A 57,671-nucleotide genomic window follows, 5' to 3' on the forward strand; every position below is an offset into this window, starting at 1 on the left:
ATACGAGACAATCATGACCCCACCGGCCAGTCAGGCCGCGTGACCGAAACTGTCACCTCATCCTGCAGCAGTCCCTTACTCGATGGGGTGAGCTTCGTGTGTTGGGGGTGCGCCGCGACCCGCCCGATGTCGGGAAGATCGCGGCAGTACTGATCGGACTCGCCGAACAGCAGGCGGTCGATCACCCGGATGCGTGTGACGGTCCAGTGGCGGCCGGTGATCATGCCCCACAGCTGCCGCCACCCGCGCCCGTCGGCCGGGTCCCGCGGCGGCGGGCGCGTCGACTCGACCAGGATGAGGTTCAGACCCTGGTCCAGGGCTACCTATCGGGTGCGACGATGTCGGAGCTGGGCGGCAGGTTCGGTGTCGATCGCCGGACTGTGAGTGCGATCCTGCATCGGTGCGGTGTTCCGCTGCGGCGGCGTGGATTGTCTGTCGCACAGATTGGCGAAGCCGTCGCTCTGTACGGTATTGGCTGGTCTTTGTCCCGGGTCGCCGGGCATTTCGCTGTTGATCCGGTCACCGTGCTGAACCAGTTGCGTGAGCGCGGTGTCCGCACACGCGACTCTCACGGACGGTGCCGGTCTTGATGCTGTACAAGGTCACTCGCCGAGTCGGCTGAGTTCGTCTGTTCCGGACATGATCAACGCCAGGCCATGAGAAACCACCTTGCGAGGACTACTAGAACACGAAAATGGCTGTGACCAGTGAGAATAGTATTGCAAGCAAGTCCTGCCGCCTTGCTTGCTTTGCGGCATTTCCTCTGGTCAATACCGCTTTTTGAACCAAATGGTGGACCTTGGGGGAGCTTACTATAACCCGAAACCGCAGGTAGAAGTCCTGGAAGCGCTGCGTCGGAAGCTTCCCGACACCACAACACCCGGTCCACCGCCCGCCGATCGCCCCAAACCCGGGCGGGCCCGCCAACTCGGCACCGATCAGATCCAGGAACTCATCGCCGGATACAAGGTTGGAGAGACGGTGTATCAGTTGGGTGCCCGGTTCGGTATCGATCGGCGTACGGTCGGCGATATTCTGCGCCGTCACGACGTGCCGATGCGCCGCCGCGGGCTTTCCCCGGATCAGGTTGATCACGCAATCCATCTTTACAACCTTGGTTGGTCCCTGGCTCGGGTCGGCCGATATCTGGGTGTCGCTCACACCACTGTGCTTGCCAAATTCCGTGAACGCGGTGTCCGAACCAGAGATACCCATGGACGGTCTCGATGGTAGGTGGACAGCATCGCCCCTGGGCAGGCAACGGCTGATGCGGTTTGCTTGTTGGCAGGGGTACCGGCAACACCCCCGGGTGTCGAGCGAATTATCAAGCAGCGGAGAGTGTATCGCCTCGCGGTAGGAGCGGGGGAGAAGCTTTCGATCACGTGTTGCAAGAGCAGAGAGGTGCTACCTGGTGAGGTTCACCCAAACCGCGCGGGCCTTCGACCGGCTACGGTTGACGAGACGATGCGGGATCTGTGAGTCGTAGGCGATAGCGTCGCCTGGTTTGAGGGTGTACGCCTGGTCGTTCACTTCGATGACCAGCGTCCCCTGGATGAGGACACCGAACTCGCGTCCGCGGTGGTGTGTCGGGTTTTCGGCGCTGGCGGTTCCCGGCTCGTACTCGTTGACGGTGACCTCGAGTCCGTCTTTGGGCGAGTTGTGTGCCAGGCGCCAGATCACTCCCTCGGCAGATACGATCTCCGGTTGGTCCTGCTTGAGGGTCACCGGCGAGTCGTCTTCGCCGTCTTCTTCGAAGAGCTCCTGCATCGGGATCTTCAGCGCTGATGCCACCGCAATCAATGTGCCGACCGATGCGCTCGCCAGGCCGCGTTCCAGCATGCTCAGCATGGACACGCTCACGCCGGTCTGGCTGGCGAGATCGTTGAGCGTCAATCTGGCTTCTCGGCGACGGGTTCGGATACGAGACCCGATTCTGCTGATCGCTTCGCTGGCGTGCTGTTCGTCGGGCTGCTCGGCATCTTGGGTAGTTGGTGCCACCATTGATCCTCGGAACCTCTCACTGCTGCGTCGTCAGTCGACCCCTGTGCGCTCGCCACGCGTGTCAGCGTGAAAGCAATTTCAATCAGATGATAGTCCACAGGGGCGTTCCGCTCTGGGCGGCAGGCGTTGCGCCCCGGCTTGTCCAGGCATTCGAGCGTCGGGTTGCGACAACGGGTCGTAGCCGAATCCGCCAGCCGTCCGCTGCCGTTGCGGACGTTGGCGTCAAGGCGGGAAATATGCATATGACCTGGTCGAATGTGGTCGAATGTGGTCGAATTATGGTCTCTCGTCTCTGTGGGGTTGCGTCGCGGCCCCGCTCTGTGTCAGTCGGCGGCGACCCGTTCGCGGAACGTGGCAACGTGCCGCGGTGGCGTCGATGGGGACCCGGTTGCGAGGCGGTTTCCGGGGCGCCTGTTGACACCAACGCGGCCCTAAAGTTCAATGACATAGAAATTATTTTCAACGCCTGACGCTCGGTCGGTGGTTCTACCCGGCCGATCCTGCACAAAGTAGGGAGAAACGCGATGGCTGTCGCCAACCGCCGTCCTCTGACCACGGCCAATGATGGCTGCCAGGACCCGGTCATGTTGAACGAATGGCATGTCGTCGGGTTCATCACGGATTTCGTTCCAGGAGAGCTTAATTCGGCGCGGCTGCTCGAGCGCGACCTGGTGGTGTGGCGTGACGGCGGCGGCCGGGTGCATGTATGGGAGGACCTGTGCGTGCACCGCGGTGCGCGCCTATCGGCCGGCGAGATCAAGAACGACCACGTCATTTGCCCGTATCACGGATGGCGGTACAACAGCGACGCCGTGTGCACGAAGATCCCGGCGGCGCCGACGGAGAAGCCGATGAAGAAGGCCGTCGCGTTCCCGTGGCAGGTCGAGGAACGTTATGGGTTTGTGTGGGTGTGCCTGGGGCAGCCCCAGGCAGATATTCCGGTGTTCCCCGAGTGGTCCGACGACGGATACAAGAAGGTCCACGCAGGCCCATATGCTTTCGGGTCCAACGGCTTTCGCGCCATAGAAAACTTCCTCGACGTGACCCACTTTCCCTTTGTGCACGGCGGGATCAACGGTGTGGAGGACGACCCGGACAGCGTGACGGCGTACACGGTGGAGCGAGACGACCGCGGTCTGGTCACGTCGGAGATTCCGGTGTTCCAGCCCTACGGCGATGCGCGCGGGAACCCGATCCTCGCGAACTACACCTACCGCAGTATGCGGCCTCTAGTGGCGAGCTTGAGCAAGAGGATGCAGGACGTCGACGAGAACCGTCAGCCCATTTCGGACAAGGACGTGGACTTCAACATCTACTGCACCTCGCAACCCGTCGACGAGACGCACTGCATCATGCGCATCTGCGCCTCGGTGACGGTTGAGGGTGCGGCGAGCGCCGAGCAGATCGCCAGCAGGCTCGACACGGTCTTCACCCAGGACGAGCGGATCGTGGCTACCCAACGCCCCGAACGGATCCCGGCGGAGCTGCGGTACGAGCTGCACCACCGCACCGACCTCATGGGCCAGAAGTACCGAGGCTGGCTACGCGAGCTCGGCATCACCTACGGCGTGATCTGAAGGATCGACATGGCCAAGACACCTTTGCTGACAGCGCGTCTGAACCGGATCGAATACGGTGCACGCGAAATCAACCTGTATCACTTCGGATCTGCACACGGGGATGCCCTGCCCGGAGCCGAGCCCGGCGCGCACATCGACGTCATCATCAATGACACGTACACCCGCCAGTACTCGCTGATCAATTCCGGTGATGTCCTGGACGAGTACATCATCGGCGTGCGCTGCGATCTCAATGGCCGCGGCGGGTCTCGCGCTTTGCACGAGACCTCTGTGGTGGGGAACCTGTACACATTGTCGGAGCCGCGCAACAACTTTCCGCTCGTGGCCGATGACGGACCGGTGGCGCTGCTCGCCGGGGGGATCGGGATCACCCCTTTGATCAACATGTATCGGACCCTGAGCCGTCTGGGGCGGCCGGTGGATCTGTACTACTGGGCTCGTACGTCGGACGACTTCGTGTTCTTCACGGAGCTGGAATCGCAATCGAACGTTCGGCTGGTCGAAACCGGCGATACTCCCGGAGGGAGCCTGGGCATCGGGGAAGTCGTGGCGGCGACATCGCCGGATGCCCACCTGTACTGTTGCGGTCCGTCGCCGATGCTCGACGCGTTCACTGCGGCGAGCGCCGATCGAGCCCCCGAACGTGTTCACCTCGAAAGATTTTCCGCTGTCGTCTCTATCGGGCCGCGCCAGCCGAATGAGGGGTTCAAGGTGACGCTCGCGCGATCGGGGACCGTCCTGGACGTGCCCGTCGATCAGACGATTCTCGAGACGTGCCTGGCCGAAGGCATCGACGTCGATTACTCCTGCGAAGAAGGAACCTGCGGAGCGTGCGAGGTCAAGGTGCTCTCCGGCGCCGTAAGTCACTGCGACGCGGTGAAAACACCGGCCGAACACGATGCCGGCGCGACGATGGCGATTTGCTGTTCTCGCGCTCGGGACGGTGACCTCGTCCTCGACATCTGAAGCCCTCCTGTGCGGTACGCCCTGGGACACCAGCCACGGCAACTCCAACGCAGTCGTACCGCGAGACCCGAATTACCAAGGGAGAGAATGAAAATGACCTCGGACAAAGGAAAGCGCACTCCCGTCGGGATGCGCGTCGTATCCCGGCAGGACTGGGGCGAGGATTTGGGACTCGTTCAGGGCGGGGTCTGGCAGGAGATGGTCGGCCCGAGCCTCGGCGCGAAGTGCCGCAGCCTCTACAACCTCGAGTTCGGCCCGGACAGCACCACGAATGCTCTGGCCCACACGGGTGAGGCTGTCTACTACATGAACTCCGGGACCGTCACTGTCACCGAACACCTGGTGTACGACGACATCAGTCATGATCTCGGCGAAGGAGCCATGCTCCACGTCAAGCCTGGCACAAGCTACACGCTGTCGTCCACGACGGGCGCTCGCGTAGTCGGCGGGCCCAGCCCGGTGGACCCCAGCCTCGGTGTCCGCACACCCGATCGACACTCCACGCGGGGGATCACCCTGCGCCACCGCGATATTGCGGGCATGAAAGTACCGTTCATCTCCCGTGACGCGCGGCTGGTGGTGTGGTTGGGCGACGGCGCGATCACAGCCAACATGAACTACGTCGTCCTCGAACCCGGGGAACGTAACAGAGAGCACGTACATGCATACTCCGAGGACACGATCCACATCCTCGAAGGGCATGCGACAGCCGAGAATGTGACGACGGGCGAGAAGTTCCTGGTCGGCCCTGGCGACACTATCCACATCGAGATCGGCTTTTGGCATGCGGTAGCCGCGGACCAGGGCGAACGGGTCGTCAGCGTCGGTGGCCCGTGCCCCGCCGACTTGGACATGCTGCGTGCCGCCGGAGCCGATGTCGAAGCTCTCGCACCAGGTTTGACGCTCCCGTGACGGTCGTCAATGTTGCACTCGAACAACTCGACGTCGTTGCCGGACGATCCGAGCGGAATCGTGCAGTGGCCTGCGGACGAACGCAAGTGGCGTTCGAGGCGGGTGCGAATATCGTCGTCCTGCCGGAGCTGACGATCAGCGGATACGTCACCGATGCAGCCGACGCCAACGCTGTGGCGGAAGCTGTCGACGGCCCGAGTGCTAGTGCCCTCGGAGAGCTTGCCAGCCGTCATCACGGCCTGGTGGCCTACGGGTTCTGCGAGCGCGCGGCAGGCAAGCTGTTCAACTCGGTCGCCGTTGTCGGGCCCGAAGGTCTGCTGTTGCACTATCGCAAACTGCACCTCTTCGACAGGGAGAAGATCGCCTACACCCCAGGCGATCTCGGACTTCCGATAGTCGAGACCGAGTTCGGAACGATCGGCGTCTGCATCTGCTACGACCTGCGCTTCGTCGAAGTGATGCGTTCGTTGTCTCTGCGCGGTGCCGATATCGTTCTCGCACCCGCTGCCTGGGTAGGCGGCTTCGACAAATCGGTACCGGCGACCGGAGCGACGGGTCATGTCGATGCCATCCGCGCGCAGGCGAATCTGGATCAGGTCGCCGTGGTCGCTGTCTCCCAGGTAGCCGGGGCATCGCACGACGGGCCCGCCACCTTGGGCGGGTCGGCAGGCTTCGACGCATACGGAACGCTGCTCGCGGGGCCGCTGTCTCGCACATCTGCGGATTCCGCGTTGGCGCGGATCGACCTCGCAGAAGGTCGCGCCGCGCGCGTGCGGGGGGAACTGATCCGTCCTCGAGAAGATCGCCGTACCGACGTGTACGGCCTCTCCTACAACCATCAGCCGCAATGAGATCCGAATTTCGAAAGCGTTTGTGTCCCTACATCATCCGGATCGCCCGCACTTCTGAGAGAGGAAAGAAATAAATGAGAATCGTTGACCTGACCCATCCGTGGGGCCTCCACACACCCGGCTGGGTGGGGTATCCCGGCGGCAAGATGTACTACACGCAGAACCTGCAGACGAACCAGATCGTCTCCCAGCGGATCGAGACGTCTCTGCATTCGGGTACGCACCTGGACGGACCGATGCACGGCACCGACGGTGGGCTCGACATGGCATCGCTGCCCCTCGACAAACTCATCCACCCCGGCGCCATCGTCGACGTTTCCGACGAATGCAAGGATTGGGATTTCATCGAGCCCGAGCACATTACCTCGAAGGTCGAGGTGAAAAAGGGCGACATCCTGATCATCCACACCGGATTCATCGACTACTACCAGGGCATGCCCAAACAAGACCTGGTGCGATACTTCACCATGCATCCGGGCGGAAGTCCCCGGCTGGCCAGGTGGATGGCCGACATGGAGATCCGCTGGTGGGGCATCGATGCCGGTTCCGGTGATCACCCGATGAACACCACTATCCGCAATATGCGTCCGGACCTGCTCGAACAGTTCGAGAAGCACGTCGGAAAGTCATACAAGGAATTCCTCGGCGAGTACACATACACCCATCACAAGTCGGGTCGTGAGATCACCTCGGACATCTTCCCGATGCATCACCTCGCCTTCCAGGACGGGTGCATTCATGCCGAGAACATCGGTGGCGACCTGAAGACGGTCCTCAATCAGCGGGCGATCATTGGTGCCTTCCCTTGGAAAATCGAGGGCGGCGAAGCCTGCCCCTGCCGCATCATGGCCTTCTTCGACTGCGGCACCGACGAAGTCATCGAAGGACTCGCGAACTGACCCGGCTCCGGTCGTTCGCCGCACGGACTGTAGCGATGCACGACCGGACCTTCCCCGAACACCTATGCACGTCACGTGACGGCCCAGCAATCGGCCGTGCGCAGGGCTCCCGCTACGGCACCCGAGACGGCATTCCCCGCTGGAGAAGCAATCCGATGACTACCGAACGTCTCCGACGCCTGACACCCGAGGACCTCGACGACGCGCAACGCGCTGTGTACGACCTGATAGCCGGGGGTGATCGTGCAAAAGGTCCGCAGCATTTTCCCCTGCTCGCCGAAGACGGTTCGCTCAATGGCCCGTTCGGCGTCATGTTGCACGCCCCGGGGATCGGCGCGGTTCTTCAGGACCTCGGCGCGGCGATCAGATTCCGCACCGACCTGACCGCTCGAATCCGCGAAATCGCGATCCTGCAGGTCGCCCAGGCCATGGGTAGCGAGTTCGAATGGTGGGCGCACGAGCGGGTCGGCCGCGCTGTCGGCCTCACGGACGACGAGCTACTGAGCCTGGCGGTCGGTGGATTCCACAGCGATGACCCGACCGAGAATGCTTCCGCAGTGTTCTGTGCGAACCTGCTTTCGTCGAATGTGGTCACCGACAGCGAGTTCGCCTCGGCCGAAGAACATTTGAGCGCCGAGCAGATGATCAACCTCACGGTACTGGTCGGGTATTACCGCACGCTGGCCCAACTGATGCAGGTATTCGTCATCGGGGTCCCGGGGAGAAACCCGGCAGATCCCGCCGATCATCACCACGCCCACTGACCGTGGTCGCCCCTCGACCCCACTCGCGCTACAAGAACGGGAGCCATTATGCCGCACGTCGTTGAACTGACCGAGTTCCTCGAGCACGGACGCCGCACACGCATCGTCGAAACCCCTTCTGCTCCAATACAAGCCGATGAGGTTCGGGTACGGGTGCGGGCGGCCGGACTCAACTTCTGGCAAGTCATGCAACTGCGAGGCCAGGTGCACACAGAGCCTGGACAGGCCCTCGGAACCGAGGGCGCGGGAATCGTCGCCGAGGTCGGTGCGACAGTCACTTCTGTTGCTGTCGGAGACTCGGTCGCCTGGACGCGAGTACCCGGAAGTTTCGCCGACGAGGTCGTCGCTCCCGCGGAGGCCTTCTATCTGGTGCCGGACGGGGTCGACGACCGTACTGCAGCAGCGCTGCTCTTCCAGGGCATGACCGCGCACTACCTCGCCGTCGACGGTTGGCCCCTGCGTGAAGGATCGACGGCGGTCGTCACTTCTGCTGCGGGAGGAGTCGGGCTTCTGCTGATCCAGCTCCTCGTTGCACGCGGCGTGGAAGTCATCGGTGTTGTATCCAGTCCCGAAAAGAAAGACCTTGTACAGTCCGTCGGCGCGAGACATGTCCTGTTCTATTCCGATGACCTTGCCGAGCAAATTCGCCTGATCATCCCCGGCGGCGTGAGCGCCGTCTACGACGCAGTCGGCGGCGACGTTGCGCGAAAACTTGTGGAGTCCCTCGCTGTTCAAGGCGCACTTGTTCTCTACGGAGCAGCAAGCGGGGAGGAAGCCGACATCCCGTTGGATGCGTTGGGATCGGGCTCCCGTTATCTCACTCGTACGCAGGGACGGCACTTCACCGGGGACCCCGCCGTTGCCGCCCGACGCACGCAGGAGCTGTTTGCACTTGTCGCCGATGGCACGCTGCACGTCCACATAGGGCAGACACGGCCGCTCGAGGAGGCTGAGCGGGCATTGGAAATGCTCGCCGACCGTCGGTCCACAGGCAAGGTGCTGCTCATTCCCTAGTCGGTCGACCGGTGGCGCTGGACGCGAGATGAATATCTCCGCCCGTGTAGAGCCCCGCATGGGGGTTCTCTCATCCCGAGATATGAAAGCCACGTTACCGAGTAGTGAGAGCTTCTGACGGACACAGTTTTGGGGCGAGATTAGCTGAATCGTTCTCCATTTCCAGAAAGAGAGCGACGTGAGGCGCGGTAAAAGCACGCAAACCATTTCGTTCTCGAATATTTCCATCGGCGTGAAGCTTGTCAGGAGTGCTCACATGTACGACTACCCGGATCAACCCTTCGAAGAGGAACATGAGCAAGGCCCGGACATACCAGGGGCCCCACTGTTGTCACGACTGGGCCGCATTTGGCACGAGATCGTGCGGAGATACTATCCTCAGTGGTCAGATCTGTGGTGATCATCTGGGTGCCAGATTGCTGCCGTAAACCGTATTTTGGGTCGCCGTGATCTGTGCCGAGTCGTAGGCGCCGGGGCCTTTCGCGCCGTTGTCATCACCAGCCGAGACCACCTGGCCAAGCCCGCCGAGGCAGACCAGCGACAACAACATCGGCGCGGTCCGTGCCGATGATGACCAGGCGGTCGCAGCCGATAGTCAATACATACGTGGACTCCACGCGATACTGGCTCCCAGCGCAGTTTCGGGTTAGCACCTTAGAGGGCAGCTGAGAAGTCGAAGGCGGGAGATCCCATAAACCCATCGCGGTGAAGCGAGCCAGTGCTTTTATGAAAATTCGGAGGAGGTTGCATGGGAGAGTCGGAAGCGATCGCAGCCCTTGCCACGGCGGACCCGCGCTGGTTCGACGTCACACTGGCTGGCTCGGTGATCCAGGACGAACATCGATGGCTACTACATGCAGGGCCGCCATTCCGCCGGCCCGCCGCAATCCCTGCTCCGGTAGTGAACTCCTTGGTGTTCGCGTGTGTTTACGAGGGCTGGGCCGCTACGTTCGAGGAAGCTGCCGCCCTGGTCATGCGCGGTGGCGTATGCCTGTCGCCCGCACAAGACGTCGGAGTGGTAGTACCTCTCGCCGGAGTCGTGTCGCCGTCGATGTGTCTGGCGGCTGTATCGGCTGGCGCCGATGCCGATCCTCGGTATGTGCCGCTCCACGAAGGAGTCGCGCAGTCGGCGATGTTCGGCCGCCGGGATTCGACTCTCCTCGCCCACCGGCGATGGATCGATACTGAACTGGCAGGCTGGTTGAAAGGCGTTCTCCATGAGCCGCTTCCCCTTCTCGGCATACTCCGCGAATCACTCTCCGAAGGCGATGACGGCCACAGCCGAACGGTGGCAGGCTCGCGAGGCCTCGTCGAAGCCCTAGTCGGTCGGGCGGGCAGCACGCTGTCGGATCGAGTACTGAGCTTTCTCGACAGTGCACCCGCTTTCGCACTGAACATCTGGATGGCCGCGGCCTCCTCGATACTGTCGCTCGTCGACGGGATCCCGGGCTCGGCGATGGTTACCCGGGCGGGTAGCAACGGAGTCGACTTCGGCATCCAACTGTCCGGTACCCCCGGCGTCTGGACAACAGTCGAGGCCCCAGACATCGTCGGATTCCGAGACCCTCGATATCGCGACGCGCCGCAGCTGCCTGCCATCGGCGACAGTGCAGTGATCGACTTCCTGGGTTTGGGTGGGCAGGCGCTGTCGACGGCACCGGATGTGCGATCTGTGCTCGCCGGATCACTGCCACCGGATGCCCTTGCGCGGCCGATGGAAATCCTGCGCACCCCTCCTATCGATCGGCTGGGATCGCGCGCCGCTGTCACCGACGTCCGCAAGGTCCTCACGGCAGGACGAGGCCCCCTGGTGCTGCTAGGGATTCTCGATGCGAGTGGCGAGCATGGGCGTGTAGGTGCTGGCGTCGTCGACGTTTCCGTTCAGGTTTTCGAATCGGCTCTTGCTCGGTTGACGGGCGAGTTTCGGGAGGTTTCGGCGTGATGAGGACAACAGCACTCGGCGGACTGCGTGTACCCGCGATGGGCCTGGGATGTATGGACACGTCGGGGATGTACGGAGCGGTCGATCAACAGGAAGCGGTCACCACCGTCCATCGCGCCCTGGACCTGGGCGCGAGTCTGCTGGACACCGCGGAAATGTACGGCCCCTACGTCAACGAGGAGTTCGTGGGACGCGTCATTGCGGGTCGTCGGGACGAGGTCATTCTGGCTTCCCTAGGACTCGTCAGCCATCGCCGTCGAGAATACGATCGTTAGCGCAGATCACAATGTGTCTGTATTCCAGCCATGTCCTCCGCGTCGCTGCTCGGGAGGATACGCTGGGCTTGGCGAATGCTATGCGGTGTCTTGGCACCCACAGGATGTACCCGCGACTGATGACCGACGACGAATCCCTGCGGACGCGCCGTGATGTAGTGACTCCGCTCACGGCGGAGCTGGAAGCTGCTGGTTTCACGGATGCCGTAGAGATCGGTCGCGGTGGTTTCGGCGTGGTGTATCGGTCGCGGCAGGTAGCGCTGAATCGAATGGTCGCGGTGAAGGTGCTGACCACAGATCTGGACGCGGACAACAGGGCGCGTTTCATTCGCGAGCAGCGGGCTATGGGTCTGTTGACCGGGCATCCGAACATTGTGACCGTCCTGGAGGTCGGCGCCACTGCCAGCGGGCAGCCCTACCTGGTGATGCCATACCACAGGGCAGATCCATTAGATGCGTGGATCCGCAAGCATGGTCCGATTTCTCTGGGAAACGTTTTGTCGATCGGGGTGAAGATTGCTGGTGCACTCGAGAGCGCTCATCGCCTCGATATCGTGCACCGGGACGTGAAGCCGGGAAACATCCTGCTCACCGAATACGGCGAGCCGGTATTGACCGATTTCGGAATCGCACGCATCGCCGGCGAATTCCAGACAACGGCTGGCACCATGACTGGATCACCGGCGTTCATCGCGCCCGAGGTCCTCGAAGGTGACACACCCAGCCCTGCCTCCGACGTCTATGGGCTCGGTGCGACGCTGTTCAGCGCGCTCACCGGCCATGCGGCCTTCGAGCGGCGCAGCGGAGAGAACGTGGTGGCCCAGTTCCTGCGGATCACGACACAGCCGGTGCCGGACCTACGCGACGGCGGCCTGCCTGATGACGTTGCCGCGCTGGTGGCAACGGCCATGAACCGTCGCCCCGGCAACCGTCCTTCGGCCGCGGCGTTCGGCGAATCCATTCGCCGGGTCCAACAGCGGTACGGATTCCCAGTCGAGGAAATGGCGTTACGGGCCGATTCCAACGCGGAATTCGGTGACGGGAAGGCCTCGGTTCCTGTCGGCCATTTGCCCGCGTTGGACGCCGCCCCGGGCAACGGTAGAGGCCGTGGGAATCTTCCCTTGGAGTTGACCAGTTTCATCAATCGTCGGACCGAGTTGGCGCAGGTCAAGAAGCTTCTGGAGTCATCCAGGCTAGTGACGCTGACCGGGATCGGGGGCGTTGGAAAAACGCGGTTGGCGCTGCGTGCCGCGTCGAACGAACGACGCAAGTTCCGCGACGGGACATGGCTGGTCGAACTCTCCGACCTGTCTGACTCGTCGTTGCTGGTCGACCAGATAGCGGCCATCCTTGGCGTCCGGGATCAGCCGAACGCGTCTCTGCTCGAGGTTTTGATTCGGTTCCTGAGCTCGCGGAAATCGTTGCTGCTATTGGATAACTGCGAGCAACTGGTACAAGCCGTGGCGAATCTGACCGGCACCTTGCTGCGAAGCTGCCCCGATCTTCGGATCCTCGCCACGAGTCGCGAACCCTTGAATATCGTTGGCGAGTCGGTTGTGCGAGTGCCGCCGTTGACGATCCCCGATCAGGACCGGGAGCACACGTTGGAGGGGTTGCCGAGCTTCGACGCGGTGACGTTGTTCTCCGAGCGCGCAGCCACTGCCGTGCCAGGCTTCCAGCTCGACGAGAACAACAAATCCGCAGTAGCCCAGATCTGCGCCCGCCTCGACGGTCTACCTCTCGCACTAGAGTTGGCTGCCGCACGATTACGTTCAATGTCGCCCGACCAGATCTTGCAGCATCTCGATGACCGCTACGCATTGCTCACTCGTGGAAGTCGCGCCGCGCCGACGCGGCAACAGACACTGCGGTGGTGTGTCGACTGGAGCTACCAGCTGTGTACCTCGGCCGAGCAACGATTCTGGGCCCGACTCACGGTGTTTGCCGGCGCCTTCGAGCTTGATGCCGCCGAACAGGTGGCTGGTGCGGACCTGTCACCGCAGGACGCCCTCGACGTGCTGTCGTCCCTGGTGGACAAGTCGATACTGGTTCGCGAAGAGATCAACACGGTAGTGCGCTTTCGGATGCTGGAGACACTGCGAGAGTACGGCCGACACAAGCTGCAGGAGTCCGGCGAACACCAGGAACTGAGACGAAGATACTGCGACTGGTACCAACGATTGGCACTTGATGCTGAGACCGGATGGCTCAGCGATAGGCAGCCAGCCTGGATAGCCCGTCTCGACCGAGAACAACCCAACCTCCGCGAAGCACTCGATGCATTGCATTCCGACGACACCGCAGAAGGTGCCGAGGCAGCACTGCGCATCACTGCGGGATTGTACGAATACTGGTTTTATCGGGGGCTCTACGGCGAAGGTCGGTTCTTGCTCGAACGTGCCCTGGCCGATACCGACGTCCGATCGATACCCGCTCGCGTCAAGGCGCTGCGGGCCAACACCCAACTCGCTGCGGCACACGGCGACTTCCATGCTGCAGAGATTTCCTTGGAAGAGGCGCGCGCGCTCGGCGAACTGGACCCGCTGCCTATTAGCCAGGCGCAGATCGACCACGCCGACGGCACACTCGCCCTCCTTCGTGGCGACCTCACCCGCGCATGTTCATCACTCGAAAGCGCGGTGGAGAAGCTGCGTTCGCAGGAGGCGTCCGGGCAGTACGCCCACGCCTTGACCTACCTCGGTTGGGCCTACGAAGTGCGTGGTGACCTGCTGCGAGCGGACTCGTGCTGCCGAAAGCTGCTGACGATTACCGAACCATCCGGCGAGCTGATCTATCGCTGCGCTGCCTTCAGAGGAATGGGTGTGGCTGCCTGGCAACGTGGCGACCGAAATGTTGCACTGCGATTACTCGGGACGGCGCTGCGACTCAATCGCAGGTTGAACAGCCCGGTTTCGGCCTCATTCATGCTTCAATCACTCGCATGGATCGTAGCGGACGTCGATGCTGAGCGTACTGCAGTGCTGTTGGGGGCCGCCAATAACCTATGGCCAGCCGCGAGCAGCACCACGATGGTCCAAATGTCACCATTTAACAGGGAATGTGAGCATACAGCGCGTTGCAGTCTGGGTGCCCAGAAGTTCAACAAGGCATTCCAGCGTGGCTGCACAATGAGCGAGGATGCTGCTCTCGCTTTCGCGCTCGAAGAGGAGTATGCCGGTTCGACTTCGCGTTCCACCGGTAAATTGACCAATCGCGAGCTGCAGGTCGCCGACCTCATCGCTCAGGGACTAACCAACAAGCAGATCGCCACCAAACTTGTGATCTCTCAACGCACAGCCGGAGGTCACGTCGAGCACATCCTGACCAAACTCGGCTTCACTTCACGCGCACAGATCGCAGCCTGGGTGGTTGAGGAGGCACGCAGACAAACCTGACCACGAGGAAACTCGCCGGGCCTTCTTTCGACATAGACGTCGGGAGGCGGTGTGGTGTCGGCCAGGCCAGCGATGTTGCTTTCGCAATATCGGTCGTCGATGCGCCGGAAGGCACCGGCAGTGGACAAAGCGCGGAGTAGGGCCTGCGATACCGCTGATCATATTCTGCGCTGCCGGGCGGGGCATCAGCTCATCCTGGCGCCCATTCAGTGGACGCCGGCGCCTTTGCTGTTCGTCGGCTGACAAGTTCGACATAAATGAATATCAATGTATTGAAGAATAAATGGTCGAGTCGGTTTCCTGGGATGTGGGTCATTCAATGAACAGTACGTATGCCGGGCATGCCTTGATCCGGAGTGGCTGCACGGCACCTAGCGGTCGTCGCGATACGCAGGTTGTAGATGAGCGTTCGGTTCCAGGAGGTACAGCATGACAATGGACCCACAATGGGTACCGGACACCGAGGCGAGAGAACGCGCTCGGATCACCGAGTTCGCACGTTTCGTCGGCAAGGCTGATGTCGATTATCGGCAGCTGTGGCAATGGTCGGTGGAGCGTCCGGACACTTTCTGGCGGAGGCTGTGGGAGTTCTTCGAACTCGGGCCTACGCCAGAGACCGTATTGGCGACGGCGGAAATGCCTGGTGCGCAGTGGTTTCCGGAGGTACGTTTGAACTACGTCGACCAGGTTGTCCGTAACGCTCGTGAGGATCGCCCTGCAATCGTTGATTTGAACGAGGATGGCGACGAGCGCGAGATCTCGTGGCAGGAGTTGCTGGACCGCACGGCCGCGTTGGCGCAGACGCTGCGCGAGTTCGGCGTGGGCGAGGGTGATCGTGTCGTCGGATACCTGCCCAACATTGCCGAGGCAGTGATCGCATTTCTGGCGAGCGCCAGTATCGGTGCGATCTGGAGTGCGTGCGGGCAGGACTATACGGCGAAAGCGGCATTGGATCGGTTGGCTCAGTTGGAACCAGTGGTATTGGTGGCAGCGGACGGCTACCGGTACGGCGGTAGGGTCCACGACCGCGTCGATGAAGTTCGTGATATCCGCGCTGGCTTGCCGACGCTGCGTGCGACGATCCTGGTCTCCAGGATGAATCCCGCACCAGATGGATTTTTGGACTGGGATTCCGCGACATCGGGTGCAGCCGAACTGCATCCGGCACCGGTAGCATTCGACCATCCGTTGTGGGTGGTCTTTTCATCCGGAACAACTGGCCTGCCGAAAGGTATCGTGCACGGACATGGTGGCGTACTGCTGGAACACCTGAAAGCAGTTGGCTTACACAGCGATATCGGTGCCGACGACGTGTTCTTCTGGTTCACCAGCCCGAGTTGGATGATGTGGAACTTTCAGGTCGCCGGCTTGTTGGTGGGTGCGACTATCGTCTGCTACGACGGCAGCCCGTCTTTCCCGCGGCCGGATGCGCTGTGGGAGTTGGCCTCTCGACGCGAGGTCACCGTACTCGGCACAAGCCCGGGCTATGTACTCGCCTGCGAGAAGACCGGTGTGGTTCCGCGAAACGATCACGATCTAGCTGCTTTGCGATCCATCGGCGTCACTGGTTCTGCGTTACCCCCGTCCTTGTCGCTGTGGTTACGCGACAATGTTGGGGCGCGTGTTTCCTCGATCAGCGGCGGCACCGATGTGGTGTCGGCATTCCTCGGCGGTACTCCCACAGTGCCGGTGTGGCCGGGAGAACTGTCGGGTCCCTATCTGGGCGTTGCGTTGGACTCCTTCGACGCCAATGGAAAATCGGTGCGCGGTCAGGTCGGTGAACTGGTTCTCACGCAGCCGCTGCCGTCGATGCCCATCTATTTCTGGAACGATCCGGACGGAACTCGTTACCGCCAAGCCTACTTCGACGCCTATCCCGGCGTCTGGAGGCACGGTGACTGGATCATGATCACTGAACATGGCGGCGTCACGATGCATGGGCGGTCGGACTCGACCTTGAACCGCAATGGGATTCGGATGGGCAGCTCCGACATCTATCAGGCAGTTGAGCGAATGCCGGAAGTGGCCGAAGCGTTGGTAATCGGTGCCGAGCAACCGGATGGGGGGTACTGGATGCCGTTGTTCATCGTTCCGACCGACGGCGTGCAACTCGATGCGGCGCTGATCGACCGGATCAAGGCAGAGATCCGCGCCAGCGCCTCGCCTCGCCACGTACCCGACGAGATCATCCTCGCGCCCGGATTCCCGCACACCCGTACCGGCAAGAAACTCGAAATCCCGATCAAGCGGATTCTTCAGGGAGCCGATCCGGCTGCCGTCGTCGATCGCGGCGCGGTGGACGCTCCTGATCTGCTCAACTGGTTCGCGGAACAGGCATTGGCACGAGATCGCGGGGTGTGACGTCAGGCCGTATCCCCTCAATGAAACGGATAGAACGGATGCCGCGGCGGACCGGCGACTGACAACGACCGCGAACAGCGATGCCGGCCACCCGTGCTCACGGGTGGCCGGCATCGGCGTATGTGGTCAGGGCTCCCGCGCTAGGACCAGCAACTATTTGCCAGTGCCGGGGCTGGCGCTACCGTCGGCTGTGTAGGACTTGGCGCCGGTGCCTGCCAATTCGCCGCCGTTCACGATCAGGTATGTATCGCGGATCGGTCGGCCGGTGAGGAAGTCCTCGAGGATCTCGCGGGTGCCTGCGGCGTAGCGGGCCTGGGCCGAGAGGGTCGTGCCTGAGACGTGCGGGGTCATCGCCTCGTGCGGCATCGTCCGCCACGGGTGGTCGGCGGCGGGCGGCTGCGGGTACCAGACGTCGCCCGCGTAACCGGCGAGCCTGCCCGATTCCAGCGCCTTCACGATGTCGTCGCGCACAACGATTTCGGCGCGAGCGGTATTGACGATGTACGAGCCGCGGCGCATCGAACCGATCAGCCCCGCGTCGAACAGATGATACGTCTGCGGGTGCAGCGGAGCGTGGATCGAGACGACGTCGACCGACCGCGCCAGCGACTGCGCGTCCGGGTGGAAGGTCAAACCGAGATCGTGTTCCACCTCGGCGGGCAGGCGGTGCGTGTCGAAATAGTGGAGCCGCACGTCAAACGGGGCCAGCCGCCGCAACACCGCCTGACCGATCCGCCCCGCGGCGAGCACCCCGACGTCCATTCCCTCGAGGTCGTAGGCACGCTCGACGGAGTCCGCGATATTCCAGCCGCCCTTCACCACCCACTCGTGCGACGGCACGAAACTGCGCACGAGCGCGAGTATCTGCATGACGGCGTGTTCGGCGACGCTGATGCTGTTGCTGAAGGTCACCTCGGCCACCGTGATGCCCGCCTTGATCGCGGCGTCCAGGTCGACGTGGTCGGACCCGATTCCCGCGGTCAGCGCCAGCTTCAGCTTCGGTGCGGCGGCGATCCGCTCCGCGGTCAGATAGGCGGGCCAGAACGGCTGGGAGATAACGACATCCGTATCGGCCAGCTCCCTGTCGAACACCGAGTCCGGCCCCTCCTTGTCGGAGGTGACGACCAGTTCATGTCCCTGCTCCTCGAGGAACTTGCGCAAGCCCAGCTCGCCGGAGGCGGATCCCAGCAGCTCGCCGGGCGTGAAATCGACAGCCGACGGGCTCGGCAAAGTCTGGCCATCCGGGTACTCGCCAAGGCTGGGAATCGAGTCGCGAGCGTAGGCAGGTGGGTACCCCGTCACGGGATCGGGATAAAGCACGCACAGAATCTTGGCCATAGTCACTCCTTATCGAAAGCGGTTGTACCGCCGCTTGATTCGTCGCTCCGTGAGCGATTTCAGTCTTGTCGGGCGACGTCGGGGGCGTCCAAGACGCAGTGCCGACCGGCCGATAGGCGGCGCCGATCGAGCCACGTCTGTTATCGGTCACCATCCGATCGAGCCGTCCGCACCGCTGGACGAAACGCCGAGCTTCGCATCGAGGCCGGCCGTGCGGGCGGTCTGCACCAGTGCTCGCGTCAGCACGGAACCGGGAACGACTGCGCTGGTGACCAATGCGACCCGCGCCGTGACCGAAGGGTTGTCCAGGCGCAGCACACGCGTGTTCGCAGGCGGGCGCACGGTCCACAACCAGGTTTGCGGAACGATGCTGGCCCACCGGCTGGTACCCACATGGGCGAGCAGCGTGACGAGGGAGTCGGTCTCGAGTTGCGGCGTCACGGTGAGATCCTGAGTGACCAGCGCATCATCGATGAGTTGTCGGCCCCGCATTCCCGTATTCAGCAGGCACATAGGTAACTCCAGCGCCTCGGCCCAGCTGAGGGTGTCCGGTTTCCCAGTCAGCAGCCCGGCGTCGGCGATGAGCACCTGCTGCTCGTCATAGAGCGGGGTGAGGAGAACATCGTCGGTGTTCTGTCCGTCGGGGTAGACGATGCCAGCGTCCAGCTCGAATCGGCGGATGCGGTCGAGGGCATCAGCCGACCGCAAGCTTGTCTCGATGTCCACCCGGACCAGCGGATGCTCCGCGCAGAACGGATCGGTAAGCAGTGCAACGGTACTCGACGCAGCAGGGATCACTCCCAGCCGAAGCGCGCCGGTGAGCCCGGTCCGCAGTGTTACTACCTCTTGTTTGAGCGCATCGTGATCGGCCACGATGCGCCGCGCCCAGTGCACGAGCCGTTCGCCCTCCGGAGTGAGTCCCTCGAAGGCGTGGCCCCGTCGTACGAGTGGGACGTTCAGCTCGTGTTCGAGCTTCCGGATAGCCTCGGACAGAGCGGGCTGAGATACGTAACAGGCACTGGCGGCTCGCGCGAAATGGCGCTCACGAGCGAGCGCGACGAAGTATTCGAGCTGGCGAAACAGCATGATCTACTCGACCACGCCCCGACCACTGCATATTCGGCCGGTGATCGGCCACGCCGTCGTCCAGTTGGCCCCACACGCACGTGGTGTCGTACCGCCGCACCATTCGTCCAGGGGTGGTGCACAGACCGCAGTTCGGGTCGGTGAAACTGCGCCCGGTACCCCAGTCTCCGGCGCTCTGCCAGCGGATCGCATCCCCGAGCAGCTTCGCGAATACGCCGCCGCACGGCTCGAAGTAGGTGACGAAATGGCCGAGATCGGAGGAGCCGAGGAAGGCACACAGGCCCGCTGAAAGATGTTGGAAACCACGCCCGCCGTTCGCGAGGGCGATATCCATGGGACCGCCGAGCTAGTACCGCATCGGGACACGTATTTCAGCTGGGCTTGGTGACGGTTCAAGGGCGAGGGCGTCTCGTATGCCGTGCCCACCGGAATCATCAAGGGCTGAACAGGCCCGCGGGAACTTTCGACACCTGATTCAGTTTCCCCTGGCAATCCATTCGGCCAGATGGGGCGCCTCGGTACCGATGGTGGTTCCAGCGCCGTGGCCGGTATAGACCAGGGTTTCCTCGGGTAAGCAAAATAGTTGCTCGCGGATCGAGTCGATGATTGTGGGGAAGTCCGAGAATGAGCGTCCTGTCGCTCCGGGGCCACCCGAGAAGAGCGTATCCCCGGTAAACAGCACTTTCGTTTCGAGCTCGTGGATGCACACCGAACCGGGCGAATGTCCGGGCGTGTGGATGATCTCGATCTCGGTTCCCGCGACAGCGATTCGTTGCTCGTCGGTCGCTGGCCAAAACGACTGGTCCGGGTGGACCCTCTCCCAGAGCTGCTTTTCGGCCGGATGTAGAAGTACTGGCGCATAAAGTGCTTTGCCGAGTTGTGGAGCGACGGTCACGTGATCGTTGTGTGCGTGGGTGCAGATCACCGCCACCACGTTGCGTCCGCCGACGGCGGCGATGATGGGTTCGGCATCGTGTGCAGCGTCGATGACAACGACCTCGTTATCATTACCGACGACCCAGACGTTGTTCTCGACATCCCAGGTCCCGCCGTCGAGTTCGAACGCTCCGGTGGTGACTACGCGCTCGATACGAAGGCTCCCGCTCACCAAACCACCACCGAGCGCAGCACATCACCGGAATGCATGGTGGCGAAGGCCTTTTCGATCTCGTCGAGACCGATGCGTTCGGTGACGAATTTATCCAGGGGTAGGCGGCCCTGTAGGTGCAGGTCGACGAGGGTGGGGAAGTCACGTGCCGGCAGACAGTCTCCGTACCATGAGGATTTCAGCGCGCCTCCTCGGGAGAAGAAGTCGATCAGCGGCATAGTCAGGGTCATATCGGGTGTCGGGACACCGACCAGCACGACGGTGCCCGCGAGATCGCGGGCGTAGAAGGCCTGTCTCCAGGTTTCGGGGCGGCCGACAGCGTCGATGACGACATCCGCGCCGAAGCCACCCGTCAGTTTCTGCACGGCGGCAACAGGATCAGTGACTGTGGCATCGACGGTATGGGTGGCTCCGAGTTCACTGGCCCACTGCAGCTTGCGTTCGTCCCGGTCGATGCCGATGATCGTGCCGGCACCGGCTAGGCGGGCACCGGCGATGGCGGCGTTCCCGACTCCGCCGCACCCGATCACGGCGACGGAGTCGCCGCGGCCGACGTTGCCGGTGTTGATCGACGCGCCGAGGCCCGCCATGACTCCGCAACCGAGCAGGCCCGCGACCGCGGGATCGACGGCGGGGTCGACGAGAGTGCACTGGCCCGCGTGTACCAGGGTCTTGTCGGCGAATGCTCCGACTCCCAGCGCGGCGGTGAGTTCGGTGCCGTCCTCGAGGGTCATTTTCTGCGACGCGTTGAAGGTGTCGAAGCAGTACTGCGGGCGTCCGCGACGGCAGGCTCGGCATGTACCACAGATCGCTCGCCAGTTGAGAATGACGAAGTCGCCGGGGGAGACGGAATCGACTGCCTCACCGACACTTTCGACAACACCGGCGGCCTCGTGTCCGAGCAGGAACGGGAATTCGTCGTTGATGCCGCCCTCACGGTAGGTGAGGTCGGTGTGGCAGACCCCGCACGCGGCGACGTCGACCACTACTTCGTCTGGGCCGGGATCAGGGATGACGATGGTCGTGACCTCGACCGGTGCGCCCGGTGCGCGGGCGACGACGCCTCGTACCTGCTGTGGCATGTATTGGTCCTTTTCGATTCGTTCGTGATGCCGACCCATGACATCCGTGTTCTGGGGGCGGGCTGATCATCCGGAGGGCAGTTCGGACAGGTGCGGCTCGGTCAAAAGATGATGGTGGTATTGCCGTGCCGACCGACGCGGTCCTGTAGATGCCAGCCCACGGCGCGGGACAGCACGGCACGCTCCACGTCAGCACCGAGGCGCACCAGATCGCCGGTTGTATGCCGGTGGTCCACGCGGACGACATCCTGCTCGATGATCGGCCCCTCGTCGAGATCGGCGGTGACGTAGTGGGCGGTGGCACCGATCAGCTTGACGCCTCGGTCCTTGGCCTTCTGATACGGCCCAGCGCCGATGAAAGCAGGCAGAAACGAGTGATGGATATTGATCAGTGGAGCACCGACGCGATCGAGGAATTCCGGGGTGATGATCTGCATGTAGCGGGCCAGTACGACCAAGTCGACGTTGCCGCACAGCAGTTCGAGTATCCGCTCCTCAGCTTCGGCCCGGTTGTCCCTGGTAGCTGGTACATGGAAGAAGGGCACACCGAAGGGCCGGATCTGATCGGCCAGGTCGGCGTGATTGGAAAGCACCATCGGTACCTGCATGTCCAACTCGCCGCGGCGATTGCGCCAGAGTAGGTCCAGCACACAGTGGTCGGTCTTGGACACCAAGATCGCCACTCGCTTGGGTCTGGCGGCCTCGTTGAACTGGAACTGCATACCGAAGGGCCCGGCCACCTCCGTGGCGAACGAGCGCTCGAGTTCCTCCAGTGCCGCGGGCAGACCCGGCAGGTGAAACTCGGTCCGCTGGAAAAACGTGCCCACCTCCTCGTCCGTGGTGTGTTGGGCAAGCGTCACGATATTGGCGCCTGCGCTGGTCAAGAAGGTGCTCACGGCCGACACGATGCCCGGTTGGTCCGGACACCGGACTACCAGCCGACCGTGATCGGTGGTGGCATGTACACCGTGGACCGAAGCGGACCGGGGCAGCGTGAGCGATGAGGCTGCAGTTGTGGTCATTGGCGCACTCTCTTCCGTGCGGTTTCTTGGGTGGTTCTGTCTTCTACGGGTCACACGAGGGTGTGGAGAGTCCGCGTCCGCCACGCCTCGGTAGGCGCCAGATCGTTGAATGTGAATACATGGAAGCCCTCGATGTGGTTGTCGGGCTTCCCGATCTGCGGCGCAATCCCCTTGATGATCTTGTTCGGGCTGTAACCACCAGGGACGAAAAACCGCCAGAACATGTTTTGCTGCTTCTTCAAGAACTTTGCCGACTCACCGATGCCCAGTCCGCTCGACACCCGAAGCAGTTTCTGTCGGTGGACCGCCCCGGGTACACCGACGTGCACGGGCAGGTCGATTCCGCGGTTCATCAGTTCCCGGGACCAGGCCAGGATCTTGCGCGGGTCGAAGACAATTTGGGTTTTGATGTGCGTGGCCAAGGCCGCTTTATCCTTCAATGCCTGAAACAAGACCTCGTCGGAAACGGCGGGGTGTCCCTCGGGATGACCGGCTATGCCGATGTTTGTGAATCCATGTTCGTGCTCGTGTATGGCTTGCAGCAGTGCCAAGGCATCGCCGAACTCGGTAGGTTCGCCGGTCGGGTCGCCTCCGACGACGAAGACATCGGTCAGGCCCGCCGCGCGGCACCGGCTGATGATGTCAGCCAGGTGGGCGCGGTTACGGACCTGCTGCGCCGACAGGTGCGGAGCCACGGTGTAGCCATGGCCGGCAAGTGCGACGCTGAGGTCGATCGTCGCATCCTGCCCCTTGGCCGGCGACGCGGTCACGGTGAGGCGCACGTCGTTCGGTACATACTCGAGCACTTGCTCTTCGGTTTTCTTGAAGGGGACCACTTCGTACCCGAGTTCGAGGACTGCTTGCCTCGACAAGGTTTGGGTAGCGGCACCCCTGATTGCGCGCGCTCGATACACGTGCTGACCTGCTTCCTCTGCATCGCGAGCCGCCTCGCGTTTGTGGTCGTCTCGGTGAAGATTTCTCGGCGTGGTTCAGCGCCGGCTGACATCGGCGCGCAACAAGTTGCGGACCTGGGCCGAGTACGGGGCGGGGGCGACCGTCGCGCGGATCTGGGTCTGCTCATGCCGCTCGACCTGTGGCTTGCGCGATCCGCCGTTCGGTTCCCCCCAGGTGATCGTGACTTCGGTACCGGGCTCCGCGTGCTGCGCGTCGAGCAGCGCGAGCGAGAGCGCCTGTCCCTCGTAGCTGAGGTAGCCCGAATGGCACGAAAGGCCGACAGCAGCCCCACTGGTATCGCTGACGATGTCGAAGTGATTCCACGCGTAGTTGGCGACGGGGAATTCCAGCGCCTTGTACCGTGGGCCGTCGCCGAGCTGCGAGTCGAGCACGCGCGCGACATCGTCGCGGTTCCACAACAACGTGCGGCGGTGACGACGCTGCTCGGGCTCGACAGCCTGCAGCGCTTCTCGTCCGATGAAGTCGTGGTTGAAGTTCACGATGCGCTCGTAGCCGAGGTCGTAAGGCGTCACGTAATAGCTCTCGATCTCCGGAGCATAAAAGCTGCCTCCGAGCTGAATCTTCGCTTCCCACGTGTCGGCCGGCAGCCATTCGCGATAGTCGCGGGCCCGCTCGTCGTTGTAGATTCCGGGCACCGGGTATGCCATCCACGCATTGGACAGCGGCGTGCTGAAATAGGCAGTCGTCCCGACAGGGACGATTCCGTGCGGCTTGCCCGCTTCGAGCAGCGCCGCACGCACGGTAGCTTCGTCGTCGAATTCACCGGACAGCTCGACTCCATGGTTACCGCCCATGCCGTGACGCAGCACCAGAACGTCCACGCCCGCGATCTTCACCTGAGCAGTACGGAAGAACTTCAGATCCGGCGGAGTGCCATCCAGTGCATCGAGAAACACATCCCCAGCCGTCGGTCCGTCGAGTTGGAACCGGAAACGAGTGCGGCGACCGGTCGGATTCTCCGTGCTGTGGTAATCGCGAGTCACCTTGACGTCGTAGCCACCGGTTTCGGCATGGAAGTGAACCCAATTCAACGCTGGCATTCCGCTGACCAGCTCGAACGACTCAGGCCCGTGACGATAGAGGATGCAGTCGCCGATCATGTGGCCGGTCGGGCTGCACACCACGAATTGCTTGGCGCGATCAGCGGTGAAGCTGTCCATGGTGTTCACCCCCACTCGCCCGAGGACCTTCAGGGCGTCCGGCCCCTCCAAGAACAACTCCGGCATGTGATGCGACATGTGAAACAGGGCCGTTGTCTCATTCCAGGCCCGCTGCTCATCACGCCAGTTCGAGTAGGCGGGCGGTATGAGCGCAGCCGCCTTCGCGCCCCCAGATCGGCCGAAGTGCGGAGAGATCGTTTCGTTGTAGAAGTACTCGACTTGGTCAGGAATCCAGTCCAGCAACTGCTGAAACGAACTGAAATTCGGGTGTGACATGGCTACCCGTTCCTTCTCGTTGTTGGGGCGCTTATTTTTTTTGGTGGCGCTCGCCAGAAGCCGGTCGGTTCCAGCGAATCCAGGCAAGTCCATCCGGGTGCTCGAGATCGGCAACCCTGCAGGCTCGTGCTCGTTGCCGCCCTCTTGTCACCGGCTTTCGAGGGCATCGAAGGACAAGAGGACGAAGGCCCTGTGCGGAGCCAGCACTTGCATCTGAAGGGGCGCTACCGCCCTCTGCGACGTGGATGCGATCGACTTAATGAACGATCTCGTTTAGAAAGTAGAACGGCGCGAGTCTTCTGTCAAGGCCTAGGTCAAGACATCCCAGCTCGCGTAACCGGAGAGCAGGCTCCGGTGTCAACGGGTAGCTGCATCAAGTGGCCAGTGGCCAGTGGCTATCGAGAATCTCCGCTTGCAGACGGACGGGTGCAGTCGCAAGTCCGGGCTGCCGCCCGTGTCCCGCAGTGACCGCCTGGCCGCGTTTGGGTGACCGCGCAATACTTCGATGTCTCCAACGATCACGTGTTGGCGTCCGACCTCGTCTCCGGCCGCCTGAACAGTGCCCAGCGTGGTCGCGCCCCTCTGGCGCCTTCCGTTGTCACTGATCTCTGGCGGCGGGCGGCAACTGACATCTGGGCCAGTTCGAAGACCACTACAGCGGTAGACCGTTCGGCAGCACCAGATCGGGGTTGTCGTGCATCACTGATTCGCGGGTGGAGGTGGTGATCTTGCGGTCCTCGCGAGACCGCGGCCGGCCTGTGGAGCGATGACAAGGCTGCCGACGACGTGGTCGCGACAAAGGTGCCGGTTCGGGCCGGCGCAGTTCAGCGGGCCGGAGCCCGCAATGATTGGGACTCACGACCTCACGATCGACCGGCCGGCGCTGTCGGAGGTGCCGAAATGGCAAGGGCGGACGAGGGTCTGTTCCGATCTGGGCCCGATCGTGCTCAACGTTGTTAATCTGTTGTTGCACAACATCTTTGATCTGTCGAATGTGAGGTCGGATATCGGCGCGCTGCCGGTCGCCGACTCAGTCACGACGTGCGGCGCCAGCCAGTACGTCATCCACCACTGATTCCTCCCAACCTCGATCAAGCGACAGGCCTGCCACATGGTCGGCGTACAAGACCCCGATGATCATGCTCGTCACGCGTTCAGGGTCGATGTCGCTACGGAGCTCTCCCCGTTCGATTCCCGCGCGGACCACTTCGGCGAACCCGGCACGGCGGGGCAGGATTGTGCTGCGCCGGATGCTATCGAGCAACTCGCCTGACGCCGGCTCGCTCGCCAAGCAGTTCCCTAGGATCGCCATGCCGCGGGACTCGTCGTACGCTTGGTGCATCGCTTTGAGGTGCGCGATGAGGTCTGTTCGCGCAGATCCGGTTGGTTCGGGCAGGCCGGTCACCTGGACGTGACTGAGCGCGGCTGCGATGAGATGTTCCTTGTTCGCCCAGCGGGAGTACACAGTCACCTTGGATACTCCGGCGTCTGCAGCGACCCGGTCTATCGAGATCCCGGCGAGGCCGACTTGGGCAAGCAGATTGATCGTTGCCTCGAGGACGGCGGCATCCTTCGAAGGGTCGCGCGGTCTTCCCATGCGCGTTCGTGTCTGGTTGTCACCAAGCATTAGTTCACCGTAAACGAAGGTTCAGCCAAGGAGTGGGCTCTACCCCCGCACAGTCCCTCAAAGGTGGACCGGCAGTTGAATCGGGACCTCCCGCAGAATCGAGCTCGGTGGAGCGTCGTACCTGTTCAAGCAGATAAAACCGCAGTAGCGAGTGCGCCGTCGCGAACCCGTGCGCACTCGCTGGCATAACTTCATGCCGACCACCGCGGTCGCCCCCCAGTCCAAGCTCGCGACAGTACCGGCAGCATCTGACTGCTCGTTACTGTTGTGGCTGGCCCGGCCAGCGGCCTACTGGCCCGCTCACCGACTGGAGGTGCCTGTACCGGAAATCCTCATCGCTCGACGGTGCGCACCGTACTTGTGCGGCTGTCGAAATTCACGCGATTGTCCGGGCTATTTTTTCGGCCTCTTTCGGCGTAGCAGCGTGGTCGCGTCCAGCCAGGCCTGCCAGTGCGAACACTGCCGAGACGGCCGCCAGGAAAATCCAGCCGCCCGCGAAGCCTGTAGCTGGGACGATTCGGCCGAATCCGAGTGGAACCAAGAATCCGCCGAGAGCTGAGAGAGTCAACATCAGGCCAATGCTGGTGCCGATGTTTGCATGGGAGATGCCGGCAACACGATCTGGGACCGACGACCAAGCAGTGAAAGCGAAAAGGAGGACGAAGCCGATGCCGATACCAAGTGGCCACAGCATTCCTGCCGGTGTAAACGGGATCAGGAGAAGTAGCGCGGCCATGACGAACATCGGCAAGACGACGGCGGCCTTGGTCTTCTGATAGTGGTCGGCGAACCATCCACCAGCGACGCTCCCCGGGATCCCGGCAAGTCCGATCAGTGCCGCAAGCAGATTTCCGGCCGAGGCGGTGTAGTGTCGTTCACTCACCGCGTACTCGGCGAGGAATTGTGAGGCTGTGAAGTATGCACCATAGGCGCCGATCATTGCGATACCGTAGATCCAGATGTCGCGATCGGCCAAGGCTTCACGTATGACAGCACGGCTGATCGGGGTGCCCTGCAGTGTTTTTGTGTGGTGCGGTGTCTGGAACGCGACAGCGGTCAGAGCGGCAATCAGGATTCCGATCAGTCCGCCGATGACGAGCGCGAGATGCCAGCCGACGGCAGCCTGCAAAAAGCCCCACAGGTAGAGGCCCATGGCAACGCCCACGCAAAATCCCACGCCAGTGCCGATACCGAGCGCGAGGGCCAGCCCGCGCTCAGTGAACCAAACAGTGATGGCGGCAACCCCGACCGCGAGGAAGATCGAGCCGCCGATGCCGGTGACGACTCGAAAAATAGCCAAGGTGGCATAATTCGGTGAAATACCCGACAGTACTCCTCCGATGCCTTCGATCAGGATGCCGATTACCACGGTTCGCTTCAAGCCGATCCGAGTGGCGAGCAAGCCGCCCGGGATGTGCGCTATGCCGAAGCCTGCGAGGAATAGAGACACCAGCAACGACAGCTGAGGAAGCGTGGCTCCGAAGCTGGTGCCGATGAGTGGAAATGCTGCGGCAACATTGAACCAGTTGAGAGTGAGTGACACGTACCCGAGACTGATGAGCAGCAGCATGAACCAGCGTTGGTTCGAGGGACTGGTGATGTCGGGAGACGACATATTGGACCATCCAGGTTATTTGGGGGCGCAGGGTTACCCCGAGAAATCTGTAGCTTGACAATCTGTTGTACTCCGCACTGCGTGAAATGCAGTGCAGACTGCGCAGACTTCGATGTGTGCGAAACATTGCAACGAATGTGAACACGTGGTTTCGGGTCCTCGAAACATATCTAGGCGGCCCTGGACCGACATCGCTCTCAACATGCATTCATTGGCATTCGGATGACTCCGCAACCGCGATTCATCCTCGCTCGGCGATTGTGGATCTATCGGGATTCTCGACTCGGAAGATGAGAAGTTTATCCGCTGTTTGTGTGGCTGAAGAACTGCCGTGCCTGACGCTGACCTTTCAGGATGCACGACACGCTGATTATTGATGGACGCTGCTCCCTATCCGGTGTGGACGCCAATAACGGCGGTAATCGTCCGTCCCAGCATCATTGGCCGTGGGCTGCCAATGGGTATGCGGATATGATCGACTACTTATTGAACGGGAGTGTTTGAATACTAGGAGGATGCAAATCTTCCTGTCAATTATTGACTTTTCTGAACTTTGGGAGTATAAGCGTACGTCGCCGCAGGGGTGGTTGCTGGCATGACGGTGCGGCACACGATGGCCGGTTGTCGACTCGCGCCGATCGGCCGTACTGGACTCCCGTCGTGTTACTTCCTTGTTGCACTGGGGGATTGAGTGTTGACAGGCGGCTGACCTCGTCATACTTTCCAAACGTAATCGTTCATTAAGGAGGTGTGTGTTGTTCAGTGCGAACAGCAGGCCCGATGGGCACGAATTGGACTCCGGCTCTCTGGCGCGGTTCATCCAGGCGCGTGAGGCGGCAGATCCTGAGCGGCGCGCGGTGAGCGTAGACGGACTCAGCCGATGAAGATCATGGGAATCTTGAACGTCACGCCGGACTCGTTCAGCGACGGTGGGCGCTTTTCTACGGTTGCGTCGGCTGTCGCTGCTGGCCGAGCCATGTTCGATGCCGGCGCGATGATCGTCGATGTGGGCGGCGAGTCCAGTCGCCCTGGCGCTCGCCCGATCGATCTGGCAGAGGAGCGCCAGCGGACTCTTCCGGTAGTGCGGCAACTATCGCGCCACGGCATCGTCTCCATCGACACGCGCAAGGCGGCGCTTGCGCAGGAAGCGGTGGCTTGCGGGGCCTCGATCCTCAACGACACGAGTGGCCTGCTGACGCCTGTCGCGGGTCGGCTCGGTGTCGGCTATGTCGCTATGCACTCTCGTGGCCTTCCGGCAACGATGCAGGATGATCCGCGTTACGAGGACGTTGTGGAGGAGGTCTGGTCTGCGCTGGACCTGCTTGCGAGCAAGGCTGCACGATGTGGGGCGACTCAGATCTGGGTGGACCCCGGCATCGGATTCGGCAAGACGACTGCACATAACGTCGGCCTGTTACGGTCGCTATCGCGGGCGTGCATGCGGGAGTGGCCGGTATTGGTCGGTGTCAGCCGTAAGTCGGTGGTCGGTGCGCTCACAGGCCGGCATGTTCCCCGCGACCGAGTCAGTGGTTCCCTAGGAGCGGCTGCTGCGGCATGGGCTGCCGGAGTCGATCTGATCCGAACCCACGATGTCGCCGATACCAATGACCTGCTCACAGTCCTGGCATCAGTGAGTACTCGTCCTTGTCTGACGTCGCCGCAACCGGTGTGACTTCAATGGTTGCTGCTTTCAAGACGGCACTGGTAACCGCGCTGCGACGTGTTGCGCAAAGGCCCGAGCCGGGAGTCCCGCTTATCACGGCGGGATCGTTGCCTGCGGTTGGCTACGCAGGTCGGGTGCTGTCACCGTGACGTCATTTATGCCTCGAGCTCGTTTCGACGACCTCCGATCCGGTTGTGCCTGGCGGTTTTCCGATTCCATAGAAGTAGTGACGACGACGCGTATGGCTGAGGTTGCACCGCTGTTGCAGGAGGTGCAGCGCGCTACCCGGGAGGGCTGGTGGGCATTCGGGTTCCTCGCGTATGAAGCCGCGGCAGGCCTGGATCCGGATCTGAGCGTGCACGAACCCGCGGATGGACTGCCGCTGGCTTGGTTCGGCATCACGACCGCGCCTGAGCGGACCTCAATTATTCGTGCGCCCGCGCACCGCGCCTTCGATGTCGGCGAGTGGCGCTGTGACTGGGGGCCGGACGAGCATCGCAACCGTGTCGAGGCAATACGCAGATACATCGCCCAAGGCGAGATATATCAGTGCAATTTGACGACGCGGATGACGGCGCCGGTCGTCGGCGACCTGACCCAGCTGTATGCGCGTATGGCAATCGCTCAGGGCGGGGCATACAACGCGTACCTCGACCTCGGCCGTTTCGTCATCGCGAGTGCGAGTCCTGAGCTCTTCTTCGACGCCACCGGTAATCAACTGACGATGCGACCGATGAAGGGCACTGCGCGACGTGGTCGTACCGAGGTCGAAGACCGCGAGATCGTCGCACGGCTGCGGTCGAGTGAGAAGGAACGCGCCGAAAACATCATGATCGTCGATCTTGTCCGCAACGATCTCGCGCGTCTTGCGGTCACGGGCGGGGTCAGGGTGACTGCGTTGTGCCGCACGGAACGCTACGGGACCGTACATCAGCTCACTTCCGATGTCGTCGGTCGCCTGCGGCCGGATGTAGCTTTGCCCGAGATCTTCGGCGCTTTGTTCCCGTGCGGGTCGGTGACCGGCGCACCGAAACATCGCACGATGCAGATCATTCGTGAGCTGGAGGCCGATCCTCGTGGAGTCTATTGCGGAGCGATCGGCGTGGTGGCGCCGTCGGCAACTGGGATCCGAGCACGGTTCAATGTGGCCATTCGGACCCTCGTAGCTGATCGTGACCGGGCGATGTCGACCTATGGAACGGGTGGTGGCATCACCTGGGATTCGCGGGCCGACGCCGAGTACGACGAGCTGACAGCGAAGGCCGCGGTGCTCACCTGCCACGCTTCGCGACCATATCGGGGAGCCCTCCTCGGCTATGGCTGACGGTGCGTCGGTCCCCGAAGGATCGTGCCCTCCTTTGGAGTGTGCGCATCGGGCTGAAGATGCTGGCGACCGTGCTCCACATTGGACTGCTCGGGTGGGAGATTCGGGCCTCCAGTCGTGCCTGCAGAGCATCGGGCGTGGTCGCTCCGCTAGCGAAGCTCGCATACACCCATTCTGATGGAAAGTCCAGACCTTGACAGCTAGAGCCTCATCACGTTACTTTTTGAACGGTATCGTCCATTAAGTTGGCTCCTGTTGCGATGAGCAGTGAATCATCGGCGGGGTGCCGACGTGGTGCGTAGCCGTCGGGGCCCTTTTTCGCCACGCGACTGAATATGACCATCGGCTGGCTGAAATGGCAGGCTCCCGACCAAATATTGAGAAGGATTGGGCTGTTCTATGTCAGACCCTATGGCGTATCGGGAAGCGCGCGCGGCTGGAGCCACCGTTGATGCGGTCCGCATCGACGGTCGCGCAGTTGCCGCGAAGATCGTTGAAGAGTGTCGGCAATATGCCGCAGCGCTCAGTGCGCAATTCGGGGTTGTTCCGCATCTTGCTGTTGTCCTGGTTGGTGACGACCCTGCGTCCGGCGTCTACGTCCGCGCGAAGGAGCGGACCTCAGCGCGTGCCGGGATTCGGTCAACGGTGCGCAGGATGCCCAACTCGTCGACGACCTCCGATGTCTGTACGGCCATTGACGAGCTAGCCGCAGATCCAGGTGTGCACGGCATCATCGTCCAGCTTCCCCTTCCTCCTGCGATCGACGCCGGCGAGGTGCTCTCGCGGATTCCTGTACAGAAGGACGCGGACGGATTTCACCTGTACAATCTCGGGTCTTTGCTGCTGGGCCGAAGCGTCTTCCCGCCCTGCACGCCCGAGGGCGTCATGCGGCTGCTGGACGACACCGGCATCAATCTCGTGGGGGCCAACGTCGTTGTTGTTGGCGCGTCGAACATCGTCGGCAAGCCGATGGCCATGATGGCTCTGCATCGCGAAGCGACCGTCACTATCTGTCATGCCAAGACCCGCGATCTCACTGAACACACCAGGCTGGCCGATGTGTTGATCTGTGCGGTAGGTCAGCAAGGGCTTATCACTGGTGAAATGGTCAAACCAGGCGCCGTGGTCGTAGATGTCGGAATCAACCGACTGCAGGATGGCTCCATCGTCGGCGACGTCGACGTGGCGACGGTCGCGGCGAAGGCCAGCTACCTGACCCCCGTCCCGGGTGGCGTGGGACCGATGACCGTGGCGGTGCTGATCTCCAATACGGTGCGCGCAGCGGTGCGGTCGGTCGGACTTCCCGCGCCACGACCCGACGAACTCGTAGAGGTACCCTCCACCCCGGGGGTAGATGGTGGGCCTGCGTGCGGGAGGCCTCCGTGATTTGCGTTGTAGGACGCATGCTCCAAATCGCAGTGGATGCGCGCCTATCGTCGACGCTCGGTTGGCGCAGTTATCTCCCTTCCGGACCTTTTATGACCTGCCCTCGTGGTATCAGACTCAGCACTTCAATATGAGGATCTCATCGATGTCCAGCAGTACATTTCCTGAGCGATTGACGCTCCGTAAGATCAAGGTCGCAGGTGTTCAGGCAGAGCCTGTGTTCCTCGATTTGGACGGTACGACAAACAAGGCGATCGCTCTCATCGAGCAGGCAGGTCGCGAGCGAGTCGACCTCATCGGCTTCCCGGAGGCTTACATCCCCACCTTCCCGAACTGGTACGAGACAATCGGAGAAGGAGCAAAATCACGCGGATTCGACAAGGAGCTGTTCAAGCATTCGGTCGAGATTCCTGGCGAGCACATCAACGCCATCGCAGAGGCCTGTGCGAAGGCTAATGTGAACGCCGTTGTCGGTGTGAACGAGCGCCGCCCTGGGTCATCGGGAACAATGTGGAACACTCAGGTTCACATTACGCGCGAGGGTGCTATCGTCGGCAAGCATCAGAAATACGTTCCCACAAGTGGGGAGCGACTGGTGCACAAGCCGGGCACTACGGGCTGTGCCAACACCTTCGAAACCGACTTCGGTGTGGTCTCTGGACTGATCTGCGCTGAGAATTCTAATCCGCTCGGGATGTACGCGGCTGCCATAAACTACCCTGTGGTGCACGTCGCCTCCTGGCCCTACTACTTCCATCCGTACTTCCCGATGCATCACGCCATCCAGACCGCCACTGCAGGTCTCGCGTACTCGCTGAAGACCTTCGTAGTTTCGGCGGTATCGCGAATCCCGGCGAACTACATCGACGAGGTGGCAGAGACCGAAGAACAGCGCAAGTTCCTCGAGGGGCAGCGCGCCCTGAAGAAGGGTGCGCTCGTACTCGACCCAGTCGGCCGAGTTATCGCGCACGGTGACGGCTCCGACGACGAACTACTGGTGGTCGACATCGACCTCGAGGACGTACTGGAAGGCAAGCTCATCGTCGACGTCGCCGGCCATTCGAATCGCCCGCACATTTTTGCGCCTCTGTTCGATTCTCTCTGATGATCAGAATAAGGCTGAGGATCTATTTTCTCAGACCCTGATCGCGTGCTGGATGCGCCTCGACTCTCGTTCTCCGCCAATCAAATATGTTCATCCCGGCGTTCGCCGTATTGCCGAGTACGGCCGCGCACATCGTGAGTCTCTGTTTGGTGTTCAAACAGTCAGATCGCTCTAACCGGCCTTTAAAAGGAGGTACATATGAAGTTTTTTGTCGACGGACGCTTCGTTCCCGGCAAAGCTGCGGAGCCGCATATGCTCGAAGAACGCAAGCGGGTGAAGGAACTGAAAGAGAGCGGAGCGCTGCTGTGGGCCTACCGAAGGCCCGAAATCGGCGGCGGGGCAATCCTGCTTATCGAGTCGGACACCCGTGAGGGGGCGGACGAGTTGCTGGAATCTCTTCCGTTTGTCCGCTTGGGCATCATGTCCTGCGATGTCGAGGAAGTCGAGTCCCTCGACTTCATCTGGGCCACCGCTGGTAACTGAGTCTCGCGGCCGTCTGATCTGTTCGCATCGAACGATACCGGGGTGGCCGCAAGACCAGATCACGTCGACTAAATCGATGCTGTATTGAAGCGAGAATTGACCGCTTCTGTCCTGACGGCCTCGGGAAATAACTGCGTAGGAACGGAAAGAATTTAGAACAATGACCGTTACAGATAACCGACCCAAGTCCGACAACCGACCGCTAACGCTACAGGACATCGGGTGCAAAGATGAGGCCCTGCTCAACGACTGGCATGTGGTTGGATACAGCACCGACTTCGAATCGGGCCGACCCTACTCCGTTACGTTGCTCGGTCGTGATCTGGCCGTTTGGCGCGACAGCACAGGCGAACTGCACGTTTGGGAGGATCTCTGCATCCACCGCGGGGCTCGACTGTCGGGTGGCACAATCATCAATAACCAGATCGCGTGTCCCTACCACGGTTGGCGGTACAACACCGAAGCAAAGTGCACGCTGATCCCGTCGGCGCCACGCGATAAGCCGATGGCGAAGGCACGTGCCTTCCCGTGGGCCGTCCAGGAGCGTTATGGCTTCGCATGGGTCTGCCTCGGAGATCCGGCCAACGATGTCCCAGCGTTCCCGCAATGGGACGACGAGGCGCAGAAGAAAGTACACGCCGGCCCCTTCGAATTCGGTGCCAACGGCTACCGTGCGCTCGAAAACTTCGTGGACATCACGCACTTCCCGTTCGTCCACAGCGGGATCAACGGTGACCCGGACAACCCGGACGAGATCCATCCCTACTCCGTCGAGATGACCGATGAAGGCTTGGTGACCTCCGAGATCCCTGTCTTCCAGCCGATCGGAGACTCACGAGGCAGGCCGACGATCAGTGGCTACACTTACCGCATCCAGCGACCACTCGTGGCGGCGTTCACCAAGCGACTCTTCGATGTGGACGAGAACCATCGGCCGATCTCCGACGACGTCAACTACTTCACTGTCTACGCCACTGCCCAGCTGGTCAGCGAGACACATTCGATAATCCGCACCTGCGTCGCTGTGACCAAGGAGGGAGCGGTCTCGGACCAGACCATCAAGGATCGCGTCACCATGGTTTTCACCCAGGATGAGGCGATCGTGGGAACCCAGCGTCCCGAACGAATCCCGGCAGAGTTGCGTTATGAGCTGCACCATCGCAACGATCTGCTTGCGCAGCAATACCGTAGTTGGCTGCGCAGTCTCGGTATCACCTACGGCGTCATCTGACGGACTGAATGGTACTGACGAATTCCAACCCCGATACCGGTGCGCCTCGGCGCGATCTCCCACGGCGCCAAGGACTTCCGGTATCGGTTCATCGCGGAGTACGGCGGCGCGTTGCCGGGCGCGTCGCCGTACGCACGCGTTTACGTACAAATGGGGCTGCTGCACGATTTGGGGACAGTGGTTAGGCAGTCTGTCGGGCCGCTGGAGTCATGGCGGCTCGAATCCCACCGCGGCTAACTGGCCAGGTCGGGCTTGTCGGCGTCGGTGGTGGTAGGTGTGTTTGTTCTACGCTCCCCTGACGCTCGGCACGCCTCCCAAGTCTCCAGCATGGCGCAGTTCTTCGGCTACCTCCTCGCCGCTGTGGGCCCCGTCGTCCTCGGCGCCGTCCGCCAGTCCACAGGCGGCTGGACCATCCCCCTGATCGTCCTCATCGTGCTCCTCGCAGCCCAGGCGGCAGCCGGACTGGGTGCCGCCGTGAACCGGTACGCCGCCCCCGCACACCCACACGCGGACACCCCGACCACCTGCCCCTCTCAAGCGCCGCCGACCGTCGGAGGCGGCGCATCATGAGTGCCGGTAATGATGGAACCGTCGTAGGTTGGTGCCCTCGGCGGGGCACTATAAGGATGGGACCGGCCCTGAGCAGCGGTTTTCATTGGGAACGCTGACGATCAGAAGGGATTCGGCTATCCGAAGTCGAAGTGAATGCGTTACGAGGGACTAACTAACCCCCGAACCCGCTGTTGCGGGTTCGGGGGTCCCTATTCACAGCTGGTCGCCGGGACTCCTTCCGAGGCTCACTGTCTTCGAGCGCGTTTGCGCGCCAGGACTGAGTTGTCGTGGTTACGCCAATTTTGCGTGCGCGGGAGGGGACCTGAAACCCTCAGTGCGGCAGATTTGCCTGAACCATGTGTTCGATGACATCTAATATAGCTAGTAGTTGGTGTCGCGCATGGCGATGATCCCGCCGAGGGTGCCCAGATATGCGGTGCCGTCGGGGCCCAGTCCGATCCCCGCGTAGTTGTTGTTGAACTGCGGTCCGGCACCCGACATCTGCTGCCACACCACGCGTCCGGTGCGAAAATCAAGAGCGGTCCAATACCACGGGTCGGTGGGCGCGGCGCCCTTGGTGTAGGTGTAGATCAGCCCGGTCGCCAGCGACAGCTGGGAGACGACGCTCGCCGCGGACACTGTGGTGTTCGTCCATACAGCGTGGCAGCCGTTACCGCCGGGATCGACGTCGATGCGGGCGAAGCCGGGGACCGTCGTCTTGCCGAGCATCGTCGCCTGCGGTCCGGTGTAACCGTAGTTGTTTTCGACGATCATCGAGTTGCCTATGCCGATCAGCGAATTGGAAGTCGCGCTGGAGCCTTGGTGAAATACCGGAACCGAGCACACTTCGCGCTGCCCAGCATGTGGGTCGGTGCGGTAGACGACGACGTCCATCGGGTCGGCGTTGTCGGTGATCGCCACGTATCGGCCGCCACCGAGGATCGTGGGGGTGGTGCCGCTGCCCGCGTCTTGCTGGCCAGGCTTGACCTGGAGGATGTTGGGGTAGTGCGTGTGCCAGGTGATCTGTGGGAGTTGGCCTGGCCCGGCATCGAAGCGGTACATCTGCCGGTTCGAGACGATGTATACATCACCGTGGCTGCCGACCGTGAACGACTTCACTATCTCCTCGTCGCTACCGATGCCAACACGGACGGCATGTGCGACACCGGTTTTCGGATCGAGGGTGCCGACAAGACCGTTTTTCCTGCCTTCGAACCACATCAGTCCGTTACTGTCGGGCTGCAGGGAGGTCAGCGACTCCCCCGGCTGCAAAACCCCGGTCAGGTCGTAGTCGCGGTCCAGCACGAAACCGTCCGCGGCGGGCGTTTCGGCGAGTATCTGCACATGTCCGGTGGCAGTGCCGACCACCACGCGGCCGAGGTTGTCAAGATAAAAATAGCCACCACTGGGCACCCCGGTCCCGGTGACCGCCTTGAGCAGGTCCATCGGGCTCATGCCGGGCAGCGTGTGCTGGGCGAGCACACGGTCCAGTCTCGGATCGATGAGGTACAGCCCGGGGTGCAGGCCGAAGCAGGTAGTGATGATGCGGCCCGCGTGGTCGAAGGTGATGGATCCACACAGGCTGCCGAGCAGTAGCGAGTTCACTTGCGGTTTCCGGCCCAGAGGGCCGGCTTGCGGAAAGGCGTCGCTCTGCCAACCGTCGGCGTGAATCTCGGAGAACCCGTTCGGCGCGAGGAACGGATTCTGCGGAGCCGGCTGATCGGGAACAGGGTCCGGCGCGGTGGGCGCACCGACATAAGTTGGCGCGCCCACCGGCACCGACGGGACCGGCACGGTGGACATCGGATCAGCGGAGGCAGGTCCGGCCGGGACAAGTAACGCTGCCGCCGCGATCACTCCAACGGCCGCTAAAAGAGTCGAATTCCGGGACAACACATGCCTTCCGGGCCAATGGCCTGCAATATTCGTACGGCCCTCGTCGGTCATCAACGATCTCCTCACAACAGTCGGTACAAGGAGTGGCGCTTCCCGGTAACCGGCTCCACCGCGCCCTCCACCCAAATTTGTGGCTACATGCGTGTCCATAAAAGCACGCTGGATACGGGTGTAGCCAGTACTGTCGTCCCGGTCACGGCTCAAACGCTGCGGGTACGAGAACCCGCAGGGGTTGCGGCGCGGTCAGTCGATCGATTCGAACGGGATCATTAGCGGCAGCGATAGTTCCGTCGCGTGTGCGACCACCACGTCCAGGTCACTGCCCAGCTGGCCAGTGATCCACTCCTGGACCAGTTCGACCACAGCGCCGACGAGCATCGCGGCACCGACTCGGACGCGATAGGGATCCTCGGTGGGGCGTTCGGCGGCGTTGAGCTCGAGGACCTCCTGGACAAGCTGTTGTTGCCACATCTCACGCCGTGCCAACAACACCGGATTTGCTCGCGCTTCGGTGAACAAGACTCGGCCCCGCCGGTGGTCGGCGGAGCAGAACTCCAACATTGACCGAAGGATCAGTTGCCTCCGCAGTTCGGGCCCCGGGTCCGGCGTGATCGCCCCTCGCACATATTCCTCGAGCGCGGCGGACGCAGAATCAAAGACCGCCCCGAGCAATCCATCGGTATCGGAGAAGTTTTCGTAGAAATAGCGGGTATGCAGCCGGGCGGCGCGCGATACCGCACGCACAGTTACCGCACCTTCCCCCTCGGTGCCGAACAGCTCGTACCCGGCATCGACAAGCAGCCTGCGGCGCGCCGCGCGCCGCTGGTCCATTCGAACACCCGCCCACCGCGTAACCGCTGCAGCTGATTCCATATCCATCGAGCCCGCCATAACATCAACCTAATCGCTACCCGCGACTACCTCGGCGCACGCGATCTCGGCAACAGCGCTGGCGGGGTGGATGAGAAGCCGGTGACCCGCCGGCGAAACTCCGAAGCTCTCGGTCGATTGAAATCTGTGTTTATGGGCGGTGGCACACTATCGGGCGTGACCGATGAGACAGCTGCCCTTATCGCGGCCGTTGTCGACCGTGTCCAGACTCGCCTGGCGAGTCTGGAGCGGGAGATCCCCGAAGGCGGTCGTAGCGGGGATTCCGATGCTTGCCGCAGAGCCCATGGCGATCGCCAAACTGCGCGTCGGTATGTCCGCCAACCTTCGGCAGCTGCTGGTTCTGATGCGCCAGCACGATGATCGGCTGCTGCCCGACGTGCCGCCGGAGGCACTGGACAATGCGTGGGAACTGGCCCGCCGGTGTGTCGGGGTCGAGGTGGCCTACCAGGTGCACCGGGTGGCCTAGCGGGAGATCCGGCGCGGCACTGGGTGGACGACGCGGTCGCGGTCGTCGGCTCCTCGCATCGCCTGATCGCGGTACTGGACCGGTCGCTGCAGATACAGACGGGGTATGTCGATCACGTGCTTAGCCAGCCGCTGGCCGAGCTGCAGCGCGAACGAGACGCCCTGCTCAGCGGCGACTTCGCCCGGCGCGGCGAGATCGTGCGCTCCATACTGGGCGGTGCGGTGCCCAACGATGGCCTCCTGGCCCGGCGGCTGCGATACGACATCCACGACCGCCACACTGCGGTGATTGTGTGGGCCGACGACGGCGCCGAGGCCGATCTCACGTCTGTGGCGCTGCGCTTGGCTTCGACAGTCGGCGCGCCGCCACCGCTGACGGTCGCGGCGGGTACGGCGATGCTGTGGGCCTGGATCGCCACTGACTCGCCGCTGCCGGTCGACGTCACCGGCATCGATGCGCCGGTGTGGGTGGCGGTGGGCCCGCCGGGCGACGGCGTCGAGGGGTTCCGCGGCACCATGCCGATGCGATGGCGGTCTACCGGCTGCTCGCGGGCAACCCGGCAGCGGGTCGGTCGGCGACCTACGGCGAAGTCGAGGTGACGGTGCTGTTCGGTGGTGACGCCCGCCGCGTCCGGCAATTCGTCACGGCCACCCGTGGCCCGCTCGCTGCGGAATCGAGCGCGGCGCAACGCCTTCGGGAAACACTGCGGGTCTTTCTCGAAGAGGCGGACCACGCGCCGCGGACCGCGCGGCGACTGCACACCCATCGCAACACTGTTCTGCGGCGAATTGTCCGTGCCACCCAATTGCTGGGCTATCCGCCGGGGGAACGGCGCTTGGCGGTGATGCTGGCCCTGGAACTCGACCGTTGGGTTCGCTTACCAGCGAGAGCCTTGTCGGAGTAACTCCCGGACATTATGTGCGGCTGCACATTCCGCAGGTGAATGATGTGCGAGCGCCCCTACCCGCGCCGGTGCGCCGCTCCTAGCCTAGCCATCGCATGAGCACCTGCCGGAATTTTCCGGCCGACCGAGAGCAGGGGACAGTGGCTATCAACAGGCGTGGGCTCTTCGCGGGTGTGCGGCGGCGACAGCCGCAGCCACGGCGATGACGACGCTGGGCGCAGGGCGTGCCCGGGCGGACACGATTCAGACAAGCCCAACATCCTGGTCGTCATCGTGGACGAAATGCGGCCTCCACAATGGTTTCCCGACCAGTGCGCGCTGGATCCGATCCTGCCGAATATCGCGCGCATCCGCCACGGCGCGGTGTTGTTCGAACAGCATTACACCGCGGCCAACGACTGCACCCCGGCCCGCGCCGCCATGGTCACCGGCCTGTATGGCCACCAGACTGAATGCCTGCTGACCTCGCAGGCCAACCTGCCAGCACAGTTCCCGACCTGGGGTTCGATGATCCGTGACCACGGCTATCAGACCTCGGAATCGCACCCCGCTGATGCCAGGCAGCCTCCGGATCCCCGGCTGGGCGCCGCGCTTGAGGTCGCGCACGGGCCGAATCCGAGGGAGGCTTTCCGATAGCTCGATCGTCGACGTCCAGTGGGGATACGCTGTCGTTGACGACCGGTTGACACGTGTTGCTGGTTGTCGGAACGCTAACGGGTGGTGGACTGATGAGCGAGGATGATTCGTTCAGGACGGTCCGTGATGTGTTCGAGCCGGTCACGGACGAATTGGCGGCGGCTGGGTTCGAGGATGCGGAGGAGATCGGGCGGGGCGGTTTCGGTGTGGTGTATCGCTGCACACAGGCCGAGCTGGATCGGACGGTGGCTGTGAAGATCCTGACCGCCGAGTTGGACGCGGATAATGAGGCGCGGTTTTTCCGGGAGCAGCGGGCGATGGGCCGGTTGACGGGGCATCCGAATATCGTCACGATGTTGCAGGCGGGGACGACTGTGGGTGGGCGTCCGTTCCTGGTGATGCCGTTTCATCCGTTGGGTTCGCTGGATGCGAGGATCCGTGAGCAGGGTGTGTTGCCACCGGAGACGGTGTTGTGGATCGGGGTGAAGATCGCTGGGGCGTTGGAGAGTGCGCATCGGTTGGGGATTCTGCATCGGGACGTGAAGCCGGGCAATATTTTGTTGACCGATTATGGTGAGCCGGCGTTGACGGATTTCGGTATCGCGCGGATCGCTGGGGGGTTCCGGACGGAGAAGGGGACGGTGACCGGGTCGCCGGCGTTCACAGCTCCAGAGGTGCTCGAGGGTGAGGCGCCCACCCCCGCGGCGGATGTGTATGGGTTGGGTGCGACCTTATTTTGCGCGTTGACCGGGCATGCGGCGTTTGAGCGGCGCAGTGGGGAGAACGTGGTGACCCAGTTTCTGCGGATCACCACTCAACCGGTGCCGGATCTGCGCGAGCATGGTTTTGGCGAGGATGTGTCGGAGCTAGTGGTGTCGGCGATGAGCCGTGATCCGCGGCAGCGGCCTCCGGCAGTTGTGCTGGGGGAGGCGATCCAGCAGGCGCAGCGTCGCCACGGGGTCACCGTCGACGAGATGGCGTTGCAGGCCGCACCGGCCCACGAGCGGCGCGACCGCAAGCCCGTCACGCCGGGGTGGCGTGCGTCGGCGCCGGAGCTTTCGCGGAACGCGAGCAGTCTGCCGCCGGATTTGACCAGTTTCGTCGATCGTCGTACCGAGGCTGCGGAGCTGAGGAATCTGCTGTCGTCCGTGCGGTTGGTGACATTGACGGGGATCGGGGGTGTGGGTAAGACGAGGTTGGCGTTACGCGCGGCGGCAACCGCACGCAGGGAGTTCGCAGACGGTCTGTGGCTGGTGGAGCTGGCCGATGTTTCGGATCCGTCGATGCTGGTCGATGTGGTGGCGGCGGGTCTGGGGTTGCGTGATGATCCGACGAGGCCGTTGCCGCAGGTCGTGTCGGAGTTCCTGGCCGACCGGGAGTCGCTGTTGGTGTTGGATAATTGTGAGCAGTTGGCCGCGGCGGTGGCGGGTTTGGTGGAGACATGGTTGCGGGCATGTCCGCACCTGCGGATCCTGGTCACCAGCCGGGAACCGTTGGATATTGCCGGGGAGGCGGTGCTGCGGGTTCCGCCGCTGCCCGTGCCGGATCTGGATCGGGAGCTGTCTCTGCGGGGTCTACCCAAATATGACGCGGTGACCTTGTTTGCCGACCGCGCGAGCGCAGTGGTGCCGGGTCTGGAACTGTCCGACGAGAGCAAGGCGGCCGTGGCCCGGATCTGCGCCCGGTTGGACGGGTTGCCGCTGGCGATCGAGTTGGCGGCGGCGCGGGTGCGCACGATGTCGCCCGGGCAGATCCTGGCCCGCCTGGATGATCGGTATGCGCTGTTGACTCGCGGTAGCCGTACCGCGCCGACGCGGCAGCAGACGTTGCGGTGGTGTGTCGATTGGAGCTACGGGTTGTGCAGCCCGGGCGAGCAGCGGTTGTGGGCGCGGTTGTCGGTATTCGCCGCTGGTTTCGAGCTCGACGCGGCGGAAGAGATTTGTGGCGCCGGTCTGGCCCAGGATCCGCTGGATGTGTTGTCATCGCTGGTGGACAAGTCGATCCTGATCCGGGTCGAGTCCGAAGGGGTGGTGCGGTTCCGGATGCTGGAAACGGTGCGCGACTACGGCCGGCAGAAGTTGCAAGAGATTGGCGAGTATGCCGATCTGTGTCGGCGGCACCGTGACTGGTTCCAGCGGCTGGCGCTGGCCACGGAGCAGGAGTGGATCAGCGACCGACAGCCCTACTGGATCGCCAGGCTCGACCGTGAATTACCGAATCTGCGCGACGCGCTCGAATACTGCCTGTCCGAGGACACCGACGAAGCGGCCGAAGCGGGCCTACGGACCGCCGCGGCCCTGTTCATTTTCTGGACTTTCCAGGGTCTGTACGGCGAAGGGCGCCGCTGGCTCGCCCGTGTCCTCGCCCACCCGCGCGCCCACTCGATACCCGACCGCGTCAAAGCGCTAAATGCAGGCTGCGTCATGTCGGTATTTCAGGGGGATGTGCCGGTGGCCGCCGCCCTGGCCGAGGAGGAGCGCGTGCTTGCTGAACAGGATCCCACCCCGATGAACCAGGCGCTGGTCGCCTTCTCAGACGGAGGCGTAGCGCTGTATCGCGGTGAGCTTGCTGTGGCGGCCTCCTTCTTGGAGCGCGCCGCTGGGACGCTCGGCTCGAATCGGCAAGGATTCCTCTACGCTGCTGCTTTGTCCGGGCTCGGTGTGATATACGAACTGGCCGGTCATGCAGAGCGGGCGATCGAGTGTCACCGGAAGCTGCTTTCCATCACCGAAGCGTGCGGCGAATCGCTCTTCCGGTCGTCCGCGTTGTGGGGCCTAAGCATTGCGGCCTGGCGGCAAGGCGAGCCGTCCCGGGCGACCGAACTGCTCGAAAAATCACTGCGAGTCAACAGGAGAATACGCAGCCCACTCACCGCCGCATTGGGTCTCGAGGTGCTGTCGTGGATTGCTGGCGTCGATGGCGACGCCGAGCGCGCAGCCGTGCTGATGGGAGCCGCCGAAGAGCTACAGCGGTCGATGGGCAACCCACCGAGCATCTTTCCGATGTCGGACTACAAGGACGAGTGTGTCCGGACGACGCGATTGGTCTTGGGCGCACGGGGATTCGATGCGGCGGTCCGCAAGGGTCGAGCGATGGGGATGGACGCGGCCGTCGCCTACGCGCTTGGCGAACAACCTGCACGCACCATGCCCACTTCGGGTCCGGGTGTCGCGTTGACCAAGCGGGAGCGTCAGGTCGCCGACCTCATCGCTGAGGGCCTGACCAACAAGCAGATCGCCGCCAAGCTGGTGATCTCCCAACGCACCGCCGAGGGGCACGTCGAGCACATCCTCACCAAACTCGGATTCACCTCCCGCGCGCAGATCGCTGTGTGGATCGCGGAAGACGCCGAACGACAGAAATAGAGCTTGTCACGGTTCATCGCTGACGGTGGTCCGAATCTGGAAGGAACAACCGCGCGGCTTGAGGCGCTGATGGTTCGAACGGAGGCGAGAGACCTTCCTCGCTGGGCTGTCGCGGCAGTCCGGCGGCCCCTGAGGGCAGCCGCGCGACGTGGAGGCCGCACATTGTGAGTGGTGGTCGCGATTGAACCTCACCCGCCCACGCGGCTACAGCGACGACAACACGCCGTCCCACTGCCGCCAGCGACTTGACACCGACACCATACGCAATCTTCGGTACCCCCTGCCAGGTTATCGAGCCCGTCGCCTGGGTCGATCCGCTCCGGCGCATACCCGACCCGCAGGCCCGCACCGACAGACATCCACTCTCACCTCGGTGGCCGACTCGATCGCTGCAAGTGCGGCCGCCAGGGAAGTAGCCGCGATCGACATGCGCTCGCGCTTGTCGAGGGTCGCTGCCGGCACCAGGCTCGGTCAGCACCAGCGATCCGATCGCAGTTCCAGCACACAGACGCGGCAGCCAGGTTTGCTTCTGTTCATCGCTGCCCAGATCCACTGGATAGGGGATGACAAGGTTGTCCTGGACGCTGGTACCGGCATTGAACGAGTTCGCACCGACACGGCACAGCTCCTTCATTCGGACCATCCGAAACCGGAAGTCGGCGGTGCTGCCACCATCGTAGATTTCGGGGACTGCTATACCGAGGCACACAGCGTCGCCGGCGGCAACCCACGCAGCACGGTCGATGAGGCCCTTGTGATCTCATTCCTCGGAGTTCGGTGCGATGACTTTCTCGATGAAGGACGGGACACTCTGGCGAAAATCGTCATGCACCCGCTCATAGATCGTGTGCTTCACAACGTTGACCCGGTCGTCGCAGGATCCCCTTGCAAGACATGGACGACGCAGACGGCTCCCAGGCCAACCATATGCGCGAGGCCGGTCCGTGCTCCGGCATGCTGCCGGTCACCGGCCTCCCCTCGGATCTGTGTTGTTATCTCGCCAATCTGTCCCGCACCGGTCGGACCGATGGGATGCCCGAACCCGAGCAGGCCGCCGGAGGTATTTACCGCCACTGTGCCTCCGCGTGAGAACATTCCGCTCGCAAGGGCCGTCGCAGCCTGCCCTTCCTGCGCCAATCCCATGGATTCGACGTATTGCAGTTCTTCGATGGTGAATGCGTCGTGTAGTTCGACCAGATCCAAGTCCTGTGGCGAGATGCCGGCCTGCTCGTAGGCGATTTCGGTTGTCACGCGAGTCAATTCGGCGTCGAAGCTCTTTTCGCCGTAGAGCTCCTCGCTGCGTTGAACGGAGGCCAGGACACGCACACACCGGGATCGGTCGATGCCCAGTTCCTCGATTGCATCATCGGAGACGACCAGTACAGCTGCGGCGCCTTCCCCGATCGGGCAGCACTGCAGACGGGTCAGGGCACCCGCGATCGGCGGTCCCGCCAGTACCTCGTCGAGTCCGTATGCCTTGGGACGCTGCGCATTAGGGTTCAGCGCGGCGTTGGAGTAGTTCTTCACTGCGACACCGGCGAGCTGATCGGGCGTGGCGCCGTATTTGTTCATGTACTCATCCGCCAGGAGCGCGAAGTGAGCGGCCGGTGTGATGTAGGAGCCCGACAGTTCGGGTACGCCGCTCTTGGTGCTCGCGGGTAGGACGGGAGCGGGTTTGTCGACACCGAGCACGAGGGATACGTCACTGATGCCGGCGGCGACCTCTATGCAGGCCAGCCGGAATGCCGACGATCCAGACGCTGAGGCGTTCTCGACCTGGGTCATCGGGATTCCCGTGACTCCAAGATGTTTGAGCATCGGGCGCGAGGCAGCCATACCGAGCATCGCGGTCGCGGTGTACGCGCTGTCGACGTTGCGCCATGCAAGACCGGCATCGGCCAGCGCTTGGCGCACTGCTGTGAGCCCGAGGCGAACATAGGGGGTTTTGCTCGGTTTCTGATAGGGGTGCCACCCGATGCCGGCAACATAGACGGGACGTTGATCGGCCAGACAGACCTTCACGGTTTCTCCTGAGAAGCAGCAAGGGCGAAGCGCAATTCGGCGACTTCTGTCCCGTCACGCGTGACCGGGCAGGTAATCGCGCGGACCTTGTCGCCGATGTGCGCAGCGGTACCGGCGCTCAGTACGCCTCGAATCATCGGGCCCTCGTCGAGAACGATCGACGCCACGGTGAAGGCCGAATCACGGTCCTGGGCGGGGTGGCCGAATACCTTTGTGGTGGCCAGGACGGTGCCCGTTCCGGCGAACCCGACTTGCGTCAGGTCCGGACCGTGGTCGCCGGTATGTTCCGATCCGAAGGTTTGATAGGGGAAGGTGACATTTCCTGCCGTGTCCCGGGCGCCGAGCAGTGTCGGCTTCCCGGCATCATCGACCGAATAGAGCGCGGGCTCTGCTGATGTCATATCCATGGGAGAGCGACCTCTTTTCGTGCGGGTTACAGGGTGAAGGAGTATCCGCCGTTGACCGGGATCGTCTGGCCGGTGACCCAGCTGGCCGCATCCGAGGCGAGGAACAGGATCATGTTTGCGGCGTCTTCCGGCTCTCCGAATCGCCGGATGACGTAGTTGGCAAGCACCCTCTTGGCGAATTCCTTGTCGTCCATCGCATCAGCTGTTGCCGGCGTGCGGGTGGCACCCAATGCGACACAGTTCGCGGTGATTCCGTATCGTCCACCCAGACGGGCCATGGCGCGGGTGAACCCAGCGGCACCAGCTTTGGCGCCCGAATAGGTTTCCATGCCGTTGATTTCGCCGACCCGTCCTGCGTCGGATACCACGGTGACCACACGTCCGTATTGCTTGGACATCATCCCCGGCAGGACGTGGCGGGTTGCGTTCATCACCCCGTGAAGGTTCACGCTCAGGACGCGCTGCCAGTCGGTGGGATCCTGTTCCCAGAATGGGCGGGGCGGGGCCGAGGGTGCTTCAGCGCCGCCATTTCCGGCATTGTTGACCAGGATGTCGATGGGCCCGAACTCATCATTGACCTTACCGATCACCGCTCCGAGTGCGTCGAAGTCGCCGACGTCGCCGACCGCAGTGGTCGCGGTGGCACCGGTGGCGCGGAGCTCCTTGACGACCTGCTCTGCACGTTCCGCGAAGAAGTCGTTCACTGCGACCGCCGCGCCACGCTTGGCGGCCTGTAGGGCGATGACGCGGCCGACACCTTGCCCAGCGCCAGTGATCAGTACTGTGCGCCCAGTCAAGTCCTGATTGTTGTTCGTAGTCATCGTTAAGATGTCCCTTTCGTTTCGCCCCAGAATTTTTCGCGAAGAACACGTTTCAGGTTCTTGCCCATAGGATTAGTGGGGATTTCCTGAACGAGTTCAACAGCGCGGGGCCACTTGTACTTGGCAAGTTGGCCCTGGCAATACTCAATGACTGCGGCAGAGGTCAATGACGACCCTGTAATCGTCTGTACGAATGCGTATGGTTGCTCACCATGGTCAAGGTCGGGAATTCCGATTACTGCTACATTGACGACTTCGGGATGTGAGCCGATAACCGCCTCGATCTCGGCGGGGTAGATGTTCACTCCGCCCGCGATGATCATGTCGGTGATGCGGTCATAGATGAACAGATAGCCATCTTCGTTCACATGGCCTACATCCCCGGTGTGGTAGAAGCCCTCGGCGTCTAGCTGGTCCGGGCCGAGCGGTCCGCGGCCGATATAGCCGGAGATGACAACCGGTGTGCGAACAGTAATTTCGCCGGTAACACCCGCTGGAACCGGTTCGCCCATTTCGTTGACGATACGCAAATCGACGTGGCGGAACGGGAGGCCCGACGTCCCGGGGTAGCGGCGCAGATCCTCGGGGTTTGAGCCCGTCAGCATTCCACCTTCGGTGCAACCGTAGACCTCGTACAACACCTCACCGAAGAAATCGATGACCTGTTGTTTGAGTTCGGCATGGAACGGGGCGGCGCCGCTCTGAAGGAACCGCAGCGATGACACGTCGTACTTCTGTCGAGTCGCGAGATCGAGCTTGAGGATCCGCTGGAGCATCGTCGGCACCGCGATCCAATGTGTGATCTGGTGGGTTTCGATGAGCCGAAGAGCATTTTCGGCGTCGAATCTCCGTTGGAAGTAGACGGAACCGCCGGTGGACAATGCGATTCGCGTGTAGGAAGGACCGGCGCCATGATGCATCGGCAGGCTGATCAGCATCCTGTTACCGGGTCCGCCGCAGGCGAAGTCGAAGGCGACAGACGCTTGGTAGTCGCGTCGCACGTTCTCATCCGCCGGCTTGGCCCAGTTATTCAGCGGCGCGCCCTTGGGCGCCCCGGTCGTGCCTGAGGAATAGATCACCAACGGTGCAAAGTCCGCGGCCGGAATATGCTCATCGCTGCCCTGTTCGATGAGAGTCTGGTAATCCTCGGTGCCGTCAGCGGCGGTGTCGAGAGAGACGATTGCAGCTAGGTCGAGTTGCCTCCACGTCTCCACCAGAAGTGTCGGATCGGCGTCATCGACGATTGCGGCACGCACGTTGCAGTCACGCAGAATGTATAGGGATTCCGGCGGGGCGAGCCTGTAGTTCACCGCCACTATGACGGCCTCGAGCTTGGCAATGGCCAACGAGATCGTGAGCCATTCGATGCGGGTGTGCATGCGTACAGCAACCATGTCGGACCGGCCGACTCCCAGCCGCCGTAAAGACGAGGCCAAACGGTTGGCTTGATCGTTCCACTGCCGCCAAGTAAGGGTCGTCGCGCCTTCTGTCGCGCAGATCGAGTCCAGATCTGCCGGCGCGAAGGGCGCGGCAATACGGATGTGTGTGTTGGTCACGGGATTCTCCTCTCCATGGAATTCGTCAGTCAGGCGAGTCCGCCGCGAGCGCCGCCGCTGACGGGGATCACCTGTCCGGTGACATAATTCGACAAAGGAGAAGCAAGCCAGAAGATCGCGTCGGCCGCTTCTTGGATCGATCCAGTACGACCCAGTGCCGAGCCGACTACCTTGCGGGGCTTGTAGAGATCTCGACTCTCGTCAGGGTCGATGCCCATGCTCTGCAGCGTCTTGTCCGGAACACCCAGAGCCACCTCACGGCCCCCGACCGTGATGGAATGCTGGGCGGATTGCGGTGCGCCGAAACGTGTTTGGATGATCCCGAACGCCACCGCATTGACATTCACATTCGCGCTGCCCCATTCGAGTGCCAATGTCTTGGTGAAACCGATCAACCCAGCTTTGGCCGCGGCATAGTTGGCGGCGCCAGGATTGCCGAAGCTGGCGGCCAGCGAGGTGACCATGACGACCTTGCGGTGTCGGATGATGCCCTGCGAAACCTCGGATTTACCAGCGTCGCGAAAGTACGGGGCGGCGGCCCGACAGATACGGAAAGGGGCCAGAAGATGGATATCGAGCATCGCCTGGAACTGTTCGTCGGTCATCTTGTGAACCGGCGCATCCCAGAAGTAACCGGCACCATTGATGATGATGTCGATTCCGCCGTAGGCGTCCACGACATACTTGACCATCTTGTCCCCGGCGGTGGGATCGGTGAGATCTGCGGCGTAGGCCGTGGCGTCTCCGCCGAGATCGGCAGCGACTTCACCAGCTAGGTCAGCGTCCAGGTCGACCACGACGACCGAGGCGCCATTGGCGGCCAGCGTTTCACATGTGGCGCGGCCGATTCCGTTGGCACCGCCGGTGACAATCGCTGTCTGTCCCTTGAGGAGGTCGCTGGTGATGGTGGGGTTGATCAGCACGTCAACGCCCTTTCCACTGCGGGGCACGCTTTTCGGCGAAGGCCCGTAGGCCTTCCTGCGTGTCCTCCGACTCCATGACTGGCTTGGCATAGGTCATCTGTTCCACCCATGCCTGCTCGTCGGTCCACTCGTAGCTATGTTTGACGATCTGTTTGCTCGCTGTGACCGACAACGGCCCTGCGGCAACGATGTCCGCGGCCAGGGCCAGCGCCTCGGTGAGAGCAGCGCCAGGCTCGGCGAGGCGATTGACCAGGCCGAGACGGTGAAATTCGCTGGCCGGCAGTGGCTTACCGGTCAGTGCCAGCTCCATGGCGATGTTGAACGGGATCCGCTGGGGAAGCCGGAACAAGCCGCCACCGGCGGCGATGAGCGCGCGGGCTGATTCAGGCAAACCCATCCGGGTGGATTCGGTGGCCACGATCAGATCGCAGGCCAGACACAGCTCCAGGCCGCCCGCCAGCGCATCACCTTCGACAGCGGCGATCAGTGGCTTGCGGGGGGGCCGTTGCATGACGCCGAAACCGCCGCGCCTCTCGGACACTCCGAAGTCTCCGACAGCCGCAGCCTTGAGATCCTGACCTGCGCAGAACGTGGGGCCTGCACCGGTGAGGATCGCAACGCGCAGCGAATCGTCGGACTCGAATTCGTCGATGGCCGCCTCCATGGCTCGGGCGGTGGTGCTGTCGAACGAGTTGCGGCGCTCGGGCCGGTTGATTGTAATGACGAAAATGTGCTGACCATCGCCTCGGCGGTCGGTCAAAATGAGGTCAGCGGAGGATTGCGGCATTGGATCTCTCCCTGGATGGCGCCCCATGGTGAACCCGCGGTTGGCGCATCGACGGCGTTACAGGTGGTACGTGTTCAAGCTACATTCTTGTTGATCAACCAGCAAGAGTTTCCGTGCTACTTTTCCCGGGGTTGCTCTGATGACTCGAGGGGATGCGGATGGGCTGCGAGCGTTGTCGCTCACAGCCTCATGGGGGTGCGGCTACGACTGCATGGTTGTTCGCAGATAACTGCGCAGGATCGACTTCGTGAGGTCAGCGATCCTCCGCAGATCGATTGCGTCGGGGTCGGCGAGGCACTGGATGAGCACTCCGCGAAGGAGGCCTTCGATAAATGTGGCCAGATCGTCGGCACTGTCGTTCAGTACGATCTCGCCGTCCTCGCGGGCTTGGGCGATCCGGTTGGCCAGCATCTGCCGGAACACTGCGTTGTTCTCCGCTACCGCCTCCCGAAGTCCCGGGGATGAGGTCACGGATTCGATGATGATCACATACATTGCTCGAATGCTCGTAGAGGACGTCGGTTCCTCGGTCATCAGGTACTTGTCGATGAACAGGTCAAGGGCTTCCAGCCCACGGACGCTGCTACTGGCACTCTCGAGAGCGGCTTGGACGTTCGAACGGATGGCATCCACCACCGCGAGCATGCATTGCTCTTTCGAGCCGAAGTGGAAGGTGACCAAACCGCGGCTCAGGCCAGCTCGCTGGCCGATCTCCACTAAGGTAGTGCGACTGTAGCCCTTCTCTCCGAGCAGTTCGATCGCGGCAGAGATCAATCGTTCCCGGGACTCGGCAGTGCGGTCGGCTTGCTTGCGTCGGCGTGGTGCGGCCTGGGCCACAGTGTGGGAGACGGGTGTCCGATGTGCAGACATGGCGGCGATTATATGTGCGCAGTCTGCTGTACCTGGCTGCGGTGCTCTTGGCCGGCAAGCAAATGAAATCTGTCGCAGGTTGTCCCCACACTCATCCTTTCGCACACAGGAAGGCTCGGCTTACCATGTACGCCGATAAACTACTGGGCAAGAGTGCGTTGAGTGCGGCTGCAGTATCCAGGCGAATGCGAGGAGGCCCGTTCGGTTTCGAAAGGGCCTCCTCGTCGCAGAGACGAGTCGCGCGTACGCCCGCACACAACGCGTCGTCAGGCGAAGATGAGAACTGGCTTGATCGCGGCACCTTGCGCACTGTCTTGCGCCGCCTCTTCGATCCGCTCGAATGGATAGCGGGTCACCAGTCGGTCGACGGGGAAGGAGCCCGCACAGTACAGCTCCATCAGCTGCGGGATCAGCTCGTCCGGTTCACTGAGTCCCGTAGGATAGCCACGTACCGCGACTCCGCTGAACGCCAACTGCATGTGATTGAAGCTGACCTCCTGCTCCATCGGCCCGACTCCGAGAAGAGCGCATTCGCCACCACTTTCGAGACTTTCAACCGCGGCGCGGACGACTGAAGGAACACCCGTAGCCTCGATGGTGAAGGCCACCCCGCGCGGCACGATCGCACGCACCATTGCTGCCAGTGGCCGATCGTCAGCCGTGATCGTGTGCGTCGCACCGAGCTCCGACGCCAACTCCAGGCGTGATGCGGCGCGATCAACGGCGATGATCGTGCGGTATCCGGCAGCGCGCGCCGCCATGATCGCGGCAAGTCCGACGGTCCCTGCCCCAAAGACCGCGATGCTTGAGCCCAGCGAAGGCTGTGGCCCGTGCAGGACGGTGCCCGCACCGGTCAGCACCCCACAAGCGAACGCGGGGGCCAACGTGAGATCGAAGTCAGGATCGATCCGGGTCACATTCCTTTCGTGCGCAAGGCAATACGTCGCGAAGCTGGACTGGCCGAAGAATCGCCCGTAGATCGGTTCACCACCGCGTGACAGCCCGGTGCTGCCGTCCGGACGGCCACCGCTCAGGTTCAGGTTGCCTTGCAAGTCACACATATTGGTGTTGCCGCGGACGCAGGCCGGACACTGTCCACAAGTCAGGCGGCTGAGCACAACATGGTCGCCGACGCGCACCTTGGTCACATTGGCTCCGAGGGCGGTGACCACGCCCGCTCCCTCATGACCGAACACCATAGGCAGCGGCAACGGTAGATACTGTTCGCGTGCGCCGATGTCGGAGTGACAGATTCCAGTGGCCGCCAGCTGGATCACTATCTCCCCGGCTCGGGGTTCGTCGAGGTCCAGATCCTCGATCTCGAACGGTGCGCTTTTGGCGGCCGTGACCGCGGCACGGATCTTCATGCGTTTGCCTTTTTACTTCCTGATCGATGAGTACAGGTCAGAGCTGCCCGGTTGACGGGACAAACACGGACTGGATTTCGCAGTAGGCATCCAGGCCTTCGGGGCCAAGCTCGCGGCCCACACCCGAATGACCGAAGCCGCCGAAGGGAATGCCGGGGTCGAGGGCCAACGCGCCGTTGATGTATACCGACCCGACCCGCAGCTGCTTGCCAATCTCTTCCGCGGCCTTCAAATCGCTGGTCCATACTGAACTCGACAACCCGTACTCGGTGTCCTGTGCGATGGCGACCGCCTCTTCCACCGTGTCGTAGGGGATGACACACACCACCGGGCCGAAAATCTCCTCGCGGGCGGCGGCCATGTCATTGGTGACGTTTGCCAAGACCGTTGGTTCAACGAAGTACCCGGCGCGGTCAGGAATGCCCCCACCGGCCGCTACCGTCGCGCCAGCAGCCTTCGCCGCCGCAATGTGACCTAGCACCCGATCACGGTGCTGCTCGGTGATCATCGGGCCGACAACTGTTTTCGGATCATCCGGATCGCCGACCGGCAGACTGCGCGCTGTCGCGGCCAGAATCGCAACAATTTCGTCGTAACGCGAGCGCGAAGCCAGAATGCGGCGCTGCGCGATGCACGCCTCCCCGTTGTTGATGGCGATTCCGGTAGCTGCGAGCCCTGCGGCGATGAGTTCGGCCGGCGCGTCGTCGAGCACGATAGCCGCCGCGTTACCCCCCAATTCCAGTGCAGTCCTACGAAAATCGGCGGCACATGCTTCCGCGATGCGTTTTCCGACCGCGGTACTACCGGTGAAACCGACCATGTTCACATCCGGGTGCGAAACCAGCCGCTCACTGCCGGCAAGGTCGGCGGTCACCATGTTCAGAACACCAGGCGGAAACCCGGCTTCATGCGCGGCCTCGGCCACCAGATAGGCGTGCAGCGGTGTCTCGGGCGATGGCTTGAACACTACCGTGCATCCAGCAGCAAGGGCTGGAGCCAGCTTCGAAAGGGCGCCGAGGAGCGGGATGTTCCACGGCACGACAGCGGCCACCACTCCGACCGGACAGCGTCGTACCCGGACTTCGGCCTGAGCGAGGGCGCTGATCCGGGTCTGTTCGAACGTTTCGGTCCGCGCCCGCTCGCTGTAGTAGCGGACGAATGCGATTGCGCCGGTGACGTGCACCGGTTCGGTGAGCAGCGCCGGGAATCCGGCTTCTCGCGTGATGGTTTCGACGAGAACCGCACTGCGGGCGTCGAGGGCATCGGCGAATCGTTCGAGGACCTCGGCCCGCTCGGAGCCGGTAAGCCTCGACCATGGACCGTGGTCGAAGGCCCGCCTGGCCGCCGCGACCGCCCGATCCACGTCGGCAGGGCCAGCAGCGGGGACAGTGGCGATGACCCCGCCGTTAGCGGGATTGTTCACCGTGATGCGCAAGTCAGTCTGAGCCGGCTCAAAGGAGCCGTCGACGTAGACGGTGGCTTTGAGATCGATGGGCACGGTGTGTCTCCTCTGGTCGAGCTGTTACCCTCATCACGTTGCAATATATTTGTCGATTAGTCAACAAGTAAATGGAAGTGGCGCTCCGGTGACCATGGCCGGCAAATGGCGGACCCATCATCGCGATCTTGACCGCCATGCCGTCGCATGGTGGAGCGAACTGAAGGGGCAACACCTATGACGCCTTCGAACCATCGGCGGCATAGACGAGCGATGCCGCTTCGGCGGCCGTTCATTGCATACGAGCGAACCCGAGACCGTATACCGGAAACCGGTATACGGATCGGCTGTGTCACAGTGGAAGGATCCGGTGCAGCGGTGTTCGCCGAGCTGGTCGAGGCCGGCTCGACGAGCTCGGCGTTGCCAGTGAATGCGCGTCCGATTGCCTCGATTGCCGGTGCGGTCTGATCCGAGATCCTGCGTTCAGATCACCTTGCCGCGCAGACGGTTTTGCACTCCTGTGTGAGCTGACCGACGTCCTTGCAGGTCCGCAGATGCACTCGCTGAGGGTGGGGTCGCCGAACTGTCGGGTTGAAGAGGCCGAGCGATGCAGTCGTCAGAGGAGCCTGCTCGTATATCGGCCTGCTCGTCGGAACCAACCGGGATGGAGTGCAATTGTTCCAAACCATCCAGCGGTCCGTGTACGCACCGCCGACGAAGAGGCGTTGCTGGGCGAAATCCGTTGCGCTGGTGTGACATTCCCCGAGCCGCTACTGGCCGCCTATCGGCACCGGGCACCAAATGCGAACCTGGCCGATCTCCGCAGGCTGTTCCCTGCCGACGCCGTCTACCGACTACCCGTAAGCAAGCTCGCCGCTACACAAGCCACCGCAGGCGGACGTGTCCACACCTACCTGTTCGCCGCGGAACGATTCGGCCCGGAACTCGGCGCTTGCCGCGGTGCCGATCTCATTATGGTTTCCACACCCTCGGCCGGATCGCGCAGCCCCTCCGCAACTGCTCCGCGTCCGCGCCGAATTGGCCAGTGCGTGGGCATTTTTCGACGCGACGGGCGACCCCGGATGGTCGTGCTACGCCTCAGACGCCCCGAAAAAACCGCCAGTTCGGCGCCCGATCCGACCCTGGTCACCGAAAGGCCGACCGAACTTCGCCTTCGTAGTCGGCTACGTAAACGCATCGTGGACACTGAAGTCGGACCTGGTGTGCGAGTATGTGATTCGGCTCCTTCGTTACATGGACGCACAACATTGGACCTGCGTCACCCCGGTCCGTCACCAAGCGATCGGCCGCACGCCATATGTTCCCGACTTCGCCCCCGGCTACTTTGTGCGGGGTGGCCACCGGTTTCCGAGCCAGGGGGACCGCAAACCATGGCGACTGCAACCGGGCTATCTGCGCGACGTGCGGGCCTTCCGATACGGCAGGATCGATGATGGCGTCCTCCGATTCGCCGGCAGCAACGATGGCGAAAGTCGTCGCTGACCAGGGCCATCACGTGATGGCGTGGACGACGGCCACCGAACATCGGTCCGTACCCGTGAGTTCGGCTGTCGGCCGACCATCCCGCATGCAGATGATGCGGCGGCTGCAGATGTCGAGCAGGTCGTCGTGTCGTTGGAAGCGACGACTACGGCGCCATGACCGGCGAATCGGCGTAGCTCATCGAGCATCTGACGGCGGGCCCGTACGTCTACTCCAACGGCGGGCCCGTCGACCATGGGCAGGTTGACCCCGCCGAGCAGTCAGCGCGCCAGCAAGGGCCCGCTGGCCTCGCAACGCTACAGGCAGAGATGGAAGCGCTACGAGAAGCAGCGGACCGGCCACCACGTGCAGATCGACGTCGAGTTACCAGTTGTGCACCCGGGCCGAGCAGTGGCCGTGCGCCCGGCACTCGGTGTTGCCGGTGGGTTCGAACTCGATGTCGCGGAAGAGCGTGCGGTGCTGATCTGGCTGGGGAGGATCCGCTTGATGTGTTGTCTTGGCTGGTGGACGAGTCGATCCTGATTCGGAGCCCTCGCGGCAGCCAGTGCAGCGCGCGGCTGCTCGAGATTCTCCGGCCAGAGCCGCTCCCGGCAGCTGATGCTGATCCATGGGCCGGCCGGCTTCGGCAAGAGCACGCTGGCTGCGCAGTGGGCCGATGACCTCGCCTTTGAAGGTGTCCGAGTCGCGTGGCTGAGCGTGGATCACGACGACGTCAATGTCGTGTGGTTCATGTCCCATGTCATTGATGCGAATCGTGGCTTGCACCCCGACGTCGCTGCAGACCTGGCTCAAATCCTGGAGGAACGGTCCAGCGATGCCGCCCGCAACGTGCTGGGCATCCTGCTCGATGAGATCCACAACCGTGGCGAGCCGGTGGCTTTGGTGGTCGACGACTGGCATCTCGTGACCAGCCTGGCCACCGTTGCCGCGATGGAGTCCCTACTCGATCGCGACTGCCATCATCTGCAGTTGATCATCACCAGTCGCAGTCGGAAACATCTGCCGCTGGGGCGGATGCGGGTTCGCGATGAACTGGTCAAGATCGACGAGGCCGCTTTGCGGTTCGACGACGCCGAGACCGCTTCGTTCGTTGCGCATTGTCGATGACCGCCGAACTCAGCCACGACTCCGCAATCCGGCTCATGCTCGCCGAAGGCACCAGTGCGGCAATCGAACTGGCCAATGGCTGAGCCGAGCAACTGGTCGGCCAGATCGCCCGCCAGAACCGGCCGCGGGCACTGCTGCACGCCGAATTGCTACGGGGGCGCTGCCTGTCGGCGAGTGGGCAGACACCGCGGGCAGCCGAGCTTCTGGCCCCGGTGCTCCAGCGCTGCGCGGGGCTGAACTGGTACGGCCCGTCGTCGATTCGGGCCATCAGCTCCAGCCCATTATCGAAACTCTTTATGACGCAACAATATCCGTAGCTCTATCGGGGCCGTTCTTGCGGCAGATACTGGCAGAGTTCGAACAGGTGCCGACTTGCGGCCGTTGACTATCGCACGGTCTCGGATGCCGATTCGGACTGGGCAACTGCGGGTGTAGTCATCGAACCGTACGGTCTTGCCCGGGGCGCTTCCATCACCGCAGGAACAGCCGTTCGCACGGTAGTCGCCGGAGCCCGTCGAGGTCGTCGGTGAGCAGTTCGACTGTTTCGGAATGCTTACGTTTCCAGTCCCGTACGAAGTTTCGCGCCGCCGCGGCTGTCGCGCAGTAATCGAAGACCTGGCCCCCGAGACGTATTCGAAGGTGTACGTCATCTTCGGCCGGGGGCGGGGGTAGGCGATCCATGCGTAGCCGACCTGTGACAGCGAATGAGACCATCAGCG

General features: G+C 62.6%; 49 protein-coding genes and 1 pseudogene (1 of these 50 running past the window's edge). 24 read left to right on the top strand and 26 right to left on the bottom strand.

The annotated features are described in order from the left end of the window. Positions 1-11: 11 nt before the first annotated feature. The 3 genes from K7711_RS43305 to K7711_RS43315 form a co-directional block, all read right to left on the bottom strand. Positions 12-224, bottom strand: a complete 213-nt coding sequence (locus K7711_RS43305) for a hypothetical protein (RefSeq protein ID WP_222978294.1) — start codon at positions 222-224, stop codon at positions 12-14. 457 nt (positions 225-681) lie between these two features. Next, on the bottom strand, positions 682-1,215 hold the full coding sequence (locus K7711_RS43310) for a hypothetical protein (protein WP_222978295.1): 534 nt from the start codon (positions 1,213-1,215) through the stop codon (positions 682-684). A gap of 189 nt (positions 1,216-1,404) precedes the next feature. Further along, a complete protein-coding gene (locus K7711_RS43315) occupies positions 1,405-1,998 on the bottom strand; it encodes a helix-turn-helix domain-containing protein (RefSeq protein WP_222978296.1) in 594 nt (197 codons plus the stop codon). A 527-nt stretch (positions 1,999-2,525) separates the two neighbouring features. Between K7711_RS43315 and K7711_RS43320 the strand changes: the two genes are divergently transcribed. From K7711_RS43320 to K7711_RS43350, 7 genes are all read left to right on the top strand, one after another. Then, positions 2,526-3,578, top strand: a complete 1,053-nt coding sequence (locus K7711_RS43320; RefSeq protein ID WP_222978297.1) for a Rieske 2Fe-2S domain-containing protein — start codon at positions 2,526-2,528, stop codon at positions 3,576-3,578. A 9-nt stretch (positions 3,579-3,587) separates the two neighbouring features. After that, complete coding sequence (locus K7711_RS43325; RefSeq protein ID WP_222978299.1) at positions 3,588-4,547, top strand: PDR/VanB family oxidoreductase; 960 nt, start codon at positions 3,588-3,590, stop codon at positions 4,545-4,547. A gap of 93 nt (positions 4,548-4,640) precedes the next feature. After that, positions 4,641-5,459 carry a cupin domain-containing protein gene (locus K7711_RS43330; protein ID WP_222978300.1) on the top strand — a complete coding sequence of 273 codons (819 nt, stop codon included), beginning with the start codon at positions 4,641-4,643 and terminating at the stop codon, positions 5,457-5,459. Next, positions 5,456-6,310 (top strand): nitrilase-related carbon-nitrogen hydrolase, encoded by an 855-nt coding sequence (locus K7711_RS43335; protein ID WP_222978303.1) that lies wholly within the window; start codon positions 5,456-5,458, stop codon positions 6,308-6,310. Before K7711_RS43330 ends, K7711_RS43335 begins: the two co-directional genes overlap by 4 nt. Before the next feature lie 74 nt (positions 6,311-6,384). Continuing rightward, entirely contained in the window at positions 6,385-7,209 is an 825-nt protein-coding gene (locus K7711_RS43340) for a cyclase family protein (RefSeq protein WP_222978304.1), read from the top strand. Positions 7,210-7,364: 155 nt separating this feature from the next. Further along, positions 7,365-7,973 carry a carboxymuconolactone decarboxylase family protein gene (locus tag K7711_RS43345; RefSeq protein ID WP_222978306.1) on the top strand — a complete coding sequence of 203 codons (609 nt, stop codon included), beginning with the start codon at positions 7,365-7,367 and terminating at the stop codon, positions 7,971-7,973. Between the two features lie 48 nt (positions 7,974-8,021). After that, positions 8,022-8,987, top strand: coding sequence for a zinc-binding dehydrogenase (locus tag K7711_RS43350; RefSeq protein ID WP_222978308.1), 966 nt, complete (start codon positions 8,022-8,024; stop codon positions 8,985-8,987). A gap of 400 nt (positions 8,988-9,387) precedes the next feature. Here K7711_RS43350 and K7711_RS43355 read toward each other — a convergent pair whose 3' ends face one another. Further along, positions 9,388-9,537, bottom strand: coding sequence for a hypothetical protein (locus K7711_RS43355; protein WP_222978310.1), 150 nt, complete (start codon positions 9,535-9,537; stop codon positions 9,388-9,390). A 198-nt stretch (positions 9,538-9,735) separates the two neighbouring features. Between K7711_RS43355 and K7711_RS43360 the strand changes: the two genes are divergently transcribed. From K7711_RS43360 to K7711_RS43375, 4 genes and pseudogenes are all read left to right on the top strand, one after another. Further along, entirely contained in the window at positions 9,736-10,929 is a 1,194-nt protein-coding gene (locus tag K7711_RS43360) for an oxamate carbamoyltransferase subunit AllG family protein (RefSeq protein WP_222978312.1), read from the top strand. After that, positions 10,929-11,180: pseudogene (locus K7711_RS43365) on the top strand (aldo/keto reductase); the annotation flags it as partial. The gene K7711_RS43360 and the pseudogene K7711_RS43365, both read left to right, overlap by 1 nt. A gap of 143 nt (positions 11,181-11,323) precedes the next feature. Continuing rightward, the gene (locus K7711_RS43370; RefSeq protein ID WP_222978317.1) at positions 11,324-14,599 is read left to right on the top strand and encodes a protein kinase domain-containing protein; all 3,276 of its coding nucleotides are present in this window, start codon (positions 11,324-11,326) and stop codon (positions 14,597-14,599) included. Positions 14,600-15,034: 435 nt separating this feature from the next. Next, positions 15,035-16,960 carry an acetoacetate--CoA ligase gene (locus K7711_RS43375; RefSeq protein ID WP_372460256.1) on the top strand — a complete coding sequence of 642 codons (1,926 nt, stop codon included), beginning with the start codon at positions 15,035-15,037 and terminating at the stop codon, positions 16,958-16,960. Between the two features lie 153 nt (positions 16,961-17,113). On the opposite strand, the gene K7711_RS43380 is transcribed toward K7711_RS43375, so the two are convergent. The 9 genes from K7711_RS43380 to K7711_RS43420 all read right to left on the bottom strand — a co-directional run bounded on the left by K7711_RS43380 (position 17,114) and on the right by K7711_RS43420 (position 28,249). Next, positions 17,114-18,298 (bottom strand): NAD-dependent formate dehydrogenase, encoded by a 1,185-nt coding sequence (locus K7711_RS43380; protein WP_222978321.1) that lies wholly within the window; start codon positions 18,296-18,298, stop codon positions 17,114-17,116. Positions 18,299-18,445: 147 nt separating this feature from the next. Continuing rightward, the gene (locus K7711_RS43385) at positions 18,446-19,384 is read right to left on the bottom strand and encodes a LysR family transcriptional regulator (protein ID WP_222978323.1); all 939 of its coding nucleotides are present in this window, start codon (positions 19,382-19,384) and stop codon (positions 18,446-18,448) included. A 475-nt stretch (positions 19,385-19,859) separates the two neighbouring features. Then, on the bottom strand, positions 19,860-20,492 hold the full coding sequence (locus K7711_RS43390; protein ID WP_222978324.1) for an MBL fold metallo-hydrolase: 633 nt from the start codon (positions 20,490-20,492) through the stop codon (positions 19,860-19,862). Next, a complete protein-coding gene (locus K7711_RS43395) occupies positions 20,489-21,574 on the bottom strand; it encodes an S-(hydroxymethyl)mycothiol dehydrogenase (RefSeq protein WP_222978325.1) in 1,086 nt (361 codons plus the stop codon). The genes K7711_RS43390 and K7711_RS43395 overlap by 4 nt, the downstream gene beginning before the upstream one ends. A 101-nt stretch (positions 21,575-21,675) precedes the next feature. Continuing rightward, positions 21,676-22,596, bottom strand: coding sequence for a formyltetrahydrofolate deformylase (gene purU, locus K7711_RS43400; protein ID WP_222978326.1), 921 nt, complete (start codon positions 22,594-22,596; stop codon positions 21,676-21,678). Positions 22,597-22,646: 50 nt separating this feature from the next. After that, positions 22,647-23,432 carry a methylenetetrahydrofolate reductase gene (locus K7711_RS43405; protein ID WP_222978327.1) on the bottom strand — a complete coding sequence of 262 codons (786 nt, stop codon included), beginning with the start codon at positions 23,430-23,432 and terminating at the stop codon, positions 22,647-22,649. Positions 23,433-23,585: 153 nt separating this feature from the next. Further along, positions 23,586-25,121 carry a hypothetical protein gene (locus K7711_RS43410; RefSeq protein WP_222978333.1) on the bottom strand — a complete coding sequence of 512 codons (1,536 nt, stop codon included), beginning with the start codon at positions 25,119-25,121 and terminating at the stop codon, positions 23,586-23,588. A gap of 916 nt (positions 25,122-26,037) precedes the next feature. Continuing rightward, on the bottom strand, positions 26,038-26,634 hold the full coding sequence (locus K7711_RS43415) for a TetR/AcrR family transcriptional regulator (protein ID WP_222978341.1): 597 nt from the start codon (positions 26,632-26,634) through the stop codon (positions 26,038-26,040). A gap of 376 nt (positions 26,635-27,010) precedes the next feature. After that, a complete protein-coding gene (locus K7711_RS43420; RefSeq protein WP_222978343.1) occupies positions 27,011-28,249 on the bottom strand; it encodes an MFS transporter in 1,239 nt (412 codons plus the stop codon). A gap of 880 nt (positions 28,250-29,129) precedes the next feature. On the opposite strand from K7711_RS43420, the gene folP reads away from it, so the two are divergent. From folP to K7711_RS43455, 7 genes are all read left to right on the top strand, one after another. Continuing rightward, a complete protein-coding gene (gene folP, locus K7711_RS43425; RefSeq protein ID WP_235748716.1) occupies positions 29,130-29,921 on the top strand; it encodes a dihydropteroate synthase in 792 nt (263 codons plus the stop codon). A gap of 148 nt (positions 29,922-30,069) precedes the next feature. Continuing rightward, positions 30,070-31,236 (top strand): aminodeoxychorismate synthase component I, encoded by a 1,167-nt coding sequence (gene pabB / locus K7711_RS43430; RefSeq protein WP_504741153.1) that lies wholly within the window; start codon positions 30,070-30,072, stop codon positions 31,234-31,236. Between the two features lie 411 nt (positions 31,237-31,647). Next, on the top strand, positions 31,648-32,622 hold the full coding sequence (locus K7711_RS43435; protein ID WP_222978346.1) for a bifunctional 5,10-methylenetetrahydrofolate dehydrogenase/5,10-methenyltetrahydrofolate cyclohydrolase: 975 nt from the start codon (positions 31,648-31,650) through the stop codon (positions 32,620-32,622). Positions 32,623-32,767: 145 nt separating this feature from the next. Next, on the top strand, positions 32,768-33,727 hold the full coding sequence (locus K7711_RS43440; protein WP_222978347.1) for a nitrilase-related carbon-nitrogen hydrolase: 960 nt from the start codon (positions 32,768-32,770) through the stop codon (positions 33,725-33,727). A gap of 198 nt (positions 33,728-33,925) precedes the next feature. Beyond that, complete coding sequence (locus K7711_RS43445; RefSeq protein ID WP_222978348.1) at positions 33,926-34,210, top strand: YciI family protein; 285 nt, start codon at positions 33,926-33,928, stop codon at positions 34,208-34,210. A 160-nt stretch (positions 34,211-34,370) separates the two neighbouring features. Then, positions 34,371-35,441 (top strand): Rieske 2Fe-2S domain-containing protein, encoded by a 1,071-nt coding sequence (locus K7711_RS43450; RefSeq protein ID WP_222978349.1) that lies wholly within the window; start codon positions 34,371-34,373, stop codon positions 35,439-35,441. Positions 35,442-35,717: 276 nt separating this feature from the next. Then, positions 35,718-36,011, top strand: a complete 294-nt coding sequence (locus K7711_RS43455) for a hypothetical protein (RefSeq protein ID WP_222978350.1) — start codon at positions 35,718-35,720, stop codon at positions 36,009-36,011. A 363-nt stretch (positions 36,012-36,374) separates the two neighbouring features. On the opposite strand, the gene K7711_RS43460 is transcribed toward K7711_RS43455, so the two are convergent. Then, positions 36,375-37,940 (bottom strand): hypothetical protein, encoded by a 1,566-nt coding sequence (locus K7711_RS43460; RefSeq protein ID WP_222978351.1) that lies wholly within the window; start codon positions 37,938-37,940, stop codon positions 36,375-36,377. Positions 37,941-38,132: 192 nt separating this feature from the next. Next, positions 38,133-38,720, bottom strand: coding sequence for a TetR/AcrR family transcriptional regulator (locus tag K7711_RS43465; RefSeq protein ID WP_235748717.1), 588 nt, complete (start codon positions 38,718-38,720; stop codon positions 38,133-38,135). 325 nt (positions 38,721-39,045) lie between these two features. Between K7711_RS43465 and K7711_RS43470 the strand changes: the two genes are divergently transcribed. From K7711_RS43470 to K7711_RS43490, 5 genes are all read left to right on the top strand, one after another. After that, positions 39,046-39,246 (top strand): hypothetical protein, encoded by a 201-nt coding sequence (locus tag K7711_RS43470; protein ID WP_222978355.1) that lies wholly within the window; start codon positions 39,046-39,048, stop codon positions 39,244-39,246. 23 nt (positions 39,247-39,269) lie between these two features. Continuing rightward, positions 39,270-39,845: a hypothetical protein gene (locus tag K7711_RS43475; RefSeq protein WP_222978357.1), complete on the top strand. Its 576-nt coding sequence runs from the start codon at positions 39,270-39,272 to the stop codon at positions 39,843-39,845. Further along, positions 39,842-40,150 carry a helix-turn-helix domain-containing protein gene (locus K7711_RS43480; protein ID WP_222978359.1) on the top strand — a complete coding sequence of 103 codons (309 nt, stop codon included), beginning with the start codon at positions 39,842-39,844 and terminating at the stop codon, positions 40,148-40,150. Before K7711_RS43475 ends, K7711_RS43480 begins: the two co-directional genes overlap by 4 nt. A 171-nt stretch (positions 40,151-40,321) precedes the next feature. Then, positions 40,322-40,786 (top strand): sulfatase-like hydrolase/transferase, encoded by a 465-nt coding sequence (locus tag K7711_RS43485; protein WP_308015207.1) that lies wholly within the window; start codon positions 40,322-40,324, stop codon positions 40,784-40,786. 92 nt (positions 40,787-40,878) lie between these two features. Beyond that, on the top strand, positions 40,879-44,151 hold the full coding sequence (locus tag K7711_RS43490) for a protein kinase domain-containing protein (protein WP_222978361.1): 3,273 nt from the start codon (positions 40,879-40,881) through the stop codon (positions 44,149-44,151). Positions 44,152-44,164: 13 nt separating this feature from the next. On the opposite strand, the gene K7711_RS49465 is transcribed toward K7711_RS43490, so the two are convergent. The 10 genes from K7711_RS49465 to K7711_RS43540 form a co-directional block, all read right to left on the bottom strand. Further along, a complete protein-coding gene (locus tag K7711_RS49465; protein ID WP_372460257.1) occupies positions 44,165-44,896 on the bottom strand; it encodes an acyl-CoA dehydrogenase family protein in 732 nt (243 codons plus the stop codon). Positions 44,897-45,003: 107 nt separating this feature from the next. Beyond that, entirely contained in the window at positions 45,004-46,173 is a 1,170-nt protein-coding gene (locus tag K7711_RS43500) for a thiolase family protein (protein WP_222978365.1), read from the bottom strand. Further along, positions 46,170-46,580, bottom strand: a complete 411-nt coding sequence (locus tag K7711_RS43505; protein WP_222978366.1) for a Zn-ribbon domain-containing OB-fold protein — start codon at positions 46,578-46,580, stop codon at positions 46,170-46,172. The genes K7711_RS43500 and K7711_RS43505 overlap by 4 nt, the downstream gene beginning before the upstream one ends. Positions 46,581-46,606: 26 nt before the next feature. Continuing rightward, on the bottom strand, positions 46,607-47,401 hold the full coding sequence (locus K7711_RS43510) for an SDR family NAD(P)-dependent oxidoreductase (RefSeq protein ID WP_222978367.1): 795 nt from the start codon (positions 47,399-47,401) through the stop codon (positions 46,607-46,609). Positions 47,402-47,403: 2 nt separating this feature from the next. Continuing rightward, a complete protein-coding gene (locus K7711_RS43515) occupies positions 47,404-48,957 on the bottom strand; it encodes a class I adenylate-forming enzyme family protein (RefSeq protein ID WP_308015208.1) in 1,554 nt (517 codons plus the stop codon). Between the two features lie 29 nt (positions 48,958-48,986). Then, complete coding sequence (locus K7711_RS43520; protein WP_222978368.1) at positions 48,987-49,880, bottom strand: SDR family NAD(P)-dependent oxidoreductase; 894 nt, start codon at positions 49,878-49,880, stop codon at positions 48,987-48,989. Between the two features lies 1 nt (position 49,881). Beyond that, positions 49,882-50,667: a crotonase/enoyl-CoA hydratase family protein gene (locus K7711_RS43525; protein WP_222978369.1), complete on the bottom strand. Its 786-nt coding sequence runs from the start codon at positions 50,665-50,667 to the stop codon at positions 49,882-49,884. Positions 50,668-50,868: 201 nt separating this feature from the next. Then, the gene (locus K7711_RS43530) at positions 50,869-51,537 is read right to left on the bottom strand and encodes a TetR/AcrR family transcriptional regulator (RefSeq protein WP_222978370.1); all 669 of its coding nucleotides are present in this window, start codon (positions 51,535-51,537) and stop codon (positions 50,869-50,871) included. A gap of 266 nt (positions 51,538-51,803) precedes the next feature. Continuing rightward, positions 51,804-52,904 carry an NAD(P)-dependent alcohol dehydrogenase gene (locus K7711_RS43535; RefSeq protein WP_222978371.1) on the bottom strand — a complete coding sequence of 367 codons (1,101 nt, stop codon included), beginning with the start codon at positions 52,902-52,904 and terminating at the stop codon, positions 51,804-51,806. A 37-nt stretch (positions 52,905-52,941) separates the two neighbouring features. Then, positions 52,942-54,402 carry an aldehyde dehydrogenase family protein gene (locus K7711_RS43540; protein WP_308015209.1) on the bottom strand — a complete coding sequence of 487 codons (1,461 nt, stop codon included), beginning with the start codon at positions 54,400-54,402 and terminating at the stop codon, positions 52,942-52,944. Positions 54,403-56,439: 2,037 nt separating this feature from the next. On the opposite strand from K7711_RS43540, the gene K7711_RS43545 reads away from it, so the two are divergent. Further along, positions 56,440-56,952 (top strand): AAA family ATPase, encoded by a 513-nt coding sequence (locus K7711_RS43545; protein ID WP_372460258.1) that lies wholly within the window; start codon positions 56,440-56,442, stop codon positions 56,950-56,952. A gap of 713 nt (positions 56,953-57,665) precedes the next feature. Here K7711_RS43545 and K7711_RS43550 read toward each other — a convergent pair. Next, positions 57,666-57,671, bottom strand: the end of a protein-coding gene (locus K7711_RS43550) for a VOC family protein (protein ID WP_222978373.1). 1,116 nt of this gene lie beyond the right edge of the window; 6 of the gene's 1,122 nt are visible here — the last part of the coding sequence; its start codon lies off the right edge, out of view; it ends in the stop codon at positions 57,666-57,668.

The organism is Nocardia coffeae, from assembly GCF_019890715.1.
In the GTDB taxonomy this organism is placed as follows: domain Bacteria; phylum Actinomycetota; class Actinomycetes; order Mycobacteriales; family Mycobacteriaceae; genus Nocardia; species Nocardia jiangxiensis.

Coding starts and splice junctions, on each gene's coding strand:
- K7711_RS43305 (WP_222978294.1), bottom strand. CDS start 224: ATGATCACCGGCCGCCACTGGACCGTCACACGCATCCGGGTGATCGAC.
- K7711_RS43310 (WP_222978295.1), bottom strand. CDS start 1,215: ATGGGTATCTCTGGTTCGGACACCGCGTTCACGGAATTTGGCAAGCAC.
- K7711_RS43320 (WP_222978297.1), top strand. CDS start 2,526: ATGGCTGTCGCCAACCGCCGTCCTCTGACCACGGCCAATGATGGCTGC.
- K7711_RS43325 (WP_222978299.1), top strand. CDS start 3,588: ATGGCCAAGACACCTTTGCTGACAGCGCGTCTGAACCGGATCGAATAC.
- K7711_RS43330 (WP_222978300.1), top strand. CDS start 4,641: ATGACCTCGGACAAAGGAAAGCGCACTCCCGTCGGGATGCGCGTCGTA.
- K7711_RS43340 (WP_222978304.1), top strand. CDS start 6,385: ATGAGAATCGTTGACCTGACCCATCCGTGGGGCCTCCACACACCCGGC.
- K7711_RS43345 (WP_222978306.1), top strand. CDS start 7,365: ATGACTACCGAACGTCTCCGACGCCTGACACCCGAGGACCTCGACGAC.
- K7711_RS43350 (WP_222978308.1), top strand. CDS start 8,022: ATGCCGCACGTCGTTGAACTGACCGAGTTCCTCGAGCACGGACGCCGC.
- K7711_RS43355 (WP_222978310.1), bottom strand. CDS start 9,537: ATGTTGTTGTCGCTGGTCTGCCTCGGCGGGCTTGGCCAGGTGGTCTCG.
- K7711_RS43360 (WP_222978312.1), top strand. CDS start 9,736: ATGGGAGAGTCGGAAGCGATCGCAGCCCTTGCCACGGCGGACCCGCGC.
- K7711_RS43370 (WP_222978317.1), top strand. CDS start 11,324: ATGACCGACGACGAATCCCTGCGGACGCGCCGTGATGTAGTGACTCCG.
- K7711_RS43375 (WP_372460256.1), top strand. CDS start 15,035: ATGGACCCACAATGGGTACCGGACACCGAGGCGAGAGAACGCGCTCGG.
- K7711_RS43380 (WP_222978321.1), bottom strand. CDS start 18,298: ATGGCCAAGATTCTGTGCGTGCTTTATCCCGATCCCGTGACGGGGTAC.
- K7711_RS43385 (WP_222978323.1), bottom strand. CDS start 19,384: ATGCTGTTTCGCCAGCTCGAATACTTCGTCGCGCTCGCTCGTGAGCGC.
- K7711_RS43395 (WP_222978325.1), bottom strand. CDS start 21,574: ATGCCACAGCAGGTACGAGGCGTCGTCGCCCGCGCACCGGGCGCACCG.
- purU (WP_222978326.1), bottom strand. CDS start 22,596: ATGACCACAACTGCAGCCTCATCGCTCACGCTGCCCCGGTCCGCTTCG.
- K7711_RS43415 (WP_222978341.1), bottom strand. CDS start 26,634: ATGCTTGGTGACAACCAGACACGAACGCGCATGGGAAGACCGCGCGAC.
- K7711_RS43420 (WP_222978343.1), bottom strand. CDS start 28,249: ATGTCGTCTCCCGACATCACCAGTCCCTCGAACCAACGCTGGTTCATG.
- folP (WP_235748716.1), top strand. CDS start 29,130: ATGAAGATCATGGGAATCTTGAACGTCACGCCGGACTCGTTCAGCGAC.
- pabB (WP_504741153.1), top strand. CDS start 30,070: ATGCCTCGAGCTCGTTTCGACGACCTCCGATCCGGTTGTGCCTGGCGG.
- K7711_RS43435 (WP_222978346.1), top strand. CDS start 31,648: ATGGCGTATCGGGAAGCGCGCGCGGCTGGAGCCACCGTTGATGCGGTC.
- K7711_RS43440 (WP_222978347.1), top strand. CDS start 32,768: ATGTCCAGCAGTACATTTCCTGAGCGATTGACGCTCCGTAAGATCAAG.
- K7711_RS43445 (WP_222978348.1), top strand. CDS start 33,926: ATGAAGTTTTTTGTCGACGGACGCTTCGTTCCCGGCAAAGCTGCGGAG.
- K7711_RS43450 (WP_222978349.1), top strand. CDS start 34,371: ATGACCGTTACAGATAACCGACCCAAGTCCGACAACCGACCGCTAACG.
- K7711_RS43460 (WP_222978351.1), bottom strand. CDS start 37,940: ATGACCGACGAGGGCCGTACGAATATTGCAGGCCATTGGCCCGGAAGG.
- K7711_RS43465 (WP_235748717.1), bottom strand. CDS start 38,720: ATGGACCAGCGGCGCGCGGCGCGCCGCAGGCTGCTTGTCGATGCCGGG.
- K7711_RS43470 (WP_222978355.1), top strand. CDS start 39,046: ATGCTTGCCGCAGAGCCCATGGCGATCGCCAAACTGCGCGTCGGTATG.
- K7711_RS43490 (WP_222978361.1), top strand. CDS start 40,879: ATGAGCGAGGATGATTCGTTCAGGACGGTCCGTGATGTGTTCGAGCCG.
- K7711_RS43505 (WP_222978366.1), bottom strand. CDS start 46,580: ATGGATATGACATCAGCAGAGCCCGCGCTCTATTCGGTCGATGATGCC.
- K7711_RS43510 (WP_222978367.1), bottom strand. CDS start 47,401: ATGACTACGAACAACAATCAGGACTTGACTGGGCGCACAGTACTGATC.
- K7711_RS43525 (WP_222978369.1), bottom strand. CDS start 50,667: ATGCCGCAATCCTCCGCTGACCTCATTTTGACCGACCGCCGAGGCGAT.
- K7711_RS43530 (WP_222978370.1), bottom strand. CDS start 51,537: ATGTCTGCACATCGGACACCCGTCTCCCACACTGTGGCCCAGGCCGCA.
- K7711_RS43535 (WP_222978371.1), bottom strand. CDS start 52,904: ATGAAGATCCGTGCCGCGGTCACGGCCGCCAAAAGCGCACCGTTCGAG.